51 protein-coding genes and 1 pseudogene (2 of these 52 only partly in view) are annotated in these 56871 nt (G+C 69.9%); 31 read left to right on the forward strand and 21 right to left on the reverse strand.

What is annotated here, in order from left to right:
* Together AMK34_RS03255 and AMK34_RS03260 are read left to right on the forward strand one after the other, a co-directional pair.
* A protein-coding gene (locus AMK34_RS03255; protein WP_143202324.1) for a hypothetical protein crosses the window boundary here: on the forward strand, positions 1-879 show its 3' portion. The gene continues 447 nt to the left of window position 1, outside the view; only the last 879 of its 1326 coding nucleotides appear in the window; its start codon lies off the left edge, out of view; the stop codon is at positions 877-879.
* 24 nt (positions 880-903) lie between these two features.
* Entirely contained in the window at positions 904-1635 is a 732-nt protein-coding gene (locus AMK34_RS03260; RefSeq protein ID WP_083649725.1) for an ESX secretion-associated protein EspG, read from the forward strand.
* A gap of 4 nt (positions 1636-1639) precedes the next feature.
* On the opposite strand, the gene AMK34_RS03265 is transcribed toward AMK34_RS03260, so the two are convergent.
* A complete protein-coding gene (locus AMK34_RS03265; protein ID WP_073842810.1) occupies positions 1640-2461 on the reverse strand; it encodes a MarR family winged helix-turn-helix transcriptional regulator in 822 nt (273 codons plus the stop codon).
* A gap of 259 nt (positions 2462-2720) precedes the next feature.
* Here AMK34_RS03265 and pip point away from each other — a divergent pair, with 259 nt between their 5' ends.
* Complete coding sequence (gene pip / locus AMK34_RS03270; RefSeq protein ID WP_051972829.1) at positions 2721-3626, forward strand: prolyl aminopeptidase; 906 nt, start codon at positions 2721-2723, stop codon at positions 3624-3626.
* A gap of 69 nt (positions 3627-3695) precedes the next feature.
* Here the strand turns inward: pip and AMK34_RS03275 are convergent, their stop codons facing one another.
* On the reverse strand, positions 3696-4883 hold the full coding sequence (locus AMK34_RS03275; protein ID WP_073842812.1) for a Glu/Leu/Phe/Val dehydrogenase dimerization domain-containing protein: 1188 nt from the start codon (positions 4881-4883) through the stop codon (positions 3696-3698).
* Between the two features lie 163 nt (positions 4884-5046).
* Here AMK34_RS03275 and AMK34_RS03280 point away from each other — a divergent pair, with 163 nt between their 5' ends.
* The 7 genes from AMK34_RS03280 to AMK34_RS03310 all read left to right on the forward strand — a co-directional run bounded on the left by AMK34_RS03280 (position 5047) and on the right by AMK34_RS03310 (position 12681).
* Positions 5047-5970, forward strand: coding sequence for a LysR family transcriptional regulator (locus tag AMK34_RS03280; RefSeq protein WP_037337353.1), 924 nt, complete (start codon positions 5047-5049; stop codon positions 5968-5970).
* A 128-nt stretch (positions 5971-6098) separates the two neighbouring features.
* The gene (locus AMK34_RS03285; protein WP_073842814.1) at positions 6099-7361 is read left to right on the forward strand and encodes a glutamate-cysteine ligase family protein; all 1263 of its coding nucleotides are present in this window, start codon (positions 6099-6101) and stop codon (positions 7359-7361) included.
* Positions 7358-8707 (forward strand): ergothioneine biosynthesis protein EgtB, encoded by a 1350-nt coding sequence (gene egtB / locus AMK34_RS03290; RefSeq protein ID WP_073842816.1) that lies wholly within the window; start codon positions 7358-7360, stop codon positions 8705-8707. Before AMK34_RS03285 ends, egtB begins: the two co-directional genes overlap by 4 nt.
* A 5-nt stretch (positions 8708-8712) precedes the next feature.
* The gene (gene egtC, locus AMK34_RS03295; protein ID WP_073842818.1) at positions 8713-9477 is read left to right on the forward strand and encodes an ergothioneine biosynthesis protein EgtC; all 765 of its coding nucleotides are present in this window, start codon (positions 8713-8715) and stop codon (positions 9475-9477) included.
* Complete coding sequence (gene egtD, locus AMK34_RS03300) at positions 9474-10451, forward strand: L-histidine N(alpha)-methyltransferase (RefSeq protein ID WP_038514011.1); 978 nt, start codon at positions 9474-9476, stop codon at positions 10449-10451. The genes egtC and egtD overlap by 4 nt, the downstream gene beginning before the upstream one ends.
* Positions 10452-10497: 46 nt before the next feature.
* Positions 10498-10920 carry a nitroreductase family deazaflavin-dependent oxidoreductase gene (locus AMK34_RS03305; RefSeq protein ID WP_051972828.1) on the forward strand — a complete coding sequence of 141 codons (423 nt, stop codon included), beginning with the start codon at positions 10498-10500 and terminating at the stop codon, positions 10918-10920.
* Between the two features lie 156 nt (positions 10921-11076).
* On the forward strand, positions 11077-12681 hold the full coding sequence (locus AMK34_RS03310) for an alpha/beta hydrolase (protein WP_038514006.1): 1605 nt from the start codon (positions 11077-11079) through the stop codon (positions 12679-12681).
* 208 nt (positions 12682-12889) lie between these two features.
* Here the strand turns inward: AMK34_RS03310 and AMK34_RS03315 are convergent, their stop codons facing one another.
* From AMK34_RS03315 to AMK34_RS03325, 3 genes are read right to left on the reverse strand one after another with little or no spacing between them, the layout of a single operon-like run.
* On the reverse strand, positions 12890-13237 hold the full coding sequence (locus tag AMK34_RS03315) for a darcynin family protein (protein WP_073842820.1): 348 nt from the start codon (positions 13235-13237) through the stop codon (positions 12890-12892).
* A gap of 15 nt (positions 13238-13252) precedes the next feature.
* Complete coding sequence (locus AMK34_RS03320; RefSeq protein WP_073842822.1) at positions 13253-14143, reverse strand: SDR family oxidoreductase; 891 nt, start codon at positions 14141-14143, stop codon at positions 13253-13255.
* A gap of 13 nt (positions 14144-14156) precedes the next feature.
* Positions 14157-15578 (reverse strand): MFS transporter, encoded by a 1422-nt coding sequence (locus AMK34_RS03325; RefSeq protein ID WP_198941657.1) that lies wholly within the window; start codon positions 15576-15578, stop codon positions 14157-14159.
* A 144-nt stretch (positions 15579-15722) separates the two neighbouring features.
* Between AMK34_RS03325 and AMK34_RS03330 the strand changes: the two genes are divergently transcribed.
* Together AMK34_RS03330 and AMK34_RS03335 are read left to right on the forward strand one after the other, a co-directional pair.
* Complete coding sequence (locus tag AMK34_RS03330) at positions 15723-16676, forward strand: LysR family transcriptional regulator (RefSeq protein WP_038513996.1); 954 nt, start codon at positions 15723-15725, stop codon at positions 16674-16676.
* A gap of 135 nt (positions 16677-16811) precedes the next feature.
* Positions 16812-17282, forward strand: coding sequence for an MgtC/SapB family protein (locus AMK34_RS03335; RefSeq protein ID WP_016334107.1), 471 nt, complete (start codon positions 16812-16814; stop codon positions 17280-17282).
* 366 nt (positions 17283-17648) lie between these two features.
* Here the strand turns inward: AMK34_RS03335 and AMK34_RS03340 are convergent, their stop codons facing one another.
* On the reverse strand, positions 17649-18452 hold the full coding sequence (locus tag AMK34_RS03340) for an alpha/beta fold hydrolase (protein WP_073842824.1): 804 nt from the start codon (positions 18450-18452) through the stop codon (positions 17649-17651).
* Positions 18453-18527: 75 nt separating this feature from the next.
* Complete coding sequence (locus AMK34_RS03345) at positions 18528-21335, reverse strand: aconitate hydratase (RefSeq protein ID WP_038513991.1); 2808 nt, start codon at positions 21333-21335, stop codon at positions 18528-18530.
* Positions 21336-21676: 341 nt separating this feature from the next.
* Here AMK34_RS03345 and AMK34_RS03350 point away from each other — a divergent pair, with 341 nt between their 5' ends.
* From AMK34_RS03350 to AMK34_RS03375, 6 genes are all read left to right on the forward strand, one after another.
* Complete coding sequence (locus AMK34_RS03350; protein ID WP_038513988.1) at positions 21677-23026, forward strand: NlpC/P60 family protein; 1350 nt, start codon at positions 21677-21679, stop codon at positions 23024-23026.
* 2 nt (positions 23027-23028) lie between these two features.
* The gene (mobA, locus tag AMK34_RS03355; RefSeq protein WP_073842826.1) at positions 23029-23571 is read left to right on the forward strand and encodes a molybdenum cofactor guanylyltransferase; all 543 of its coding nucleotides are present in this window, start codon (positions 23029-23031) and stop codon (positions 23569-23571) included.
* A 44-nt stretch (positions 23572-23615) separates the two neighbouring features.
* Positions 23616-25910 (forward strand): hypothetical protein, encoded by a 2295-nt coding sequence (locus AMK34_RS03360; protein ID WP_073842828.1) that lies wholly within the window; start codon positions 23616-23618, stop codon positions 25908-25910.
* A gap of 92 nt (positions 25911-26002) precedes the next feature.
* Positions 26003-27073 carry an AAA family ATPase gene (locus AMK34_RS03365; protein ID WP_037305078.1) on the forward strand — a complete coding sequence of 357 codons (1071 nt, stop codon included), beginning with the start codon at positions 26003-26005 and terminating at the stop codon, positions 27071-27073.
* A gap of 70 nt (positions 27074-27143) precedes the next feature.
* Positions 27144-28028: a DUF58 domain-containing protein gene (locus AMK34_RS03370; RefSeq protein WP_225950060.1), complete on the forward strand. Its 885-nt coding sequence runs from the start codon at positions 27144-27146 to the stop codon at positions 28026-28028.
* Positions 28025-29005, forward strand: a complete 981-nt coding sequence (locus tag AMK34_RS03375) for a VWA domain-containing protein (RefSeq protein ID WP_016334115.1) — start codon at positions 28025-28027, stop codon at positions 29003-29005. Before AMK34_RS03370 ends, AMK34_RS03375 begins: the two co-directional genes overlap by 4 nt.
* A 353-nt stretch (positions 29006-29358) precedes the next feature.
* On the opposite strand, the gene AMK34_RS03380 is transcribed toward AMK34_RS03375, so the two are convergent.
* The gene (locus AMK34_RS03380) at positions 29359-29820 is read right to left on the reverse strand and encodes a tRNA (cytidine(34)-2'-O)-methyltransferase (protein ID WP_073842830.1); all 462 of its coding nucleotides are present in this window, start codon (positions 29818-29820) and stop codon (positions 29359-29361) included.
* A 112-nt stretch (positions 29821-29932) separates the two neighbouring features.
* On the opposite strand from AMK34_RS03380, the gene AMK34_RS03385 reads away from it, so the two are divergent.
* Positions 29933-31528, forward strand: coding sequence for an alkaline phosphatase D family protein (locus tag AMK34_RS03385; RefSeq protein WP_073842832.1), 1596 nt, complete (start codon positions 29933-29935; stop codon positions 31526-31528).
* Here the strand turns inward: AMK34_RS03385 and AMK34_RS03390 are convergent.
* The 6 genes from AMK34_RS03390 to AMK34_RS03415 all read right to left on the reverse strand — a co-directional run bounded on the left by AMK34_RS03390 (position 31516) and on the right by AMK34_RS03415 (position 37784).
* The gene (locus tag AMK34_RS03390) at positions 31516-31947 is read right to left on the reverse strand and encodes an acyl-CoA thioesterase (RefSeq protein WP_038513971.1); all 432 of its coding nucleotides are present in this window, start codon (positions 31945-31947) and stop codon (positions 31516-31518) included. The genes AMK34_RS03385 and AMK34_RS03390 overlap by 13 nt on opposite strands.
* A gap of 70 nt (positions 31948-32017) precedes the next feature.
* Positions 32018-33301, reverse strand: coding sequence for an alpha/beta hydrolase family protein (locus tag AMK34_RS03395; RefSeq protein ID WP_073842834.1), 1284 nt, complete (start codon positions 33299-33301; stop codon positions 32018-32020).
* A 100-nt stretch (positions 33302-33401) separates the two neighbouring features.
* Positions 33402-34343 carry a TAXI family TRAP transporter solute-binding subunit gene (locus AMK34_RS03400; RefSeq protein ID WP_073842836.1) on the reverse strand — a complete coding sequence of 314 codons (942 nt, stop codon included), beginning with the start codon at positions 34341-34343 and terminating at the stop codon, positions 33402-33404.
* Positions 34340-35743 (reverse strand): sensor histidine kinase, encoded by a 1404-nt coding sequence (locus tag AMK34_RS03405; protein ID WP_073842838.1) that lies wholly within the window; start codon positions 35741-35743, stop codon positions 34340-34342. The genes AMK34_RS03400 and AMK34_RS03405 overlap by 4 nt, the downstream gene beginning before the upstream one ends.
* 3 nt (positions 35744-35746) lie before the next feature.
* Positions 35747-36415, reverse strand: coding sequence for a response regulator transcription factor (locus AMK34_RS03410; RefSeq protein ID WP_083649726.1), 669 nt, complete (start codon positions 36413-36415; stop codon positions 35747-35749).
* A 10-nt stretch (positions 36416-36425) separates the two neighbouring features.
* Complete coding sequence (locus AMK34_RS03415; RefSeq protein ID WP_073842840.1) at positions 36426-37784, reverse strand: MFS transporter; 1359 nt, start codon at positions 37782-37784, stop codon at positions 36426-36428.
* Positions 37785-37975: 191 nt separating this feature from the next.
* On the opposite strand from AMK34_RS03415, the gene fabG reads away from it, so the two are divergent.
* Together fabG and fabI are read left to right on the forward strand one after the other, a co-directional pair.
* Positions 37976-38680, forward strand: a complete 705-nt coding sequence (gene fabG / locus AMK34_RS03420; RefSeq protein ID WP_016334125.1) for a beta-ketoacyl-ACP reductase — start codon at positions 37976-37978, stop codon at positions 38678-38680.
* A 49-nt stretch (positions 38681-38729) separates the two neighbouring features.
* Positions 38730-39497 (forward strand): enoyl-ACP reductase FabI, encoded by a 768-nt coding sequence (gene fabI / locus AMK34_RS03425; protein ID WP_038513958.1) that lies wholly within the window; start codon positions 38730-38732, stop codon positions 39495-39497.
* 64 nt (positions 39498-39561) lie between these two features.
* Here the strand turns inward: fabI and AMK34_RS03430 are convergent, their stop codons facing one another.
* From AMK34_RS03430 to AMK34_RS03440, 3 genes are all read right to left on the reverse strand, one after another.
* A complete protein-coding gene (locus AMK34_RS03430) occupies positions 39562-39966 on the reverse strand; it encodes a nuclear transport factor 2 family protein (protein ID WP_073842842.1) in 405 nt (134 codons plus the stop codon).
* 8 nt (positions 39967-39974) lie between these two features.
* A complete protein-coding gene (locus AMK34_RS03435) occupies positions 39975-41156 on the reverse strand; it encodes a Cmx/CmrA family chloramphenicol efflux MFS transporter (RefSeq protein ID WP_073842844.1) in 1182 nt (393 codons plus the stop codon).
* Between the two features lie 72 nt (positions 41157-41228).
* Positions 41229-41813 (reverse strand): TetR/AcrR family transcriptional regulator, encoded by a 585-nt coding sequence (locus AMK34_RS03440; protein WP_073842846.1) that lies wholly within the window; start codon positions 41811-41813, stop codon positions 41229-41231.
* Positions 41814-41898: 85 nt separating this feature from the next.
* Here AMK34_RS03440 and AMK34_RS03445 point away from each other — a divergent pair, with 85 nt between their 5' ends.
* Complete coding sequence (locus AMK34_RS03445; RefSeq protein WP_073842848.1) at positions 41899-42945, forward strand: ferrochelatase; 1047 nt, start codon at positions 41899-41901, stop codon at positions 42943-42945.
* A gap of 83 nt (positions 42946-43028) precedes the next feature.
* Here the strand turns inward: AMK34_RS03445 and AMK34_RS03450 are convergent, their stop codons facing one another.
* On the reverse strand, positions 43029-43592 hold the full coding sequence (locus AMK34_RS03450) for a helix-turn-helix domain-containing protein (protein ID WP_073842849.1): 564 nt from the start codon (positions 43590-43592) through the stop codon (positions 43029-43031).
* Positions 43593-43680: 88 nt separating this feature from the next.
* Between AMK34_RS03450 and AMK34_RS03455 the strand changes: the two genes are divergently transcribed.
* On the forward strand, positions 43681-44565 hold the full coding sequence (locus tag AMK34_RS03455) for an alpha/beta fold hydrolase (protein ID WP_073842850.1): 885 nt from the start codon (positions 43681-43683) through the stop codon (positions 44563-44565).
* The gene (locus AMK34_RS03460; RefSeq protein ID WP_073842852.1) at positions 44562-45182 is read left to right on the forward strand and encodes a VC0807 family protein; all 621 of its coding nucleotides are present in this window, start codon (positions 44562-44564) and stop codon (positions 45180-45182) included. Before AMK34_RS03455 ends, AMK34_RS03460 begins: the two co-directional genes overlap by 4 nt.
* 5 nt (positions 45183-45187) lie before the next feature.
* On the opposite strand, the gene AMK34_RS03465 is transcribed toward AMK34_RS03460, so the two are convergent.
* Entirely contained in the window at positions 45188-46678 is a 1491-nt protein-coding gene (locus tag AMK34_RS03465; RefSeq protein ID WP_073842854.1) for a carboxylesterase/lipase family protein, read from the reverse strand.
* A 98-nt stretch (positions 46679-46776) separates the two neighbouring features.
* On the opposite strand from AMK34_RS03465, the gene AMK34_RS03470 reads away from it, so the two are divergent.
* A complete protein-coding gene (locus tag AMK34_RS03470) occupies positions 46777-47376 on the forward strand; it encodes a TetR/AcrR family transcriptional regulator (RefSeq protein ID WP_073842856.1) in 600 nt (199 codons plus the stop codon).
* Between the two features lie 31 nt (positions 47377-47407).
* Here the strand turns inward: AMK34_RS03470 and AMK34_RS03475 are convergent, their stop codons facing one another.
* The gene (locus AMK34_RS03475; RefSeq protein WP_073842858.1) at positions 47408-48205 is read right to left on the reverse strand and encodes a hypothetical protein; all 798 of its coding nucleotides are present in this window, start codon (positions 48203-48205) and stop codon (positions 47408-47410) included.
* Between the two features lie 119 nt (positions 48206-48324).
* On the opposite strand from AMK34_RS03475, the gene AMK34_RS03480 reads away from it, so the two are divergent.
* From AMK34_RS03480 to mshC, 4 genes are all read left to right on the forward strand, one after another.
* Positions 48325-49722, forward strand: a complete 1398-nt coding sequence (locus tag AMK34_RS03480; RefSeq protein ID WP_038513932.1) for an ATP-binding protein — start codon at positions 48325-48327, stop codon at positions 49720-49722.
* A 37-nt stretch (positions 49723-49759) separates the two neighbouring features.
* Positions 49760-51715 carry a vWA domain-containing protein gene (locus AMK34_RS03485; RefSeq protein WP_073842860.1) on the forward strand — a complete coding sequence of 652 codons (1956 nt, stop codon included), beginning with the start codon at positions 49760-49762 and terminating at the stop codon, positions 51713-51715.
* 19 nt (positions 51716-51734) lie between these two features.
* Positions 51735-52499, forward strand: a complete 765-nt coding sequence (locus AMK34_RS03490; RefSeq protein ID WP_073842862.1) for a MerR family transcriptional regulator — start codon at positions 51735-51737, stop codon at positions 52497-52499.
* A 75-nt stretch (positions 52500-52574) separates the two neighbouring features.
* Positions 52575-53813 (forward strand): cysteine--1-D-myo-inosityl 2-amino-2-deoxy-alpha-D-glucopyranoside ligase, encoded by a 1239-nt coding sequence (gene mshC / locus AMK34_RS03495; RefSeq protein ID WP_073842864.1) that lies wholly within the window; start codon positions 52575-52577, stop codon positions 53811-53813.
* A 72-nt stretch (positions 53814-53885) separates the two neighbouring features.
* Here mshC and AMK34_RS03500 read toward each other — a convergent pair whose 3' ends face one another.
* On the reverse strand, positions 53886-55493 hold the full coding sequence (locus AMK34_RS03500; RefSeq protein ID WP_073842866.1) for an ABC-F family ATP-binding cassette domain-containing protein: 1608 nt from the start codon (positions 55491-55493) through the stop codon (positions 53886-53888).
* Between the two features lie 259 nt (positions 55494-55752).
* Between AMK34_RS03500 and AMK34_RS03505 the strand changes: the two genes are divergently transcribed.
* Together AMK34_RS03505 and AMK34_RS43090 are read left to right on the forward strand one after the other, a co-directional pair.
* A complete protein-coding gene (locus AMK34_RS03505; RefSeq protein ID WP_038513919.1) occupies positions 55753-56331 on the forward strand; it encodes a helix-turn-helix domain-containing protein in 579 nt (192 codons plus the stop codon).
* Positions 56328-56871: pseudogene (locus AMK34_RS43090) on the forward strand (MFS transporter) (its annotated part continues 572 nt past the right edge of the window); the annotation flags it as partial. The gene AMK34_RS03505 and the pseudogene AMK34_RS43090, both read left to right, overlap by 4 nt.

Raw genomic sequence — 56871 nt, forward strand, 5'->3', positions numbered from 1 at the left:
GTCCGCGTGATGGACCAGTACGACTCGGTCACCAGCAGCACGAGCTCCAGCCTGCCGACCGACTACGGCGTGCTGAAGAACGACGGCGCGGACGTCAGCGTCAAGACCCCCGGCGGTACGCCCCCGGTCATCATCCCGCCGGTCAAGCCCATCCGGAACGGTGGCGGGGACGACAACGACGGCACTGACACCAGCGGCACGGACGACAACGGCACCAACCCGAACCAGAACAGGCCGGGCGGCGACGATCGCACGCCGACCAAACCGGGCCCGAACGACGACCGTCCGGTGATCCCGAGGGACCGGCCCGACCCCACCATCCCGCCGCCCACGACGCGCAAGCCGGGCGACGGGGACGACACCACGCGGCCGTCCGGCGGTGGCAAGGGCAAGCCCGGGCCGACGACCGAGATCCCGGGCAGGATCCCCGGACGGGGTCCCGGCGGCGACTCGGACAACGTCATCGGCCTGCCGAACGGCCCCGGCCAGAACTACAACCCCAACGGTCCCGGGCAGAATCCGCCGGGAAGCACCGGCGGTCGCAACGTGCCCCCGCCCAACAGCGCCGCGGGCAGGCTGCTCGGTGGCGAGGGCGGCACCGGCGGCCGGGCGGGCGCTCCCGGTTCCGGCGGTCTGGGCTCGGGCCGGGGCTCCGGCATGGGCGGTCTCGGTGGCATCGGTGGAGCCGACCACCTGGCCGGCGGTCGCGGAGCGGGCGGTCGTGGCGGCGGGCAGATGGGTCCGATGGGAGCCGGCGGCCGGCGCGCCGACGGCGACGAGGACGACGAGCACCAGCGTCCCGACTACCTGATCGAGGCCGACCCGGACGCGATCTTCGGCACCGACCAGCGGACCAGTCCGCCGGTCATCGGCGAGTAGCGGATGACCGTGAGAACAGGCCGGGTGGACGTCCCGGTCGAAGCCTTGGCGGTGCTCGCCGAACGCGAACGCGTCGGCGACCTGCACATCACGCTGCGTCCCGAACCGCGCTGGCTGTCCAGGACGGCCCGCGCTGAGGCGGACAAGCGTGTGGAAGCGGCGCTGGCGCAGGCCGGGCTGCTGGATTCGAGCGGCCGCGCGTCGGTCGACTTCCTGGACTGGCTTCCGGTGCTCACGAAACCGGCCATCGAGTACTACGGCTGGGTGAACACGGGAGGCCAGACCTACGGCGTCCTCGCCGCTTCGCTGGGGCTGCAGGCGGTCCTGGCGGTGGCGTCGGGCGACTGGGTCGGGCTGCAGGAGATCGATCGGCGACGGTTGCCCGAAACGCTGATCGAGCAGCTGCCGCCCGTCCCGGCGGGCGGCGGCAGGCTGCGCACGGTCCGCGCGTACGAGCTCGAAGAAGCGGCCCGCCGCGGCCCGGACACGCATTCGCTGCCGCCGGTGATCGCGGACATCGTCAGCCTCGTGCAGCGACCGGTCGAGGGGAGCGGCGAGCTCTACGTCGGCAAGCGGGACGAGGTCGGCAGGCATGTGGCCGCCGAGGATCCGCTCCATTTCGCCGACACGGACTGGGGTCGGTACCTGAGCTACACGACCGGCCATGGCAACGACGCCGTGGTCCACATCGGACCGGCGGGCCCGGCGGAGCTGGCAGACGCGCTCAGGCACGTCTCCAGCACCCTGGCCGGCTAGACCGTCACCACGGGAACACCGCCCTGAGCGCGGCCGAGATCGGTTCGAGGTCGGCGACGAGACATTCGAGTTCTTGGTCGCTCAGGGCGTTGTACGGCGTCTCCGCGAGCCTGTCGGTCATGGCCTCGACGCGTTCCTTCGTGGCGCGCCCGGCCGGGGTGAGCCGGCCGTCGTCCCCGACGAGACCGCGGTCGCGCATCCCGTCGACGACCGCGGTCAGCCGGGCGGCGGGGAGGTGCCAGACCCGGCCGAACTCGTTCGCGGGGATGTCGAAGGACAGGGCGTGGAGCACATGGGACTCCGTGCCGCCGATGCCCTCGGCCAGCAAGGCGACGGTGTGGCCGTCGCCGCGGTGTTCACGCAGGAGAGTGGCGGCGTGCCACAGCCTGGCCACAGGCTCCTGCGGGACCGGGACAGTGCGGAGGGCGGCGTAGAGGGCACGTCCCTCCACCGGCGCGCTGGTCGCGGCCTTCAGCAGGAGGTCGCCTGCGCGGGTGACCTCGGAGGCGTCGGCGAGTTCGCCGAGGATCCGCCGCATCCCCGCGACGCATCCTCGTTCGCGGGCGGCCAAGGCCGCCTCGGGGGTGGTCAGCTCCCAGACCTTCGGGATGTGGCGGGCCACCTCGCCGGGGGCGAAGTTGTAGAAGATCGCGTGGACGACCTCGGCGGGCACCGACCGCCCGAACGGCGCGGCTCGCCCGGCGAAGTAGGCGTCCCATTGGCCGCGCAGGCCGAGCGCGATCAGGGCCTCGTCCGACTCGTCGGCGAAGTAGGGCACCAGGCCGATGGGCTCGATCAGGTCGTACATGCGGCGGGCGTTCGGCATCTCATCCCCTGAGGCTTCGTGGCGACGCCCTCGTGGCGGCCGCTCACCTTGTCCACGAATCACTCACGCCGGAACAGACACCCGGTGAAGGGAATTTCGCGGAAGATCGGGACGCTCGCCCAAGTCCCCGCACTGCTTAATCCCGCGCGCCAGGACACGACCCCGGCTATTGTGACAGCGCTGTTGTATTTCTGGCGGGGTCTGGGAGGACGAGAACGTGACACGGCTGTATCCGGAAATCGAACCGTACGACCACGGGATGCTCGACGTCGGCGACGGGCACCTCGTGTACTGGGAGGTCTGCGGGAATCCCGACGGCAAACCCGCCGTCACGCTGCACGGCGGCCCCGGCACCGGCTGCAGTACCGGGCTGCGCCGGTACTTCGACCCGGCCAAGTACCGCGTCGTGCTGTTCGATCAGCGAGGCTGCGGCCGGAGCACCCCGCACGCGGGGGAGCCCGAGGCCGACCTCTCCGCCAACACCACCGACCACCTGATCGCGGACATGGAACGCCTTCGCGAGCATCTGGGCATCGAGAAGTGGCTGCTCTTCGGCGGTTCCTGGGGCTCGGTGCTCGCGCTGGTCTACGCCGAGCGCCATCCGGACCGGGTCTCGGAGATGGTCCTGATGGGCTTGGCGACCGGACGGCGGAGCGAGACCGACCTGCTCACCCGCGGCCTGGGCGGCGTCTTCCCCGAGGCGTGGGCGAAGTTCCGCGACGGCGTTCCCGAAGAGGATCGCGACGGTGACCTGGCGGCGGCATACCTCAAGTTGCTGATGGACCCCGACCCGGCGGTGCACGAGAAGGCGGCGGCCGACTGGTGCGCCTGGGAGGACGCGATCATCCCGACCTCGCCGCCGTACAAGAGCTTCGAGACGCCGGAGTTCCGGCTCGCCTTCGCCAGGCTGGTCACGCACTACTGGAGCCAAGGGTCCTTTTTGGACGAAGGCGTGGTGTTGCGGGAGGCCGGGAAACTGGCCCACATCCCGGCCGTGCTCGCCGAAGGAAGTCTCGACCTGGGCAACCTCATCGGCACCCCGTGGGAGCTGGCGCACGCGTGGCCCGGCAGCGAGCTGGTGGTCATCGACGAGGTCGGCCACAGCACCCAGGACGAGCCGATGCGCGAAGTCCTCATCGGCGCGACGGACCGCTTCGCTTCCTGAGCCACGGATCGCGCGTGAAGGCCTCCTTCCCTCGACTGAGCCGAGGGAAGGAGGCCTTCACGCGCGTTGTCAGGGGATGACCAGCGCGGGGGAGGTTTCGGGAGCGGTGGCGTCCGAACGGGTGGTTTCGGCGAGCCGCAGCCCGGTGGTGCGGGGTGCGATCCGGTCGAGGTTCCACGAACTCAGCAACAGGGCCACTTTCGCCCGCATCTCGGTCCGCAGGCGCAGGAACGAATCGGCGGGATCGGCGCCGACCTCGCCGAGCAGAAGCCACCAGGCCCACGCGGCCGCGCCGGCGTTCGCGACGAAGTCCGGGATCACCGGGATGCCACGGGCCGCCAGCCCCGCCTCGGCGTCGGGCGTGGTCGCCGCGTTGGCCGCTTCGATGACGACCTTCGCCTTGACGACGCCCTGGTTCCCGGCGCGCAGCGCGTAGGAGATCGCCGCCGGGACGAGGATGTCCGCCTCCGTCGCCACGATCTCGTCGCGGGGGAGCAGCCGGACGTCGGCGGGGAGCCGGCTCCGGTCGATCTCGCCGTAGGAGTCGCGCAGTTCCAGCAGCGCGGGGATGTCGAGACCTTCGGGCCGGTACAGCGTCCCGGCCGCGTCGGCGACAGCGACGACCTTCATCCCGGCTTCGTGCAGGTACCAGGCCGCGCCGCCGCCCATGGTGCCGATGCCCTGGATGGCGACCGTGGTCTTCTCGGCGGGCCATTCCCACGCGTCGGCGACACCGAGGCAGGCCTGTGCGACGCCGTAGCCGCCGATCACGTCGCCGAGCAGGAGCCCGCCGGGGACCGGAGTGCTCAGCCCGGCCTGCACGCGGCGAAGGGTGTGCGCCGGATCGGCCGAACGACGGATCGCGGCGTGGTACGACTGCTCGAGCCCGAGCTTCGCGAACACCTCGTCGATCAGGTGCTGGGGCACGCCGAGGTCCTCGGCGGTCACCCAGTGGTTGTCGATCCACGGCCTCAGGAACGAGCAGAACCGTTCCAGCACACCGAAAGCACGCTCGTCCTTCGGATCGAAGTCGATACCGCCCTTGGCCCCGCCGACCGGCAGGCCGAAGGTCGCGGTCTTGTTCGCCATCCCCCTCGCCAGGTCTTCGACCTCGGTCATCGTGCAGCCCGCGCGCATCCGGGTCCCGCCGGTCGCGATACCGGAGACCAGGCTGTGCACTACGAGGTAGCCGGTGGCACCGGTGACGGGGTCGGTCCAGACGAGCCTCATCAGCGGTTCGGCGTTCCTCGCGGCCATGCGGCCACCTCCTTCGTGGATTCGGGGTCGTTCCTGCGCCACTTCCGAGGGTGCGCCCACGCGGGCGCGCGCGTCCATTTACCGAATCTGAACGATGATGTGCAGAGAAACTGGTGTAACGCGTCACCGGGCGTCCGCGACCGCACCCGATTACGTTGGGGCCATGGAGCTTTCGTTGCACCGCCTGCGGATGCTCCGCGAGCTGAGCAGGCGCGGCACCGTCACCGCGGCCGCCGCTTCGCTGCATTACACCGCTTCGGCGGTATCGCAGCAGCTGGCTCAGCTGGAGCGGGACGTGGGCGCGAAGCTGTTCGAACGATTCGGCAGACGGGTGCAGCTGACCGAACTGGGGTTGCTGCTCACCGAGCACGCCGAGGAGATCCTGGGGTCGGTCGAACGGGCGACACTGGCCTTGGAAGAGGCGCAGGAGACCGTTTCGGTGCGCCTCATGGCCGGAGTGTGGGCGTCGGTCGCGTCGGGTCTGCTGCCGCATGCTCTGGCCGCGCTCGCGGGTGAGCATCCGGGTATCCAGGTCCGGACCCGTGAGCTGGCTCCCGAGGACACCGCCGACGCCGTGCGTGACGGCGAACTGGATCTGTCGTTCGTCCTCGACTATTCCGACGCGCCGATGCCATGGGACGCGGGCCTGGAGCGCGCGGTGATCGCGGTCGAACGGCTGCACGCCGCCGTACCCGCCGGCGCGGTGCCCGCGGGGAGTGCGTCTTTACTCGAACTGGGTGAGCATCCCTGGATCCTCGCCAGCCCGAAGAGTCATTTCGGCCGCGCGGTGCGCACGGCGTGTCACCGGCACGGATTCGAGCCCAAGATCAACCACGAGGTCGAGGAGCAGTCCACGGCGATGGCGATGGTCAGGGCGGGGCTCGGGGTGACCCTCGTTTCCGACCTCGGGCTCGGGCTCCGGCCGCCGGGGATCGACGTCGTCGCGTTGACCACGCCGTTGCTCCGGACGGTTTCGATCGCCTACCGGACGACCTCGTCGCGGCGGCCGGCGCTGCAGCTGGTGATCGAGGCGGTGCGGAACGCGGCGGCCGCGCTGGGCCTGGGCACGGAGCCCGCTTTGCCCTGATCGTCCGTCCCGGAACGTGGTCCGGCGATCCTGCCCGGCAAGAACCGGACTGATTTTGTCGGACCCCGCGTGTAGCGTCCGAAGTCAAGGTATCTCAGTTATCGGACAACCGACTGGACGGCGGAAAAATGACTACTGTTCATGATTTCCCCGAGAAGTCCGGGAGCGCGTCGAACGCGACGGCGAAGGTCCTTTCGGACCGCGCCGAAGGTGAGGCGTATGTGGCTTCCGTGTGCTTCAAACACGGGCCACCGAGACTTCTCGGCGTAGAGCTGGAATTCACCGTGCACTACGCCGACGAACCCGCCCGGCCCCTCGATCCCGACGATCTCGCCGGCGCGCTCGGTCCGCACACACCGCGGACATTGCGCCCCGACAGCCCCGCCCTCCCGCTTCCGGCAGGTTCCCCGCTGAGCCTCGAGCCCGGATGCCAGGTGGAGATCTCCGCTCAACCACAGACCACGCTGCGTCACCTGGACGCCGTCGTCTCGGCCGATCTGGCCCATCTCGAAAGTCTTCTCGCCGCACGAGGCCTGTACCTGGGGGACACCGGGATAGACAGGCATCGCGCCCCCGCCCGCAAGCTGGGCACCCCGCGCTACGCCGCGATGGAACGCCGTTTCGCCCCGATGGGCGACGGCGGCGCGACGATGATGTGCAGCACCGCGGGCCTGCAGGTCTGTGTGGACACCGGCGAGGCACACGATCTGCCGGTCCGCTGGGCCGCCGTCCACGCGCTCGGTCCGCCTCTGCTCGCCACCTTCGCCAATTCCCGGATCCACGCCGGACGCGACACCGGCCACGCGTCCGCGCGCTGGCTCGCCGTCATGGAAACGGAGAAGGCCCGCACCCGGTCGGCGGAACCGGGCAAGGATCCGGCCGCCGGGTGGGCGGGCAGGGTCCTGGACACCCCGTTGATGGTCCTTCCCGGCCCCGACGGCCGCTGGGACGCGCCCGATTCCCTGACCTTCGCCGACTGGATCGACGGACGGGGCGAGGGCGCCGGGCTCGGCAAGCCGACCGAGGACGACCTGGCCTATCACCTGACGACGTTCTTCACCCCGGTCCGTCCACAGGGGTATCTGGAGATCCGTTACCTGGACGCCCAGCCCGCCGCCAGGTGGCTGCACCCGGTGGCCCTGCTGGCCGCACTGCTCACGCGTCCGTCCACAGCGGACAAGGTGCTCGAACTGTGCGAACCGGTCATGGGCCGTTGGGAGTGCGCGGCCCGGTTCGGCCTCGCCGACCGGGCGATCGCCGACGTCGCGAGCAAGGTGGTGGACCTCGGCTGTGCCGAGCTGGGCACGACCGGTCTGCCGCCGGAGACCATCACCGAGATCAGCGAGGGCGTGCAATCCCTCGTGAGGGGTTCGAGGAGCCACCAGTCATGAGCGTGGAAAGCACCGAGACCAACCCGCTTCGCGCGCTGAGCCCGCAAGACCTGCGGGCTCACGCGGCCGAGGCGCTCACCAGGGCCCGTGAGCGCAGTGTCGCGCTGACGAGCGTCGACGACGAAGACCTCGTCCGCCAGCATTCGAAACTGATGTCGCCGCTGGTCTGGGACCTCGCGCACATCGGCAGCCAGGAAGAGCTCTGGCTGGTGCGCGACGTCGGCGGCCGCGAGGCGCTCCGGCCCGACATCGACGACATCTACGACGCGTTCCAGCACGCCCGCGCGGATCGCCCGGCGCTGCCCCTGCTGGGGCCGGAGGAAGCCCGCAGGTACGTCCGCGAGGTCAGGGAGAAATCCTTCGACATCCTGGAAACCGTTCCGCTGCAAGGCAGGCGGCTCACCGAGGACGCCTTCGCCTTCGGCATGATCACCCAGCACGAGCAGCAGCACGACGAGACGATGCTGGCCACCCATCAGCTGCGCAAGGGCGATCCGGTGCTGCACGCGCCCGCCCCGCCGTCGTCGCGGTCCGGGCCGCTGCCCGCGGAGGTGTTCGTACCCGGCGGTGCCTTCACCATGGGCACCTCCGCCGAGCCGTGGGCGCTGGACAACGAGCGTCCGGCGCACGAGATCGCGGTGGAGGCGTTCTTCATCGACACCGCGCCGGTCACCTGTGGGGCGTACGCCGAGTTCCTCGACTCCGGCGGTTACGAGGACCCGAAGTGGTGGAGCGAGCGCGGCTGGGCGTACCGCAGCGAGCACGGCATCGACGCGCCGCGGTTCTGGAAACGGGAGCAGGACGGCTGGTGGCGGACACGGTTCGGCGTCTACGAGAAGGTGCCGGCCGCGGAACCCGTGGTCCACGTTTCCTTCCACGAGGCCGAGGCGTACGCGGCCTGGGCGGGGCGGCGCCTGCCGACGGAGCCGGAGTGGGAGAAGGCCGCCCGGTTCGATCCGGCGACCGGCCGGTCGCGCCGGTTCCCCTGGGGCGACGAGGAACCCACGCCCGACCACGCCAACCTCGGGCAGCGGCATCTGCGGCCCGCGGAGGTCGGCGCGTACCCGGCGGGTGTGTCGCCGCTGGGCGTGCACCAGCTGATCGGTGACGTCTGGGAGTGGACCAGCAGCGGTTTCGAGGCGTATCCGGGATTCGCCGCCTTCCCGTACAAGGAGTACTCGGAGGTGTTCTTCGGCGGGGACTACCGGATCCTGCGCGGGGGCTCGTTCGGCACGGACGCGGCGGCCATCCGCGGCACGTTCCGCAACTGGGATCACCCGATCCGGCGGCAGATCTTCTCCGGGTTCCGCTGTGCCCGGGACGCGCGGCCGAGCGAGGTGGCCTGAGCGGCATGTGCCGTCACGTCGCGTATCTCGGCGAGCCGCGTTCGCCCGCCGAGACGCTCTTTCACGCCCCTCATTCGCTGCTCGTGCAGTCGTACGCCCCTCGTGACATGCGGGGCGGCGGCTCGGTCAACGCGGACGGGTACGGCCTCGGCTGGTACGCCGATGGCCCCGAGCCGCTGCGCCTGCGCCGGTCCGCTCCTTTGTGGACGGACGGTGACCTGCCCGCCCTCGCCGGATCGGTCCGGTCGCACGCCTTCCTGGCGGCGGTCCGGAACGGTACGACGGGGATGCCCGTGGTCGAGGCGGCGAACGCGCCGTTCACCGGCGGCGGCTACCTCTTCAGCCACAACGGGCTGGTGCGGGGCTGGCCGGACTCGATGGCCGAGCTCGCCGCGAAGCTGCCGATCACCCGGCTGCTGACGCTGGAGGCGACCACGGATTCGGTACTGCTGTGGGCTTTGCTGCGTGAACGGCTCGAGGCGGGCGAAGACCCGCTCGCGGCCGTCACCTGGCTGACCGGAGCCGTCGAGGAGGCGGGGCCGGGTTCGCGGCTCAACCTCCTGCTGACCGACGGCCGGACGCTCATCGGTACCGCGTGGACGCATTCCCTGTCCTATCGGGACATCGGAGACGGTGTGCTCGTCGCGTCGGAACCGTGCGACGACGAACCCGGCTGGACTCCCGTTCCCGACCACCACGCCGTCCGGGTCACCGGCGCCGGCGTGGAGATCCTGCCCCTCGAAGCCGATCGGAGCCCTGAGGCACGATGACCGAACTCGACCTCGACGTACACCACAGCGAATCGGATATCACCGAGCAGCTGCGCGCGGACGTCCGTGCCGGCCTGGAGGCGGACCAGAAGTGGTTGTCGCCCAAATGGTTCTACGACGCGCGCGGCAGCGAGCTGTTCGAAAAGATCACCGCACTGCCCGAGTACTACCCGACCCGGAGCGAACGGGAGGTGCTCGCCGCGCGCGGCGGTGAGATCGCCGAAAGCTCGGGCGCGCACACCCTGGTCGAACTCGGCTCCGGATCGAGCGAGAAGACGAGGCTCCTGCTCGACGCGCTCACGAGCCACGGCACGTTGAAGGAGTTCGTCCCGCTCGACGTCTCCGAGACCGCGCTCGCCGAGGCCGCGGAAGCCATCACCGCCGACTACCCGTCCCTCGAGGTCCGAGGCGTGGTCGGTGACTTCACCCAGCATCTCGACCTGCTGCCGGGCGACCGGCCGCGGATGGTGGTCTTCCTCGGCGGCACGATCGGCAACTTCCTCCCCGCCGACCGTGCCACCTTCCTGCGCTCGGTCCGGGAGGTCCTCGACGAAGGGGAGTGGTTCCTTCTCGGGACGGACCTGGTGAAGGACCGAGAGACTCTGGAGCGCGCCTATGACGACGCCGCCGGGGTGACCGCCGAGTTCAACCGCAACATGCTCCACGTGATCAACAACGGCCTCGGCGCGAACTTCGACCCGGCCGCGTTCGACCACGTCTCGTATTGGGACGAAGAGAACGAATGGATCGAAATGCGCCTGCGGGCACGTGAGCCGCTGGCCGTCGACATCCCGGGTGCCGACATGCACGTGAAGTTCGACGAGGGCGAATACGTGCGCACCGAGATCTCCGCGAAGTTCCGGCGGGAGGGAATCGCGGCGGAACTGGCCGAAGCCGGTTTCTCGGTGGAGAAATGGTGGACGGACTCGGAATCGCGGTTCGGGGTGAGCCTGGCAAGATCTGTCCGTGGCTAACCCTCTCACGTCGCTCGCCCGTGTGCTCGGCACCAAACCGTGGCTGATGGGGCTCGCGGGCGGGATCATCTGGGTGGACAAGAGACTCCACCGGCTGTTCAAGGGGAAGGTGAGCCTGGTCGCGCTGGCCGGGCTCCCTTCCCTGCGGCTGACCACGACCGGCCGGAAGAGCGGGCTGCCCCGCAGTACCAATCTTCTGTATTTTCCGCACGGGGAAGGTTTCGTGCTCGTCGGCTCCAATTGGGGGAGGCCGAACGATCCGGCGTGGACGCACAACCTGCGCTCGCATCCCGACGCGGTCGTCGCGCTGGCGGGCAAGGAGATCCCGGTCAGGGCCAGGGAACTGCTCGGAGACGAGTACGAGGCGATGTGGAAACGGCTGCTGGAGTTCTGGCCCGGTTACTCCATGGAGGAGAACGCCGCTTGCCGTGTGTTACCGATTTTCGAGTTGAAGACAACCACTCGATAGGTTCGTACCATCCTTTCGGCCGGTGACTGGGTTACCGGCCTGTGCGAGGCTCCTTGGGTGTTACGCGCCGTGACGTCGGCGGCGCATCGTGCGACGTGGTCCGACACGTCGCCAGCCGAGGGAGGAGTCGTTTTGCCGAGATCCACAAGGAGGCCGGTGCGCGGTTTCGCACTGGTAGGGGCACTCGTGGCCGGCGCCGCGCTGACCGGGGCGTCCGGGACGGCGGTCGCCGCCCCAGAGGCCGGGCCGCCCGCCGCCCAGGTCGGTGCGACGGCGCCGGTGAACTGGGGTGCCTGCACGGCGGACCAGCTCCGCGGTGTTCCGGCCGATCAGGTGAAGTTCTACAGCTGCTCGCGGTATCGCGTGCCGATCGACCACGACAACGCGGCGCTCGGCACGATCGACATCGCGATGCTGAAGCGGGCGGCGAAGACGCCCGACAAGAAGGTCGGTTCGCTGTTCCTCAACCCGGGCGGCCCCGGCGGCTCCGGGTTCCGGATGCCGATCGGCGCGGCGAACTACTTCCAGCCGCAGGTGCTGGACCGGTTCGACCTGATCGGGTTCGACCCGCGCGGGGTCGGCGCCAGCAACCCGCTCAAATGCTTCACCACGCAGGAAGACGCGGACGACGTCTTCGCCGCGCAGATCCCCGTGCCGCTGTCGCGACAGGAGATCTCCGGGACGCTGGCCTCGTACCGCGACTACGGCCAGTTCTGCAAGAACAACGCGGGCGCGCTGCTGAACCACATGTCCACCAAGGACGTCGTGCGTGACCTCGACAAGATGCGGGCGGCCGTCGGCGACCAGAAGCTGACCTTCGTCGGCTTCTCGTACGGGACCCTGATCGGGTCGACGTACACGTCGATGTTCCCGAAGCAGAGCCGGGCGATCGTCATCGACGGCAACGTCGATCCGGCGCTGCGCACCAGCGACGGCGTGCAGTACGACCGCGAGCGCGCTCGCGGGTTCGAGATCGCGCTGGACGCCTTCCTGCGCAAGTGCGCGCAGGTCGGGCCGAAGTGCTCCTTCAGCGCGGGCACGCCGCGGGAGAAGTTCGACGAGATCCGCGACCACCTGCGGCAGCAGCCGGTCAAGCTGCCCGACGGGAGCAGCTACGACATCAACGCGTTCACCAGCACGGTGGCCGGGGTGCTGTACTCGCCGACGTCGTTCCCGCCGCTGGCCGACGACCTGCAGGCGCTGTACAACGTCGTCCACCCGCCCGCGGCGCAGGCGCAGACGGCTCAGGCCGTCGAGCTGAAGGTGCTGCGGTCCGGGGCGAACGGGCGCGCGGACGCGAACCCGGACAGCCCGTACACCGGCGACGACTCGTACTTCGCCGTGAACTGCTCGGACAAGAAGATCACGATCAAGCAGGAGAAGGTCCCCGAGATCGCCGCGAAGTGGGAGAAGGAATCGCCCACTTTCGGTCGCTACCAGGCGTTCTCGGACGTGGCGGGCTGCCCGGTGTGGCCGGTGAAGAAGCCGGACGTCTACCGCGGCCCGTGGCAGGCCAAGACCGACACCCCGGTCCTGGTCGTCGGCAACTTCTACGACCCGGCGACCCAGTACCTGTTCTCGAAGCGGATGGCCGACGAGCTGGGCAACGCCCGGCTGCTCTCGGTCGACGCCTTCGGGCACTGCATCCTGGGCGACTCGCTCGGGGTGGACAAGGTGACGGCCGACTACCTGATCGATCTGAAGGTCCCGGCCAACGGCCAGGTCTTCCAGCCGAACGTCCAGCCGTTCGAAACCGCCTGATCCCAGGCTGAACACCACGAAGGCCACCGTCTCGGCGGTGGCCTTCGCGGCGTCCGGGGACCGGTCCCGAACTCCCGGCCCTAGGGTTCCGGACGGGGAGGGCCGGATTGGCCGGACGAACTGCTCGTCCAGGAGATCCGGGTGGGTAACCAGGGCACCGGCTTCGGCTTGGTCGCGGCCGCCGGTGCGCCTGGCTCACCCATCGGCCTCAGGTGTCGACGCTCGCGTAGGCGTCCAGACCGTAGTTCGTGGCATACGCGTTCTCGACCCCGACCAGAAGGTCGACCACCTCGAAGTACCGGTCCCAGAACGGCGTCTCGCGCAGCGCCTCGACGAGCAGCTGGTACGAGTGGTGATCGTCGGCCTCCCACACCCACACGTCGGTCACTCGCGCGGAGTAGAACTCGGTGTCGAAGAAACGGGACCGGACGCCCTTCACCTTGCTCTCGATGGCGGGGAGGACCTCGGTCTTGAAGGCCGACACCCGTTGTTCGACGGCGAGCCCGAGCCACTCGGGTGTGGTCTTCACCAGCATGAAAGCGGTCACTTCGGACATGGTGCTTCCTCTCGATCAGGCGTAAGCGCCGGCTTCGATGTCCTCGGCCAGGCTCGGTCCGTACGCGGTCCACTTCAGGAGTTCGCGGGTGCGCGCGCTGGACGCGGACATGTCCAGCGCGAAGAACCGGCCGACGAACCCGAAGTGCTCGGCGGCGTTCTCCGGTGCCACGGACACCACCGGGACGTCGAGCGTCCGTCCGATGGCTTCGGCGATCTCCTTCGTGGTGACGGCTTCTTCCGCGACCGCGTGGAGCAGCGAGCCGGTGGGCGCGCCTTCCAGCCCCAGCCGGACGAGCCGAGCCGCGTCGGTGCGGTGCACGGCGGCCCAGGCGGCGGTGCCGTCGCCGAGATACCCGGAGATGCCGTGCTTGCGGGCGGCCGCGACGAGCGCGGCGACGAACCCGTGGTCGCCGACGCCGTGCACGGACGGCGCGAAGCGGGCACTGATCACCCGCATGCCCTTTTCGGCGTACTCCAGCGCGAGGTTCTCGGCGCCGCCACGGTGGGAGTCGGGGCCGACGGCGGGGGAGAGGTCGGTCTCGGTGGCGGGGCGTCCGGTGGCCAGGGTCGAGAGGCCCGCGGCGAGAACGAAGGCCCGGCCGGTGCCGGTCAAGGTGTCGGCGAAGGTCTGGACGGCCGCCCGCTCGGCCCGGTCGGACTCCGCGGGGTTGGCCCAGTCGTGCTTGTTCGCCAGGTGGATGACGGCGTCGGCCGACTCGGCGCCCGCACGGAGGCCGTCGAGATCGTCCAGGTCGCCGCGGCGGACCCGGGCGCCCTTCCGCTCCAGAGCGGTGGCGGAGTCGTCCGATCGGGCGAGGCCGGTGACCTCGTGGCCGGCGTCGAGCAGTTCGTCCACGACGGCCGAGCCGATCCAGCCGGTCGCCCCGGTGACGAATACGTGCATGGGAATGCTCCTTCTACTTGGTGTTACGGGAAAGCCGTGATTGCAGGACGACGAGCGCCCCGAGGACGAGCACGCTGACCCCGATCACCCGGAGTGCCGTGCTCGCGCCGGTGACGAACGCGGAGATCACTTCGGGAGAACGGCCGGGCGCGGCGACGGCCAGCGCCTGCGCGACGGTGTGCGGATCGTGGGCCTCGCGGATGTCTTCCGGCAGCGCCGCGACGAAGCGTCCGGTGAGGACGGTGCCGATGACCGCGACACCGAGCGCGCTGCCGAATTCGCGCGTGGTGGCCTGCAGCCCGGCGCCGACACCGGCCTGCGCCGGGGGCAGCGAACCGGAGATCGCGGCGGACAACGTCGGCAGGGCCAACGTGACACCGATCCCGGTCACCACGAGCCAGGCAGCGTAGACCGGATACGGCGTCGAAGTGTCGCTTGTGGACAGTCCGATGAGGCCGCAGCCGCAGAAGAGGAACGCGATGGCGACGACGACGTCGACTCCGAAGCGCTGGACGAGCTTGCCCACGTGCCGCGCGCCGAGGACGACCGGGACGGTGAGCGGGATGATCCCGAGCCCGGTCGGCAGCACCCCGAAACCCTTGCCGTACTGGAGGAAGGACGCGTTGACGTAGAACAGCGCGAACATCCCGAAGAAGATCGCGGTCATGCCGAGACAGGCACTGCGCAGCGCGGGCACCCGGAACAACCGGGGATCGAGCAACGGGTGCTCGGCCTTCAGTTCCACGAACGTCCACAAGGCGAACAGCACGACCGAACCGGCGAATCCGGCCAAGACGATCGGGCTGGTCCACCCTGCTTCAGGCCCTTCGACGATGCCGAGCAGCAGCGCGACCGACGCGCCGACGAGCAGGACGGCGCCGAGCGGGCTGAGCGGCCGCTCGTGCCGCGGCGACACCGGCGCGATCCGGGCGACGAGCGCGGCGAGCGCCAGCGAGAGCGGGACGGCGGCAGCGAACAGCCAGCGCCACGAGCCGCTCGTCAGTACGGCACCGCCGCCGACATTCCCCACCACACCGCCGATCCCGGTCATCGACGCCCAGGTCGCGATGGTCACGCCCTTGCGCTCGGCGGGAATGGCGTGCAGCAGGACGGCGAGCGTGTTGGGCAGGACCGCGGCGGCCCCGATCCCGGTGATCGCCCGGCCCGCCAGCAGGAAGGGCACGTTCGGCGCGATCGCCGACAGCAGCGCGCCGAGCGCGAAAAGCGCCAGGCCCGCGAGCAGGACCCCCTTGCGGCCGAAGCGATCGCCCGCCGCTCCACCGGGGATCACCAGACAGGCGAAGAAAATGACGTAGGTGTCGACGATCCAGATCAAGGCCGACGCGGACGGGTGGAGGTCGCTCGCGGCGAGCATCGGGACGGCGAGGTTGATCGCGGCGACCATCCCGACGACGAGTACGACACAGGCGCACATGGCGGTCAACAGGCCGCGTCGGTCCGCCGCGGTTTCGGCAGCGTCGCGGATTTGAAGTCGGAGTGGCATGTCCACGACGCTATGGGCCTGCGGATTCTTCGCGCCACGCAACATTGGCAATAGAGAGTTGCGTACGATGCAACTATGGCCGATCAGCTGGACCTGAACCTCTTGCGGGTGTTCGACGCCTTGCTGCGGGAGGGCAGCGTGACGGCGGCCGCCGAACGCCTGCATCTGTCGATCCCGGCGGCGAGCCGGGCGCTGGGCCGGTTGCGGCGCGCGATGGGGGATCCGATCCTCGTGCGCGCCGGCCGCGGGATGGTGCCGACGCCGTTCGCGCTCCGCACGGCCCCGCGGGTGCGATCGCTGCTCGACGAGGCGTCGGCCTTGATCAGCGCGGATCGCGAGTTGTCGCTCGGCGACCTCGAACGCACTTTCACCATCCGCATCAACGACGGCGTCGCCGCGACACTGGCGACGGTGGCCGTCGAGGCGACCGCCGCCGTCGCTCCGGGCGTCGTCCTGCGCTTCGTCGCGGAAGGCAGCGAAAGTACCGAAGCCTTGCGAGACGGTTCGGTGGATCTGGACATCGGCGCGGGTGACATCACGGCCCCCGACATCCACTCGGAGCTGCTCTACCACGAACGTGTGGTCGCGATCGTCAGGGCGGACGGCCCGCTCGGCGGTGTGCGGCGTCCGACGCTGGCGCAGCTTTGCCGCTATCCCCACGTTTCCGCGTCACGGCGAGGCCGGGGCAGAGGCCCGCTCGACGACGTGCTCGAGGCGGCCGGCCTCCAGCGCCGGGTCGCTGCGGTCGTCCCCACCTCCGCGGTCGCCGCGTTCCTGGTCGCGTCGAGCGACTACATCGGGCTCGCGCCCCAGCGGCTCGCCGAGCACTACGGCCGGTCACTCGGCATCCGCTGGTTCCCGATCCCCGCCGAGCTTCCACGCATCGAGGTCTGCCAGCTCTGGCACGCGCGGCTCGACGCCGATCCGGCCCAGCGCTGGCTGCGTGACACGATCCACGCCGCGCTCGGGCGGTCCGGTGGTAGAGTCCCGAAGGTTGATCAACACCGATCGAGTACGAAAGCGAGGTGAGCGGCACATGCCGGAAGACAGTTCTGGACCGACCGGACGTGGTCGCCGTTCACCCGTGTGCGCGGTGCGCTGACCTTCTCCGGTCTCCTTTCCCTGTCTGGCTTTGTGTACGCACGCCAGAAAAGAGCCGGAATCATGAACACCTTCGAAATGCTGCTCAGGGTCGGCACCGGCGTCGGCCTCGGCGCCGTCATCGGTATCGAGCGCCAGTATCGCGCCCGGATGGCCGGACTCCGCACCAACGCCCTCGTCGCCGTCGGCGCGACGCTGTTCGTCCTGTTGTCCGCCCACGGTTTCGGCGGGCTGAACACCAGCGGTGACGCCGACCCGACGCGGGTCGCCGCCCAGATCGTCTCCGGTATCGGTTTCCTCGGCGCCGGCGTGATCCTGCGCGACGGCCTGAACGTGCGCGGGCTCAACACCGCGGCCACCCTCTGGTGCTCGGCCGCCGTCGGATCCCTTGCGGGAGCGGGACTTTACGTCGTCGCACTCGCCGGGACTGCGGTGATCGTCGGGGTCAACGTGCTGTTGCGCCCGCTCGGCCGCGTCGTCGACCGCCGCCCGGAACAGCGGGAAGACGACCTCGTGAGTGGTAAGGACGGTTAGAACGAAGGGCGCCCACGGGACCTCGCTGTGGTCGGTCCCCGTTCGGGTCCGTGAAGGAGTCCTTCATGGCAGGGTGGGTCGTGCTCGTCAGCTGGGTATAAGGGGGCTTTCGCTGCGTCTTATGCGGTGATGGGACCCTTCGCGTCTTGCTGGGCCCCGTGTTGGCGATTTGAGCGCGTCCCCAATGTGGCATTGGGGACGCACACCGTCTCCCATGCCACATTGGGCGCATCGGGGCGCCGGAGCGCCGCCGATCACGGCGCCATCTTCGCCGTACGAGTCAAGAGAACCAATCGTGTCTCAGCTACCTACGTTCGGGCGGTTTCGCGTGACTGCAGGGACGACACATGTGATCAGACGGACGACTCACGAGCAGGACAGGAAGTCCAGCAGTATCCCGGAGAACTCGCCGGGCTTCTCCAGATTGATCATGTGCGCGACCCCGGGGACGACCAGTTTCCGGGCGTCGCGTGCCTCGTTTGCGATCTGGTCCGCGATGGCGATGATGTCCGAGGAATCCAGATCCCCCACCAAGGTCAGGGTGCGCGGGGTCAGCTCGCCGATGCGCTCGATGGCCCGTAGCTCGTCCATCAGCGTGAAGCCGGCGAGCCCGTGGCGCACGATCGTCTGCGTGTACATCTCCTGGCACAGCAGCCGGACCCGCTGATCGACTTCCGTGGGCGCGCGCCGGGGCCCGTCCACCCACATGCGCAGGATGCACTCGATGGCGGCGGGAAGATCGCCCCGGGCGCCCGCCTCTTCGAGTTTCTTGTTCTGTTCCAGGACGAAGGGATCCTTCGTCACCATCGCGCTGAGGCCGGTCGCGACCAGGACGAGGTTCTCGACCAGCGCCGGATACGTCAGCGCGAAATCGACCGCGATCCGCCCGCCGCCGGACAAACCGACCAGTGACGCGCGGGGGAGGTCCAGCGCGGTCATCAGCGCGCGGAGATCCTCGTAGTGCCTGAACCGTTCCGCCGGCGTGGACGACTCGCCATGTCCGCGCGCGTCGTACCGGATGGCGGTGTGACGCCGGCTGAGTTCGCTCATCTCGGCATCCCACATCCGGGAGTCGAGCATGCCGCCGTGGAGCAGGACGACGGGATCACCCTCGCCTCGGATCTCGTACGCGAGCTCGCCGTTCTCGACCGGGATTCGACCGTGGGTCATACGTCCACGCTACCGAAGAACGCACGAAGGCCCCTTTCCCGAAAGTGCGGGGAAAGGGGCCTTCGCGTGTGGTGCTTACGCCTGGGTCATCTTCCGCAGGACGTACTGCAGGATGCCGCCGTTGCGGTAGTAGTCCGCTTCACCCGGGGTGTCGATGCGGACGTCCGCGTCGAACTCCACCTTGGTGCCGTCGGTCTTCGTCGCGGTGACGTGGACCGTGCGCGGGGTCTCGCCGTCGTTCAGCTTCGTGATGCCCGAGATGTCGAACGTCTCGGTGCCGTCGAGGCCGAGCGACGAGGCCGACTCGCCCGCCGGGAACTGCAGCGGGATGACGCCCATGCCGATCAGGTTCGACCGGTGGATGCGCTCGAACGACTCGGTGATCACCGCGCGCACACCCAGCAGGCTCGTGCCCTTGGCCGCCCAGTCGCGGGACGAACCGGAGCCGTACTCCTTGCCGCCCAGGACGACCAGCGGGATGTCCTGCGCCGCGTAGTTCTGCGCCGCGTCGTAGATGAACGCCTGCGGGGCGTCGGCCTGGGTGAAGTCGCGGGTGTAGCCGCCCTGCACGTCGTCCAGCAGCTGGTTGCGCAGCCGGATGTTCGCGAAGGTGCCGCGGATCATGACCTCGTGGTTACCGCGACGCGAGCCGTAGGAGTTGAAGTCCTTCTTCTCCACGCCGTGCTCGGTCAGGTACTGCGCGGCCGGGGTGCCCGGCTTGATCGCGCCGGCGGGGGAGATGTGGTCGGTGGTGACCGAGTCGCCCAGCTTCGCCAGCACGCGCGCGCCGGCGATGTCGGTGACCGGGGCGGGCTCCGCCTGCATGCCCTCGAAGTACGGGGGCTTCCGGACGTAGGTGGACTCCGCGTCCCAGTCGAAGGTCTTGCCCTCGGGAGTCGGCAGCGACTTCCACCGCTCGCCACCGTCGAAGACGTCGGCGTAGTCCTTGGTGAACATCTCCTGCGTGATCGCGTAGTCGATGGTCTCCTGGATCTCCTTGGCCGACGGCCAGATGTCCTTCAGGAAGACGTCGTTGCCGTCCGAGTCCTGGCCGAGCGGCTGGGCCTCGAAGTCGAAGTCCATCGTGCCGGCGAGCGCGTACGCGATGACCAGCGGCGGCGACGCGAGGTAGTTCATCTTCACGTCGGGGTTGATGCGGCCTTCGAAGTTCCGGTTGCCCGAGAGCACCGAAACCGCGGTGAGGTCGTTCTCCTGGATCGCGGCGGAGATCTCGTCCGAGAGCGGGCCGGAGTTGCCGATGCAGGTGGTGCAGCCGTAGCCGACCAGGTGGTAGCCCAGCTTCTCCAGGTACGGCCAGAGACCGGCCTTGTCGTAGTAGTCGGTGACGACCTGCGAACCCGGCGCCATGGAGGTCTTGACCCACGGCTTGACCGCGAGGCCCTTGTCGACCGCGTTCCGCGCGAGCAGCGCCGCGCCGAGCATGACCGACGGGTTGGAGGTGTTGGTGCACGAGGTGATCGAGGCGATCACCACGGCGCCGTGGTCGAGGATGAACTCGCCGCGGTCCGAGGTGCTGACCTTGATCGGGTTGGTCGGGCGGCCGCTGTGGCCGTTCGCCGCCGACTGGATGTCGACCGCGCCCTCGTCCTTGAAGGACAGGGCGGCCGGGTCGCTGGCCGGGAAGGACTCCTCGACGGCCTCGTCCACGTTGGTGTGCGGAACCTGCTCGCCGCCCACGTAGTCGTGGATCGACTTGCGGAACGAGTTCTTCGCGTCGGTGAGCTCGATGCGGTCCTGCGGGCGCTTCGGGCCGGCGATCGACGGGACGACCGTCGACAGGTCCAGCTCGAGGTACTCGGAGTACTCCGGCTCGTGCGACGGGTCGTGCCAGAGGCCCTGCTCCTTGGCGTACGCCTCGACGAGTGCGACCTGCTCCTCGGAGCGGCCGGTGAGCTTGAGGTAGCGGACGGTCTCCTCGTCGATCGGGAAGATCGCCGCGGTGGAGCCGAACTCGGGGCTCATGTTGCCGATGGTGGCGCGGTTCGCCAGCGGCACCGCGCCGACGCTCTCGCCGTAGAACTCGACGAACTTGCTGACCACGCCGTGCTTGCGCAGCATCTCGGTGATGGTGAGCACGACGTCGGTGGCGGTCACGCCGGTCGGGATCTCGCCGGTGAGCTTGAAGCCCACGACGCGCGGGATGAGCATGGAGACCGGCTGGCCCAGCATGGCGGCCTCGGCCTCGATGCCGCCGACACCCCAGCCCAGCACGCCGAGGCCGTTGACCATGGTGGTGTGCGAGTCGGTGCCGACGCAGGAGTCGGGGTACGCCTGGCCGTTGCGGGCCATCACCGTGCGCGCGAGGTGCTCGATGTTGACCTGGTGCACGATGCCGGTGCCCGGCGGGACGACCTTGAACTCGTCGAAGGCGCCCTGGCCCCAGCGCAGGAACTGGTAGCGCTCGCGGTTGCGCTCGTACTCGATCTCGACGTTGCGCTCGAAGGCGTCGGCGCGGCCGAAGACGTCGATGATGACGGAGTGGTCGATGACCAGTTCGGCGGGGGCGAGCGGGTTGACCTTGTCCGGGTCGCCGCCGAGGTCGGTGACGGCCTCGCGCATGGTGGCGAGGTCGACGACACAGGGCACGCCGGTGAAGTCCTGCATGATCACGCGGGCGGGCGTGAACTGGATTTCGATCGACGGGTCGGCCTTGGCGTCCCAGTTGCCGAGCGCGCGGATGTGGTCGGCGGTGATGTTCGCGCCGTCCTCGGTCCGCAGCAGGTTCTCGAGCAGGATCTTCAAGCTGTAGGGAAGGCGCTGGGAGCCCTCGACCTTGTTCAGGCGGAAAACCTCGTAGGAGGAGTCGCCCACCTTCAGCGTGTCTTTGGCGCCGAAGCTGTCCTTGCTGGCGGGTGCGGTCACTTCTAACTCCAGTGGCGGGTCAGTTCGGTGTGTTCTCCAGGTCGTTCGGGCCGACCCGGAGCGAGTGTTGCGCACCCCCACCGTAGGTCCGGACCCGGGATGGCACACCTCGTTCGTCCCTTCAAACAGTACGCCTGTCCTTTTTGGCTGGCAAGCCGACACGCGGGTCGCGAAGGTCTCATCGACCTGCGGCCGTTCGAGTGACGAAACGTTCGTCTGTTCGTCCCCCGTTGAGGGGAAATGGTGCCTACGGTGTGTAAGTTCCTGGTGGTGCTTCTGGTAATGCTGTGACGGCAGTGGCACAGTGAGCTCATTGTTCAAGATCAGGAGGTGGGTGGATCGTGCGTGGTGAAGCCGGGTCGGGGACCGGTGCCCGCCGTGGCATGACCATCGGCGCCCTCGGCATCGCCCTGTTGCTCGGGGTGACGGGTACCGCCGTTGCGGTGCCGCCGCCTCCGCCGAATCCGAGCGACTCCGAGATCAACTCCAGCAAGGCCGACGCCAACGCCAAGGCGGGCGATGTCGGCAGGCTCACCAATCAGCTGGCCCAGGCCGAGTCGAAGCTCGCGCAGCTCAACGACGACGTCGAGCTGAAGATGGAAGAGGCCAACAAGGCCAGGGTCGACGCGGAGACCGCGCAGGACGAAGCCGCGCAGGCCGATCGCGAGGCGCGGTCCGCGCGCACCGAATCCGACGCCGCGCAGGCGACCATCGACAAGGCCCGCGCCGACCTCGACAAATTCGCCGCCGCGAGTTTCCAGCAGGGCAGCACGATCGGCTCGGTGTCGGCGTATCTGACCGCCAACAGCCCGAAGGAACTCCTCGGCCGCGCCCAGATGCTCGACGCGGTCGGCGGCAGCAGGCTCAACGCGCTCGACGCGATGAAGCGCGCGCAGACGGACAAGTCCAACAAGGACGCGACCGCGCGCAAGAAGCTGGAGATCGCGCAGGAGCGCAAGCGCGCGGCCGAGGCGGCCAAGCACGAGGCCGACAACGCGCAGAGTGCCGCGCAGCACGCCCAGGACACCCAGGCCACGCAGAACCAGAAACTCGAAGCCGACAAGGCCAGCGTCGAGAAGCAGCTCTTCGAAGCGCAGCAGAAGGTCAACGGCCTGCAGGGCCAGCGGCAGCGCTATGAAGACTGGAAGGCGCAGAAGGCCCGCGAGGACGAGGAGCGCGCCCGTCAGGCCGCTCTCGCCGCGGAAAGGCCCAGCCAGGGCGGCGGTGGCCGTCCGTCCGGCAGGCCCGTCCAGTCGGCTCCGGCCGGGGCGAGCGTCGAGGCCGTCGTCCGGCGGGCGCTCGCGCAGCTCGGAGTGGTCTACGCGTGGGGTGGCGGCAACACCTCCGGCCCCACCCGCGGTATCCGCGACGGTGGTACGGCCGACCGCTACGGCGACTACAACAAGATCGGCTTCGACTGCTCGGGCCTGATGATCTACGCGTTCGCCGGGGTGAAGTCGCTTCCGCACTACAGCGGCTACCAGTACAACGCCGGGCGGAAGGTGCCGCTCTCCCAGATGCGCCGCGGCGACATGCTCTTCTGGGGCGGCAGTGCGCGGGGCATCCACCACGTAGCGATGTACCTGGGGAACGGCCAGATGGTCGAGGCGCCGCAGTCGGGCCTGCGGGTCCGGATCGCGCCGGTGCGGTACGGCGGCATCATGCCGTATGCGACCCGCTTGATCGGCTAAGCGTGTCCTACGCGGGGATCGTGCTGGCGGGCGGCGCCGCGCGTCGGCTGTCCGGTGTGGACAAACCCGCGCTCCCCGTCGGCGGGAAACCGTTGCTGGCCAGGGCTTTGACGGCCCTCGCGGACGCGGATCCGGTGATCGTCGTCGGGCCGGAACGGCCGGGATTCGGCGACGTCGTCTGGACCAGGGAATCGTCACCGGGAACCGGTCCGGTGGCCGCGCTGGCGGCCGGGCTCGCGTTGGTGCGCACGGAGCTCGTCGTGGTGCTGGCCGGTGATCTCGCCGGCGTCCGGAAGTCCACTGTGGACCGATTGCTGTCAGGGCTCGGCCGGGCTTCGGGGGCCGTGCTGGTCGACGCCTCGGGCGAGCGGCAGTGGCTGCTCGGCGCTTGGCGTGCGGAGGCCTTGCGCGACGCCCTGCCGGAAACGGTGGAGAACGCGTCGCTTCGCCGGACGTTGGGCGGGCTGGAGATCGTCGACGTGCCCGAAGAGCCCGGGGAGAGCGCCGACATCGACACGCCGGAGGATCTGGACCGGTTTTCCTGACCGAAGCCGGGGAACGCGGGCGGGTGGTTCGGCATCATAAGCCGGTGAGCGACCTGCATCCGGACGAGTACGAGTCGGACCTCCTGCGCGACGGCCAGGGATTCATCGAGGATTTCGACACGTGGTCCGCGCTGCTCGCGCTGGAGGCCGTGCTCGACGAAGCGCTCACCGAACCGGAGATCGCTTCGGGACTTCGCAGGGAGGGGCTGCGCGCCGAAGACGCCCGCACGGCCGTGCTCGGCGACGTCACCGCGCTCGCGCGGATCCGGATGGAGCGGGAACGGGCGGACGTGGTCGTCGAACGGCCCCGGCGCCTTCCCTTCCGGCGGGTGACCGTCCGTGAGGTGGGCTGGTTGCTCGTGACCTGCGCGCTTCTCGTCGGGTACCTCCGGATCCTGCAGCTGACGTGGTCGTCGATGCCGTTGCCGTTCCAGCTGGTCGGCGTGCTGGGGCTCGGCGGCGTGCTGGGGCTCGGCGGCGTGATCGGGATGGCCGTCCTGGTCATCGGCCGCCGGATCCCCGGGCTCTTCGTCACCGAGGGCTGGCAACGCACCGAGGAATGGGCGCATCCGGAGATGGTCGGCTTGGGCGACCGGTGGGAGTTCGCGCTGCGGGAGATCGTCCTGCCCGCCCTCCGGGACCATCTGCGGGATCACCGGCGGATCCGCTCGGGCCTGGAGCTCGTCTTCGAAGAGCCGGACGCCTCGGCGGAGCTGGAAGCGGGGCTCGTGCGGACGGCCGCGGTGAAACGGCTGCGGCGGATCGTCGATCGGGCGGATTCGGTGGCCGTCGCGCTCGCCGGGCACCGGGGGACCGGCAAGACCACGTCGATCCGCTCGCTGGAACAGGGCCTGCTGAGCCGGTCGGACCGGGCGGCGCCACTGGTCGTGGTCGCCTCCGCGCCCGCCGCGTACGAGGCCCGCGACTTCGTGCTGCACCTGCACGCGTTGCTCTGCAAGGCGGTGCTGGCGAAAATCTCGAAGGGCTCGCGAACGGTGTCCGGCCGGCTCCGTCGGCGGCGGATGCTCGGGCGTTCATTCCGGAAGGCGTTGGCGTTCCTGGTGTTCTGGGGAGTGGCGGCGTCGACCGTCTGGCTGCTGTGGGGCGGGACGCCGTGGCAAGACCTCTGGACGCTCGCCCTCGATGTCGTCAATGGGCGCGTGACGCCTCAACAGGTATGGACGGGACAGTCCACAGCGAAGCTCGTCGCCCTCGGGGTGGTGTCGCTGTTCCTGCTGCGGTCGGTGTTCGGCGTGGTGGCGGCCGGGGTCGCGGTCGCCCGGTTGCTGATCGCGCGGCGCCGGGACATCCGCCTGGCAGGCTTCCGCCGCCTCACCGAACAGCAACTCGACCGGATCCGGTTCCTGCAGACCTACACGACCGGATGGTCCGGGAAGCTCAGCATGCCGCTGAAGGGGGAAGCGGGCCGCACCTGGTCGACGCAGCGTGCCGAACAGCAGCTCACCCATCCGGAGGTCGTGGACAAGTTCCGCGAGTTCGCCGAGGAGGCGGCTCGGCGGCTCGACGTGGAGCGGGTCGCCGGCCGGGTCGTGATCGCGATCGACGAACTGGACAAGATCGGCGAGCCCGACAAGGCGCACCAGTTCATCAACGACGTGAAGGGCGTCTTCGACGTTCCGGGGTGCCTGTTCTTCGTGTCCGTCTCGGACGACGCCGTCCTCGGCTTCGAACAGCGGGGGCTCGGCGTCCGGGACGCCTTCGACAGCGCGTTCTCGGAGATGGTGCGGCTCGAACCGTTCACTTTGGACGAAAGCAGGCTCTGGATCGCCTTGCGGTTGCGGGGGATCTCCGAGCAGTTCTGCTACCTGGCGCATTGTCTGTCGGGAGGCCTGCCCCGCGACCTCAAACGCTGTGCCACCGAGATGGTCGATCTCGCGAACGAGGTCTACCAGCCGTCGCTGGAAGTCGTCGCCCGAAGCCTCGTCACCGGGGAACTGGCGGGCAAGGCCCGCGCCTTCATCGCCACCGCGGCCACCTTGGACCGCTCGCCGGAACTGGTCGCGCTGACCACCGAACTGCTCGGCATCCCGGGCACGGAGGAGCCGGCAGCGCTGGCCGCGATCGCCGAACGACTGGTGGCCGACGGCGACACCGGCGCCGCCGCGATCAGCGATCTGCGCTGGCACAGCGGCTGTTTCGTGCTGTTCTGCGCGACCGTGCTGGAGGTCTTCGACGACACGCTGACCGGCGACCGGCTGACGCCCCGCCTGCACCGGCTCGCCGTCGTCCGGCAGCGGATGGCGATGCATCCGAAACAGGCGTGGGACGACCTGGTGAAGTTCCGCGGCGAGGCCCCTTCACAGCCGTCATACCGCTGATCGGGTTGGCTACCGTCACGAACGGCTGTGTCACCGACCACTACGGTCACATCCGGACGCAAGAACGCAAGCGGGGAACACAGGAGGCACGAGTGACCGAGCCCGGCTACGCCGACGGCGCGCAGCAGCAGCCCGGAACGCCGGCGCGGGACGCCCAGTTGCTGGAGCGGACCGTGTTCGAGGTCAAGCGGATCATCGTCGGCCAGGACAGGCTGGTCGAGCGGATGCTGGTCGGCCTTCTGGCCAGGGGACACCTTCTGCTCGAAGGTGTGCCCGGTGTCGCGAAGACCCTCGCCGTCGAGACCTTCGCGAGAGTGGTCGGCGGCTCGTTCTCGCGCGTGCAGTTCACCCCGGACCTGGTCCCCGCCGACATCCTCGGCACCCGGATCTACCGGCAGGGCGCCGAGCGGTTCGACGTCGAGCTCGGCCCGGTGGTGGCGAACTTCGTGCTCGCCGACGAGATCAACCGCGCGCCCGCCAAGGTGCAGTCGGCGATGCTGGAGGTGATGGCCGAGCGGCACGTGTCGATCGGTGGCCAGACCTTCCCGATGCCCGACCCGTTCCTCGTGCTCGCCACGCAGAACCCGATCGAGAACGAGGGTGTGTACCCGCTGCCCGAGGCGCAGCGTGACCGCTTCCTGTTCAAGATCGTCGTCGAGTACCCGACGGCCGAGGAAGAGCGCGAGATCATCTACCGGATGGGTGTCACCCCGCCCACCCCGCAAGAGGTGCTCAGCCCGGCGGAGCTGGTGCGGCTGCAGAACGTCGCTTCGCAGGTCTTCGTGCACCACGCGCTCGTCGACTACGTCGTGCGCCTCGTGCTCACCACCCGTACGCCGAACGACCACGGCCTCGCCGACGTCGCGGGCTGGGTGTCCTACGGCGCCTCGCCGCGTGCCAGCCTCGGCATCATCGCCGCGGCCCGCGCGCTTGCGCTGGTCCGCGGGCGGGACTACGTGCTGCCGCAGGACGTCGTCGACGTCGTTCCCGACGTGCTGCGTCACCGGCTCGTGCTGTCCTACGACGCGCTGGCCGACGGTGTCCCCATCGACCACATCATCACGCGGGTGCTGCAGACCGTGCCACTGCCGCAGGTCTCGGCCCGACCGCAGGGCGGCGCCGGGCAGGGCGGCCCGGTCCCGGCCGGCGCACCGGTCAGGTAAGGAATCGAGCGTGAAGAACGAGAAGGGCGAACGTCCTTCCTGGGCTCCGCCGGTACTCCGCGGGGAGCGGATGGAGGCGGGCCTGCGCACGCTCGAACTCGACGTGCGCCGCCGTCTCGACGGGCTGCTGCAGGGAAACCATCTCGGCCTGGTGCCGGGGCCCGGTTCGGAACCGGGGGAGGCCCGGCCGTACCAGCCCGGTGACGACGTCCGCCGGATGGACTGGGCGGTCACCGCGCGCACGACGAGCCCGCATATCCGGGAGACCGTCGCCGACCGCGAACTGGAGACGTGGCTGGTGGCGGACGTGTCCGCGAGCCTCGACTTCGGCACGGCGCTGTGCGAGAAACGCGACCTGGTCGTCTGCGCGACGGCCGCGGTCGCGCATCTGACCGGCGGTGGCGGCAACCGGATCGGCGCGCTCGTCTCCAACGGGGCGGGCAGCATCACGCGTATCCCGGCGCGCGGCGGGCTCCCGCACGCGCGGGGGCTGGTCCGCAAGATCGCCGAGACCCCGCGTGCCGAGGAAGGTGTCCGCGGGGATCTCGCCGCGGCACTGGAGAAACTACGCCGTCCGCCGCGTCGTCGCGGGCTCGCCGTCGTGATCTCCGACTTCCTCGGCGACACCGAATGGCAGCGTCCGTTGCGGGCGCTCGGCGGGCACCACGACCTCATCGCCATCGAAGTCCTCGACCCGCGCGACATCGACCTGCCCGACGTGGGCACCGTCGTGCTGGCCGACCCGGAGACAGGGAAACAGCGCGAAGTGCACGCTTCGGCCTTGCTGCGCAAGGAATTCGGCGCCGCGGCGCACGCACACCGGCAGGAGGTCGCGGCCGCGCTGCGCCGGGCCGGTGCCGCGCATCTGGTGCTGCGCACCGATTCGGACTGGATCGCGGACATGGTCCGGTTCGTGGTGGCCCGCAAGCGCCGCTGGTCCGGTGGTGTCGCGTGAGCCTCACCGGATTCGCGTCGCCGTGGTGGTTCCTGCTGCTGCTGGCGGTCGCCGCGGTGGCCGTCGGCTACGTGCTGTCCCAGCGTGCGCGGCGCAAGCGCACCATGCGGTTCGCCAACCTGGAACTGCTGGAGAAGGTCGCGCCGAAGAGCCAGGGATGGGTGCGGCACGTTCCCGCCATCCTGATCGTGCTCTCGCTGCTGGTGCTCACCGTCGCGCTCGCCGGTCCGACGGCCGAGCAGAAGGTGCCCCGCAACCGGGCCACCGTGATGCTGGTGATCGACACCTCGCTGTCGATGGAGGCGACCGACGTCGCCCCGACCCGGCTGAAGGCGGCGCAGGAGTCGGCGCGGTCGTTCGCGCAGAACATGACTCCCGGCGTGAACCTCGGGCTGATCTCCTTCGCGGGGACGGCGACCGTGCTGGTCGCGCCGACCACCGATCGCGGTGGCGTGGTGAAGGCGATCGACAACCTGAAGCTGGCCCAGTCGACGGCCACCGGTGAAGGGATCTTCGCCGCGTTGCAGTCGATCGAGAGCTTCTCGGCGATCGTCGGTGGCGCGGAGGGCCCGCCGCCCGCCCGGATCGTCCTGATGAGTGACGGCAAGCAGACCGTCCCGGACGACCTGTACGCCCCGCGTGGCGGCTATACGGCTGCTCAGGCGGCGAAGCAGGCTCAGGTCCCGATCTCGTCGATCTCGTTCGGCACCACGCACGGTTCGGTCGACATCGACGGCAAACCGCAGGACGTGAAGGTCGACGACGAATCGCTGGAGGAGATCGCGCGGCTTTCGGGCGGCGACTTCTACAAGGCGGCGAGCGCGGACGAGCTGAAACGCGTGTACGACGACCTCGGCGAGCAGATCGGGTACGAACTCAAGGACGCCGACGCGAGTCGTCCTTGGGTCATCCTGGGGACGTTGGTGCTGATGATCGGGGCCGCGGCTTCGCTCTTCCTGGGGCAGCGATTGCCCTAGATGGGCTTTTCGACCGAGTTCGGGCCGAAGCCGGTGTTGCGAAAGCCACTTTCGCAACGTTGAAGGTTGCGAAAGTGGCTTTCGCAACGCGGTCCGGCTCGGGGACTGATCACAGGCTCGCCAACTGCCATGCCGACGGCGTGGTGAAGGCCTCCTTCGCTACTTCAGGGTAGGCAAGGAGGCCTTCACTACGCCGTCGGCGGGCGGCTCGGCGACGCGCCATCGTCGAGCACGACTTGCCACCCGGCGGCCCGTATGTGTTGCCTGATTCGGCCCCCGAGCGTGCTATGAAAGGTCCTTTCCTTGCAAAATTTGCAAGGAAAGGACCTTTCATAGCATTCGGGACCGGGCGGCTACGGGGTCGCGAAGCCGTTCTGCCGCCAAGCCTCGTACACGCTGATAGCGGCGGTGTTCGAAAGGTTCAGCGACCGGCTCGACGGCAGCATCGGCAGCCGCACCCGGTCCGTCACCTGCGGGGACTCCTGGACCTCGGCGGGCAGCCCCGCCGACTCCGGCCCGAACATCAAGACGTCACCGGGCTCGTACGCGACGTCGGTGTGCAGCCGCGTCGCCGAAGCGCTGAACGCGTAGACCCGGGCGGGTAACAACGCCGCCCACGCCGCGTCGAGATCCGCGTGGACGTGGACGCGCGCGAGGTCGTGGTAGTCGAGCCCGGCGCGCCGTAACTGCTTGTCCTCCAGCGTGAAACCGAGCGGCTCCACCAAATGGAGCTCGCAGCCGGTGTTCGCGGTCAAGCGGATCGCGTTACCCGTGTTGGGCGGGATTTCGGGGCGGTAGAACAGGATGCGGAACACGAGGGTTGATCGTCTTTCGTTCACGGGCGCTTCGCCTGAGCGCGGCCGGGCGGCCATCAAGCTGGACGAGCATGAGGCCCGCCCGTGACCATCCCACCACAGGAGGGCTTACATGCCTTCGCTCCCTCACCCCCTGTCGCGGCGTCGCTTCCTCGGTTATGGCTCCGCCGGCGCGGCCGCCGTCCTGCTGGGGACCGGTGCCTGGAACGCCGCCGGCGCGATGCCGCTCGCTCGCGGTGCCGGCGACCCGTTCACCCTCGGTGTCGCGTCGGGCGATCCGTTGCCCGGCGGTGTCGTGCTCTGGACCAGGCTCGCGCCGAAGCCCTACGAGGCCGACGGGTTCGGCGGTATGCCGCGCACGCCGGTCCGCGTCGAGTACGAGGTGTCGCTCGACGAGCGTTTCCGCGCCGTCGTCCGCCGTGGGTCCGTGGTCGCCACGCCCGAACTCGGTCACTCCGTGCACCCCGAGGTCCACGGTCTCGCGCCGGATCACGAGTACTTCTACCGCTTCCGCACGGGCGGCGTGATCTCGCCGGTCGGGCGCACCCGGACGGCTCCGGTCGCCTGGTCGTCGCCTCGTGAGCTGAACTTCGCGTTCGCGTCCTGCCAGAACTGGGAGGCCGGGCACTTCACCGCGTACGACCACATGGCGGCCGAGGACCTCGACCTGGTCGTGCACCTGGGGGACTACCTCTACGAAAGCGGTGTCACCGGTGTCGGCCGCGGGACGCCGGTGGGATCGCAGTTCAAGGGCGAGACCTTCGACCTGGCCCGCTACCGGCTCCAGTACGCGCTCTACAAGTCCGAAGCGCCGTTGATGGCCGCGCACGCCGCCTTCCCGTGGATCCACGTCAACGACGACCACGAGGTCGAGAACAACTGGGCCGGCGACATCTCGCAGATCGACAAGGAACCGGACCAGGACCGCGCGGTGTTCCGGCAGCGGCGGGCCGAGGCGTTCCAGGCGATGTACGAGCACCTGCCGTACCGCATCGCCCAGCTGCCGAAGGGGCCGGACGCGCGGCTTCACCGGCGGCTCAGTTACGGCACGCTGGCCGATTTCACCATGCTCGACACCCGCCAGTACCGCGACGACCAGCCGTGCGGCGACGGTCAGTCGGCGAACTGCACCGAGCGGTTCGACGAGGACCGCACCCTGCTCGGCTCGGAGCAGCGGACGTGGCTGCTCGACGGGTTCTCGCGGTCCCGCGCGCGGTGGCAGATCCTCGGCAACCAGGCGCCGATGGGCCAGACCGACACCGACGCGGGCGAGGCGACGAACGTCTACCTCGACCCGTGGGACGGCTACGTCGCCGACCGCGACCGCGTGCTCGCCGCGGCGCAGGACCGCGGGGTGCGGAACCTGGTGGTCATCACCGGCGACAGGCACCAGAACTACGCCTGGGACCTCAAGCGCGACTTCAACGACCCCGGTTCGCCCACCGTGGCGAGCGAGTTCGTCGGGACGTCGATCACCAGCGGTGGCAACGGCGCGGACATGACGCCCGGCGGTGAGACCCTGCTGAAGGCCAACCCGCACATGAAGTTCTTCAACAGCCAGCGGGGCTACGTCCGAGTGAACGTCAACCGGCAGCGCTGGCGGAGTGACTTCCGGGTGGTGCCGTTCGTCAACACCCCCGGAGCGCCGATCAGCACGCGGGCCAGTTACGTCGTCGAAGACCGGCGGCCCGGCGTTCAGTCCGCCTGAGCGGGCACGAAGGCGGCGTACGCCTCGCGTACCGCCGCGGGCGGCGCCGCCTTCGTGAGCGTCGACGGGTCGACGAAGACGTAGCGGGTCTTGACTTCCGCGCACAGCCGACCGTCGCGAGTGATCTCGAAGTCGATGATCAGCGACGTCGTACCGAGGTGGTTCAGGTATACGGCGACGACCAGTTCGTCGTCGTAACGGCAAGGCGCGCGGTAGCGGAGATTCGATTCGGCGACGACGACGTCCACACCGGCGGCCAGCGCCTCCTGGTGGGAGCCGAAAAGGGCTTTCTCCGCCTCGAACATGGCCATGTCCACATAGGCGAGGTAGTGCGCGTTGAACACGATGCCCTGCCCGTCGCATTCGTGGTAGCGCACGCGCAGTGGCATCTCGACGATCGGTTTCCGTGGCTCTGTCACGGTTCCAACCTACGTGAAGGCCCTCTTCCCGCGGCTGAGCCGAGGGAAGGGGGCCTTCACGCGCGTCCGGTCAGTCGATGAAATCGATGTTCGGATGACGCGGCGACTCGCCGTCGAGCAGATGCCGGTCCCGGCCCTTCAGGTGCAGATCGAAGAACGCGCCGATGTAGTCCCGCTGCGCGGCCACGGAACGGCGGGGATCGATGGTGCCGATGACCGCCTCCCGCTTCTCCGGCGTCACACGCGAACCGAGCTGCGGCACGACGACCTGCAGGTCGCTGTAGGCCATGTGCGTGCTGCCGCCGCGCAGGTACAGATCACGCTTCCAGCCCCGCTGGTTGGCCCAGAAATCCGCCCAGCTGCGGTCGAATTCGGGATGCCGGTGCGTGTGTTCGAGCGGTTTGCCGGTCTCATCGGTGCCCTCGGCGCCCATCAGCACGAACGGCCGGTCGAGACCGCGTTTGGTGACCTCTCCTGGCACGTAGACGCTGCCTGGCGGGTAGCCGATCGCGCTCGCCATCGCGCCGTCGAGGTTGATCCCGGCATCGACGCGGCGGTCGTGGACCATCGTCTCGCCGGCGGTGAACCCGCCGTAGGAATGGCCGTAGGCGCCGACCCTGGACAGGTCGAGCGACCAGCCGAGCCCGCGGGGAAGCGGCCGGTTCTCCGCGTCCGGGTTCTGCCCGCGGGTGATCTTCGCCAGCTGGTCGAGGACGAACCGGCTGTCGGCGACGCGGGCGTCGAGCGCCTTCTTCATGAACTCGGGACCTTCGCCAGAGACGGCCGTTTCGAGCCGTCCGCCGGGGAACTCGACCGCGGCGCTCTCGTAGGTGTGCGAAAGCGAGACGACCACGTAACCGCGGCTGGCCAGGTCGTCGACGATCGCCGTGTACGTCTCGCGAGGGCCGCCGAAGCCCGGGGAGAAGAGCGTGACGGGCTTCGGCGCGCCGTGCGCCACGGGCACGCCGAGTTCGGCCCGCCGCTTCGCCGAGGCCCAGTCGATGGAGCCCGCCGGCAGACCGAGGTAGTCCTCGCTCGCCAGCACCTGGTCGAGGACGGAACCCACCCCGGGCGCGAGCCACGGTGCTCGCGGGCCGTCGGCGAACCGGTCCGCCGGATAGGTGACGGTGACCATGAGCTCCCGTCGCCGCTCCGGTTTCCATGGATCGGGGCGGGACGGGTCGACGAGGTGGAGGTCGGTGGTGCCGACGTCGTAGGGGCCGGTGAGGGCCGGTGCGGTGAGCTTGGCCTGGTCGGCCGCGACGGCGGGGGCCGCCGTGGCGAGCCCGCCCGCGAGCGCGAGGCCCGCGATCAGCGCCGAACCCCGCACCACCCTGGTGTGTCTCAATGACACTGCTGGAGTCCTTCCGGATCGGGGCGGCCCGATGGCCGCCTGTTTCCGACCCTGGCAGCGCCCGGGTGCGACGCGCATCCCTCTGGAGATGGAGCCGTGATCACCCGTGCAGGGCACGGTAGGCCGAAGCCGCTCCGGGATGCAGCGGGACCTTCCCGGTACCGATCAGCGTCCGGACGTCGAGGAACTGCGTTCCCACCGCGGCCGCGGGGACGAGGTCGGCGGCGTGCGCGGCCAGCACGCGTGCCACCGCGGCCGCGACGTCATCGGGCAGTGACGGTGCGGCCAGCAGCAGGTTCGCGACGCCGATCGTCCGCAGCTCGCCGACGCCCTGATAGGCCTGCGCCGGTACGTGGACCTGGTCGTACACGGGTCCGTAGCCGGCGCGCAGGGCGGGAAGGTGCCCGTCGAGCGGGAGGAGCGTGATCGGGGTGGTGCGGTTCAGTTCGGTGAGCGCGGGGGTCGGGATCCCGCCGGACCAGAGCAGCGCGTCGACCTCGTGCGCGGCCAGCGCGTTGATCGCTTCGCCCAGGAGCAGGTTCTTGGCCTTCACGGGCACTTCGGCTCGGGCGAACAGACGGGTGCTGAACACCGCGACGCCGGACCCGCTCGCGCCCATCGCCACCGGACGCCCGGACAGATCGGCGAGCGACCGCACACCGCCGTCCACCCGGACGACGAGCTGGTGGTAGTTCTCGTAGACGCGGCCGATGGCCGAGAACGCGATCGGGACGGAGAACGGCTCCGCGCCGAGGAAAGCGGACTCGGCGACGTCTCCGAGGACGAGCCCGAGATCGGCTCTGCCGTCCCGTAGCCGACGCAGGTTCTCGACGCTGGCCTCGGTGGCGACGGCGCTCGCCCGCAGCCGTGGTTCCGCCCGGTTCAATTGCTGGGCCAGGAGTTCCGCGAAGGCCAGATAGAAGCCGCCGCTCTCGCCCGCCGCGATGACGACCTCTCGCTCCTGGCCCCGGTAGCCCGCGGTCGAACAGCCCGCGAGCGTCGCGAGCCCGGCGAGGAGCGCGGTGCGCCTGGTGACGGTCATGGTTTTTCCCTTGCCGCGAGAGGGAGTTCGACGCGGACTTCGAGGCCGTGCGGTTCCGCCTCGCGCAGTTCGAGTTTCCCGCCCCTGGCGAGTACGTGCTGGCTCGCGATCGCGAGGCCGAGACCCGTGCCGCGCGGGGCGCCGTCGCCACCGGCACGCCAGAAGCGTTCGGTCGCGCGTTCCCTGTCCTCTTCGGACAGTCCGGGACCGTTGTCGGACACGAAGAGCGTCGCCGTCGTCTCGCCGGTTTCGTAGCCGGTGGTGATCGTGGCGCCGCGTCCCGCGTAGTGCACCGCGTTGTCCAGCAGGACATCCAGCACTTGGGCCAGTTCGCTTTCCTCGCACCGCACCGGCACCGGCTCGTCGTGGCCTTCCGACGCCGCGAGGCCCACTCCCGCGTCTTCGGCCGAGGGCCGCCACGCGTCGACCCGTTCCGCCAGGACGGCGGGGAGATCGCAGGGTTCGTCGCCGGATTCGCCCGCGGCCAGCCGGGTCGCGGCGCTTTCGGCGAGCGCCAGCGCGAGCAGTCCGTCGAGCAGGGACTCCAGGCGCTCGACCTCGGCGACGGTCGCCCGGTAGGCCCGCTGGCCGTCGCCGTCGACCTGCGCGGCGAGCGAATCCACCCGCAACCGCAAGGCGGCCATGGGATTCCGCAGCTGATGCGACGCGTCCGCGACCAGCCGCCGCTGCTGTTCGGACGACTCGACGACGGCGTCGGACATCCGGTTGAACGATGTCGCGAGCGACCGCAGCTCCCGGGGCCCGGCCCGCTCGGGGACCTGCGCGCGATGTCCTTCGGTCACCGCCTGCACGCCGGTCTCCAGTTCGTGCAGCGGCCGCACCATCCAGCGGGCCAGCAGGACCGCGAGCAGGACGAACACGGCCGCGACCAGCACCGCGCCCGCGACGATCGCGGCCCAGCGGGCGGCGACGTCGGCCGCCGCCGTGGTCACCGACGCGCGGAGCACGACCACACCGGCCACCCGGGTCCCGGTGCCCACCGGACGGGCGAAATGGACCGGATCCGCCGACCACGGGCTGAGCTGTTCCGGCCCTTTCGCGGGCTGGTTGCGCAGCGCCGCCTCGACGAGCGAGCGGACCACCGGTTCCGCGGCGGTCATCCCGCCGGTTTCGACCAGCGGCACGCCGCGCGCGTCGACCACCACGACCGCTTCGCCGTATAACGACGAATACCGCGCGGCGTCGACCGCCAGCGCGGTCGGGTCGGCGGCGTCGACCGCCTGCTGGGCGAGGACGACGAACCGGTCGACGTCGGCGTTGCGCGCGATCACGAGCTGCTGCGTGCGCTGTGCGGCCGTCGACCCGAACAGCGGGATCGCGAACGCGGCGACCACCGTCAGCGCGAGGGCGACGAGGACGACCAGCAGCCGGGTGCGCACCGGTCAGTCCCGGCCCAGCCGGTAGCCGAAACCCCGGATGGTGGTCAGCAGGCCCGGCCGGTCGAGCTTCGCGCGCAGCTGGGTCAGGTGCACGTCGAGCGAACGGGAGACGGCGAGGTACGCGTCGCCCCAGACCTCGTCCATCAGCTGCTGGCGGCTCACCGCGGTTCCCGGCCGGGCGGCGAGTACCGCCAGCACGGCGAATTCCTTGGCGGTGAGCCCGATGTCGTGCCCGCCGACCAGCACTCGCCGCGCGCCGAGGTCGATCTCGACGTCCTCGACACGTACGACACCGTCCTGCGGGGCCGCGGAGACGGAGGCACGGCGGACGACCGCGTCCATCCTCGCCAGCAGTTCGGCCAGGCGGACGGGTTTGGTCAGGTAGTCGTCGGCGCCGAGCCGCAGCCCGCGCACGACGGACCGTTCGTCCCCGCTCGCGGTGAGCACGAGCACCGGTACCGGCGACACCTGACGGACCTTCCTGAGCACGTCGAGCCCGTGCATGTCGGGCAGGTTGAGATCCAGCAGGATCACGTCGGCGGCGCGATGCCGGTGCAGCGCGTCGCTGCCGCGGATCGCGTGGGAGACGGTGTGGCCGCGTGACTGCAGCGCTTCGGCGAGCGCGTCGGCGACACCGGCGTCGTCCTCGACGAGCAGCACCCGCACGGCCACACCTTCCCGCCTAGCCTTCGCGGCCGGACACGAGCTCGGGCTCGGGCCGCTTCTTCTTGTCCAGCTCCGAGGTCTTCGAGGTTTCCCGCATTGTGCCGTACACGATCAGCGACACCAGGACACAGCCCGCGACGTAGTAGAAGAACACCGATTCGTGGCCCGCCCCCTTGAGCGCCTGCGCGATGAGCTCGGCGGTGCCGCCGAAGATCGCCACGGTGAGCGCGTAGGGGAGACCGACGCCGATCGCGCGGATCTTTGTCGGGAACAGCTCGGCCTTCACGATCGCGTTGATCGAGGTGTACCCGGTGACGATCACGAGCCCGGCCAGCATCAGCAGGAAGGCGAGCGCCGGCTGCTTCGTCCCGCCCATCAGCGTCATGATCGGGACGGTCAGCAGCGTGCCGGCGATCCCGAAGAACATCAGCAGCGGACGGCGGCCGATACGGTCGGAGAGCTTGCCCGCGAACGGCTGCAGGATCGCGGCGACGAGGATCGCGCAGAACAGGATCAGCGTGACCGTCCGGCGCGGGATGCCCGCGGTGTTCTCCATGAACTTCTGGCTGTAGGTGGCGAAGGTGTAGAACGACACCGTGCCGCCGAGCGTGAGGCCGACGACGAGCGCGATCTCCTTGGGGTACTTGATCAGCGCGCGCAGCGTGCCCTTGTCGCCCGCGTCCTTGCCGGTGCCGGAGGCCTTGGCCTCCTCGAAACTGGCCGACTCGTCCATCCCGCGGCGCAGGACCATCACCACGACCGCGGCGAGCGCGCCGACGACGAAGGCGATCCGCCAGCCCCACGAGGTCAGCTGCTGCTCGGTCAGCACGGCCTGCAGGAGCAGCTGGAGACCCAGCGCCAGCAGCTGACCGCCGTACAGCGTCACGTACTGGAAGCTGGAGTAGAAGCCGCGCTTGCCCGGAGTGGCCACTTCGGACAGATAGGTCGCGGAGGTCGAATACTCGCCGCCGACCGAGAGTCCCTGGACGAGCCGGGCCACCAGCAGCAGGATCGGCGCGGCGATCCCGATCGAGGCGTAGGTCGGCGTCACGGCGATCATCAGCGACCCCGTCGCCATCAACGTGACGGAAAGCACGAGTGCGCTTCGTCGCCCGAACCGGTCGGCGAACCGGCCCAGCATCCAGCCGCCGAGTGGCCGCATGAGGAAGCCGACCGCGAACACCGCCGCGGTGCCGAGGAAGGCCGCCGTCGTGTCCTTGGTGGGGAAGAAGGACTTCGCGAAGTACGTGGTGAAGGCGGCGTAGGCGTACCAGTCGTACCACTCGACCAGGTTGCCGATCGAGCCGCGCAGCACGTTGCCGACGACTCGACGTTCGCTCACGGGCGGCGACGCTTCGCCGATCCGGGTTGTCATCTTTGACCTCCTGTGTTCCGGCTCACGGTGAACAATCCGTGACCGCCGGGCAAGGTTTCGGCGCGGTTCCTAACATCCGCTTAGGACGGTCGTGGTTACCCGGAGGTAGGGGTGGCGCGGCTCCGGCGCGAACCTGACGAGCCGATAACCTCAGTGCCGTCAGCGCGACAGGACGAGGCGAGGAGAGCTCTGTGGGACGGTCGGTACTGGTCACCGGCGGCAACCGCGGCATCGGTTTGGCGATCGCGAAGGACCTCGCGGCGCAGGGGCACAAGGTCGCGATCACGCACCGCGGTTCCGGCGCGCCCGAAGGCCTCTTCGGGGTGCAGGCCGACGTCACGGACGCCGAGCAGATCGACGCCGCGTTCAAGCTCGTCGAGGAGCACCAGGGCCCGGTCGAGGTCCTCGTCGCGAACGCCGGGATGACCGACGACACCCTCCTCATGCGCATGAGCGAGGAGCAGTTCACCCGCGTGGTCGACGCCAACCTCACCGGCGCGTACCGGGTCGCCAAGCGCGCCTCCCGCGGCATGCTGCGGGGCAAATGGGGCCGCTACATCTTCATCTCGTCCGTCGTGGGCCTCACCGGTTCGGCCGGTCAGGTCAACTACGCGGCCAGCAAGGCGGGCCTCGTCGGTCTCGCCCGCTCGCTCGCGCGTGAGCTGGGCTCGCGCAACATCACCTCGAACGTCATCGCGCCGGGCTTCGTCGCCACGGACATGACCGACGAGCTCGGCGAGGACCGCAAGAAGGAGATCCTCGCCCAGGTTCCCTCCGGCCGGTACGCCGAGCCGTCGGAGATCGCCGCCGCCGTCCGCTACCTCGCCTCCGAAGAGGCCGGTTACGTCAACGGTGCGGTGCTGCCGGTCGACGGCGGCCTCGGCATGGGCCACTGACGTCCCCGTTTCCCGTACCGATCGCAAACCACTCCGGACTGGAGGTCCCGTGCCAGGACTGCTCGAAGGCAAGCGCCTGCTGATCACCGGCGTCATCACCGATGCCTCGCTCGCGTTCCACGCGGCCAAGATCGCGCAGCAGGAGGGCGCGAAGGTCGTGCTCACCGGCTTCGGCAGGCTGTCGCTCGTCGAGCGCATCGCCAAGCGGCTCCCCGAGCCGGCGCCGGTGCTGGAGCTGGACGTCACCAACCAGGAGCACCTCGACTCGCTCGCCGACCGCGTGCGTGAGCACGTCGACGGGCTCGACGGTGTGCTGCACTCGATCGGGTTCGCCCCGCAGTCGTGCCTCGGCGCGCCGTTCCTGGACGCCCCCGGCGAGGACGTGAAGGTGGCCGTCGACGTGTCGGCGTTCTCCTTCAAGGCCCTGGCCGTCGCGACGCTGCCGCTGCTCTCGCCCGGCTCGTCGATCGTCGGCATGGACTTCGACGCGCGCGTCGCGTGGCCCGTCTACAACTGGATGGGCGTGGCGAAGGCGGCGCTGGAGTCGGTGAACCGGTACCTGGCGCGCGACCTCGGCCCGAAGGGGATCCGGGTCAACCTGGTCAGCGCCGGTCCGATGAAGACCATGGCCGCGAAGTCGATCCCGGGCTTCTCCGAGCTGGAGGAGGGCTGGGGCGACCGCGCGCCGCTCGGCTGGGACAGCTCGGACCCGGACCCGACGGCGAAGTCCGTCTGCGCCGTCCTGTCGGACTGGCTGCCCGCCACCACCGGCTCGATGATCATGGTCGACGGCGGAGTGCACGCCCTCGGCATCTGAGTTCGCGAGTACATGAAGGCCCCCATCCTTGCGCCTGACGCAAGGATGGGGGCCTTCATGTACCTCAGGGCTGGACGGCGTTCGCGACGTGCCAGGAGTCCTCGAGCATCAGGTACTTGGTGATCCGGCCGTCGTCGTCCACTTCGAACTCGAGGCTGAAGGCCGTCTGGATCACCTTGCCGGTGCTGCGGATCGTCGAGCGCAGGCGGCCGACCGCGACCGCGTGCGGCCCGTCGACGAAGACGCGTTCGACGTCGAACCGGTCCTTGATCAGGCCCTTGTCGAGCAGGTCGTAGAACTCGCGGATCTCCGCCCGGTTCCGGCGCGGGCCGATCCAGGGGACCAGGTCCGTCGCGCCGGGGATGTCCCACGCGACACTGTCGGCGAAGAGTTCCGTGGCGCCGTCAGTGTCTCCTGTGGACATTCGGCGGAAGAACTCGTCGAGGGTGGCCTTGGTGCGTTCGGACATGATTCTCCTTACTGGGTAACGGGTTCGCGGAGCAGGCGGCTGTCGTCGGTGCGCTGGACACCGGCGGCGAAGGTGAGTGCGACGACGGTGGCGACCCCGAGCCCGACGCTCACCCACGCCACGCTCGGGTAGCCGAGACCGGCGTCGATCGACTCGCCGCCGAGCCACGGGCCGACGGTGTTGCCGACGTTGAACGCGGCGGTCGTGCTCGCGCCGACGAGCGTGGGCGCGTTGCCCGCCACGGCGAAGGCACGGACGTTCAAGGCGGGATTGACCCCGAATCCGGCGACGCCGAAGAGGAAGACGGCGAAGATCGCGACCGGCGTCGCCGGACCGGAGACCGCGAGCAGCACCAGGGCGAGCAGGGCGACGGCGAGGCCGCCGTAAAGGGTCGCGAAAGGCCTCGCGTCGGCGAGCCTGCCGCCGGCGGTGATCCCGATCAGCGCGCCGAGCCCGAACAGGGAGAGCACGCCCGGCACCCAGCTTTCCGGCAGCCCGGCGACCTCGGTCAGCAGGGGCGCGAGATAGCTGAAGGTCGCGAAGATCATCGCCTGCGCGAGCGCGATCACGCCGAGCGCCAGCCAGAAGCGGCCGCCCCGGTAGAGCCGCAGTTCGGTCGCGACGTCGGTCTTGTCCTCCCCGTTCTGCGTCTCCGGGACCAGGGCGAAGACCCCGATCAGCGCGATCACGGTCAGCGCCGTGACCGCCCAGAACGCCGCCCGCCAGCCCGCGTGCTGGCCGAGGAAGGTCCCGGCGGGGACCCCGGCGATGTTCGCGACGGTGAGCCCGCCGACGAGGATGGCCAGCGCGCGGCCGCGGCGTTCGACCGGGACGAGCGCGACCGCGGTTGCCGCCGCGACCGCCCAGAAGCCGGCGCACGCGACCGCGCTGACGACGCGCGTCGCGAAGAGCAGGGCGTACCCCGAGCCCAGCGCGCCGACGACGTGCGAGAGCCCGAAGACGACGAGCAGGGCCATCAGGGTGGCGCGCCTCGGCACCCTCAGCGTCGCGATCGCGAGCAGGGGAGCGCCGACGACCATGCCGATCGCGAAGGCCGAGATGAGCAGCCCGGCCTCCGGGATGCCGACGTTCAGATCGGCCGCCATCCCCGGGAGCAGGCCGGTGATCATGAACTCGGAGGTGCCGAGCGCGAACACGCTCAGTCCGAGTACGCAGACCGCCAAAGGCACGGGAAATCCCTCCAGTTTTGTATCGTTCAGTCCAAAATGTGGGCAGCGTTGCGCACAAGGGGTTCGTTCGATCTACTTCGCGGCGATCGCGTCCACCGCGATGGCTGCGACGGCCTCCATGGCCGCTCGTCCGGCGCCGCGCCGGGACATCAGCCGGAGCCCGGCGACGGTGCTGTGCGCGAACTCGGCGACGGCGCCGGGCTCGCGGCGGGCGTCGATCGTCCCGTCCAGCTGCCCTTCCTCGGCGCAGGCCGAAAGAAGGGCGATGTGCCGCCGGGTGTCGGCGTCGATCCGCGCCTTGATCTCGGGATCGCGCCCGCCGAACTCCGCCACCGTGTTGACCACGAGGCAGCCCCGGCCGGGATGCTCGACTTCCTCGTCGATCGTGTACGCGAACAGGGCGCGGAACCGCTCGACGCCGGTCCCGGATTCCTCCAGCAACGCGGTCCTGGCCGTGATCCCGCGTTCGGCGTAGTGGTCGAGCGCGCGCATGAACAACGCGTGCTTGCTGGTGAAGGTGTTGTAGATGCTGCTGCGGCCCAAACCGGTGGCTTCGCAGAGGGCCTGTGTCGACGTGCCCTCGTAACCGCGTGCCCAGAACGCGTCCATGGCGCGCCCGACCGCGGCGCGCTCGTCGAATTCCTTCGGCCTGGCCATGGAGGCGACCGTACCAGGTTTTGGATCGGTCGGTTCAAAACGGGTCGGGTCAGCGTGCGGAGCGCCACAACGGCAAGATGGCGGGGTGGGTTACGACGCGCTGCTTTGGCTTTCGTTCGGTGGTCCCGAGGGACCCGACGAGGTGATGCCGTTCCTGGAGAACGTCACGCGGGGCCGGGGGGTCCCCCGGGAACGGCTGCTCGAGGTCTCCGAGCACTACCAGCATTTCGGCGGGGTCTCGCCGATCAACCGGCTGAACCGGGACGCGATCTCCGCGGTCGAGAAGCGACTCGCGGCCGCCGGGATCGATCTGCCCGTCCACTTCGGCAACCGCAACTGGCGGCCGATGGTCGAGGACACCCTGGCCGAAATCACCGAGGCGGGTGCTCAGCGCGTCCTGGTGTTCCCCACGAGCGCGTACGGCGGCTATTCCGCCTGCCGCCAGTACGACGAGGACATCGAGCGTGCCCGCGCGTCGGTCGGCGACGGTGCGCCGGAACTGGTGAAGCTGCGGCAGTTCTTCGACCACCCGCTGTTCATCGCCGCCTTCGCCGACGCCGTCCGGGCCGCGCACGCCAAGCTGGGGAACCAGCCCGGGACCAGGACGGTGTTCTGCGCGCACTCGGTGCCCGAGTCCGCCGACAAGGCGTCCGGGCCGCCTTCGGAAGGCGGACGGCGTTACTCGCGCCAGATCGCTGAAGCGGCCCGGCTCGTCGCCGCCGAAGTGGGGATCGAGACCTACGACGTCGTCTGGCAGTCGCGCTCTGGCCCGCCGCAGGTGCCGTGGCTGGAGCCGGACATCGTCGACCACATCGACGCGCTGCACGCGGAAGGCGTCACCTCGGTGGTCGTCTGCCCGGTGGGTTTCGTGTCCGATCACCTCGAGGTGATCTGGGACCTCGACAACGAGGCCGCCGAGCGGGCCGCGGAGCACGGCATGGGCTTCGCACGGGCCGCGACTCCGGACACCGACCCGCGGTTCGCGGAACTCGTCGTGGAGCTGATCCGGGAACACATCGAGGGGGCGCCGGCGCGGAAGCTGTCGCCGTTCCCGGCGGCCGGGTGCACGATCAACGGGGCGCCTTGCGCGGTGAGCTGCTGCGAGCCCGCGAAGAGGCCCGCGCGCCCGTAAGTGCCTTGAAGTACATGAAGGCCCCCTTCCTTGCGCTAGACGCAGTGAAGGGGGCCTTCACGTACTTGGGGAAGGTGTGAAGGTCAGGCGGCGATTCTCGACAGGTGCAGATCGATCAGCGCGATGGCCTCGTCGCCGGTTTGGTAGCCGAGCAGCACCGCGTCACCGAGACCGGCGACCAGCGCCAGCAGAAGGGCGGCTTCGGCGGCCGGGTCGACGGACCGGGCGAGATCGCCGTCCGCTTGGGCAGCGGCGATCAGGGCCGCCACCGCGTCGCGAAGCAGTCCGTGGCCGGTCCGGAAGTGACCCGCGATCTCGGGATCCTTGAGCGCGCGCACCAGGAAGGCGTTGGCGACCAGCGCGTCGTCCCGTCCACCCTCGTCGAGGGGGAGCAAGGCGATGAGCAGGTCGCGGACACGAAGTGGGGTGGCGATGCGCTCCTCGATCCCACCTCGCAGGGTGGTCGCCGCGAACCGCAGCATGTCGTCCCGTGACGCGAAGTAGTGCTGGACGAAGCCTTTCGAGATACCGGCTTCGGCCGCGACTTCGTTCAGGCTGACCCCTTCGAGTCCCCGGTCGGCCGCGATGCGGCGAACGGCCGCGGCGATCCGCCGCCGCCGGTCCTCGTGATCGACACGCTTGGGCACCCGCTCCTCCTTTTGGCAGTCCGATCGGATTGCAAACTTCCCACCAACTGTTTACAATCCGATCGTACCGTAAAGAGGAGGGGTGCGAATGAAGGTGGGCGGTTTCGCCTCGTCGGCGGCGCGAGCCGAGTACGAGGCCGTCTATGACCGAGGGTTGGCGGCTTTGCCCCCGCCGGCCGGTGTGTACGACATCCAGACGGCGTTCGGGGTGGCGCGCGTGTACCGGTTCGGGCAGCCGGGCGGGAGGCCGATCGTGCTGCTGCCCGGTCGCGCGGGCACCGCGGTGATGTGGGAGCCCAACCTCACGGCGCTGCTCGGACACGGCGAGGTCTACGCGGTGGACCTCATCGGTGAGCCGGGCCGCAGCGAGCAGACCGTCCCGATCCGCGACGGCGCCGACCAGGCCGCGTGGTTGACGACAGTGCTCGAGGAACTCGACCTGCCGTCCGTGCACCTGATCGGGTACTCGTTCGGGGGCTGGCTCGCCGCCAACCTCGCGGTGCGGGCGCCGGAACGGCTGAAGTCGCTCACCGTGATCGACCCCGTGCTGACCTTCGGCGGACTGACCCCGGGACTCGTCGTCCGCGCCACCCTCACCGCGATCCCCGTCGTCAACCGCTGGGCCCGGCCGTCGTTCCTCAACTGGATTTCCGGTGGCGCGGAGGTCGACGCCACGGATCCGGTCGCGCGGGTGATCGACGAGGGGATGCGGACCTACCGCATCGCCCTGCCGTCGCCCAGGTTGTTCACCGACGAGCAGTTGCGCTCGCTGCGGATGCCCGTGCTGGCCCTGATCGCCGGGCGCAGCGTCATCCACGATCCGGACCGCGCCGCCGCCCGCGCCCGCGAGCTTCTGCCGCGGGGACAGGTCGAACTGTGGCCGTCGGCGACCCACGCCATCGCCGGTGAATCCGCGGCCGAGGTCAACGCGCGCGTCCTGAAGTTCCTGGCCGACTGCGAAGCGGGCACGTGACCGCGCGCGGCAAGAATCCCACGCTGTCGTTGCTGCTCTGGGACGTGGCGCTCCCGCTGGCCGCGTACTACGGGCTCCGGCTCGCCGGACAGAGTGAGCGGATTTCGCTGCTCGCCGGGGCGGGGCTGGCGGCGATACGGATCGCGTGGGTCGCCGTTCGCGACCGGTCGTTCGACGGCTTCGCCGCGTTGCTGGCCGGTGTGCTCGGAGTCGGGCTCGTGCTCTCGCTGGTCACCGGTGACACGAAGTTCTTGCTGCTGAAGGAATCCTTCGCCACCGCGACCGCCGCGATCGTGCTGTTGCTGAGCTGCTTCAGCCGCACGCCCATGGTGCTCGTCGCCGTGCGGGCCGGCTCAAACGCGGCGAAACGCGCGGAGATCGACCGCCTCGGCGACGAGGTTCCCGCTTTCCGGCGGGCGTTCACCCGGATGTCGGCGGTGTGGGGAGTGGCGCTGCTGCTGGAAGCCGCGCTCCGGGTGCCGCTGGTCTACACGCTGTCGGCCGACGTGATGAACGCGCTCAGCGTGATCCTGCTGCTCGCGGTCATCGGCGGGCTTTCGCTGTGGTCCGTCCGGTATGCCGGGAAAATCCAGGAGAAGCACGCCGCGACCGGGTGACCCGGCTACGGGAGATCGAAGGGGGCAGGGGAGTGGCCTTCCCAGATCTGGCGGGATGCGTGTTCGGGGTAGGGCAGGGTCTTCGACTCGGTGTCCAGGACGCGGGTGAGGTGCTCGCCGGGCCGGTGGGCGGGCCAGCCCGCGTCGCCGGTGGTGACGAAGCGGACCCATGCCTCCCGGAGTTCGCGGGAGAGCGCGATGGCGTCGGGAGTGGGTTCCTCGCCGATGAGCTGGGTGCCGACGGGGCTGTTCAGCGTGCCGAACGCCAGTGGCACGTCGAGGCTGTGGCAGGCGCCCAGGATTCCGCCGAGGGCCGGGGCGGTCCAGCACAGTTCGAACAGGTGGGAGGTGCCGCCGGCTGCGGTGTTCGCCTCGGCCAGCTTCTGTGACGGCATGCGGAAGAGGGCGTCGGAGTACACGGTCTCCACCAGTTCCTCCGGGCCTGCTTGGGGGAACGCGGCGCGGTAGGCCCGCGCGCCGTCCGGCTGCGGGGCGTGCAGTTCCAGGGCCGCGTGGGCGTCCTCCTCGGTGAACGTGCCGTACCGTCCGCTGACGACGCTGAAGTACCGGAACTCGTCCCGGGTGTGGCCGACGAGCAGTTCGGTCCCGCTCGCTCGCGCGCCGGTCAGCGCGGGCCAAGGCGTTTCCGGGAGGACCTCGCCGTCGACGACGGGGCACAGCGCGGTGCCGGTCTCCGTGAGTCGTCCCCAGCCCTCCCGGTGCGTGTGGAGGCCGGAGTTGAAGGACGTGAGCTCGGCGGCCAGGCGCCATGGGTCGATGTCGCGCAGGGCCTCGGCGGTGGGGGCCGTCGCGCCGAGCCGGTCCGCGAACGCGGCGGTGACCTGCCGCGCCAGCGCGGGGGTGCTGTACAGCCCCGGCACGGAATGGGCGATGGCCCGCCGGAACAGGCCGCGTGCGGACTTCATCGTCAGCAGGGCGGCGACCGAGCCCGCCCCGGCGGACACCCCGCCCACGGTGACCCGGCCGGGGTCGCCTCCGAAGGCGGCGATGTTGTGCTGCACCCACTCCAGCGCCGCGATCTGGTCGAGGAATCCGCGGTTGGGCGGCACGTCGTCGAGGAAGGCGAATCCCTCCGCGCCCACGCGGCAGTTGATGGTCACCACGACGACTCCGGCCTCGGCCAGCGCCGCCGGGTCGTACATCGGGTCGCTCGACGCCGCCGAGAGGTAGCCGCCCACGGGGATCCACACCAGCACGGGCAGTCCCGCCGCGCCGGGATCCGGAGTGCCGACGTTGAGCGTCAGCCAGTCGCCGCCCTGCGGGGGCACGTCGATCGGCAGGGACAGCGGCGCCACGGGGCCGAACTCGACCGCCTGCCTCGTCCCCTCCCAGCGGTGCGGCGGCGCGGGCGCGGCGAAGCGGAGCGCTCCGACGGGGGGCTGGGCGTAGGGGATGCCGCGGAACACCGCGTGGCCCTGCCGGCGGCGCCCCTGCACCACGCCTTCCGTGGTCCGTACCTTCGGCTGTTCGGACATGACGATTCCTTCCCCTCGATCGGACGTCAGGATTATGGGTCAGGTGTATTATGTCAACTGTATTGGAAAAGTCCCGGGGTACGAGGGGAAGGCCGGCGATGCCGAAACAGGTGGATCACCGCGGACGCCGCGAAGCGATCGCCCGCGCACTGTGGCGGGTGGTGGAGCAGCGCGGCGTCACCCAGCTGACGATGCGCGTGGTGGCGCAGGAGGCGGGCATGTCACTCGGGCAGCTGCAGCACTACTTCGCCTCCAGGACCGACATGCTCTCCTTCGCCATGGATTTCGCGTCCGAGCAGACCTCGGCGCGCGTACAGCAGGGGCTCGAAAGACTCGGTGACCGTCCGCATCCCCGTGACGTGCTGCGACTGACGTTGGCGGAAATGCTGCCCCTGAATCCCGACGCCCGCGCGACCAGCCGGATGAGCGCCGCCTACGTCCTGGAGGCGCTGCACGACGAGGCCGTGCACGAGCAGGCACGCCGCGGCCTCGTCCAAGGGCGGGCCCTCGTCGAGCAGTTGGTCCGCCAGGCGATCGCCGACGGGCACATCGACTCCGGCCGCGACCCGGCGGCCGAGGCCAACCTGCTCCTCGCCCTCACCGGCTTCACGTCCCTGATCGAACTCGACGTGATCAAGCCCCAGGACGCGCTCGCCGCGATCGACGTGCACCTGGACCGGCTGTTCAGGACCACGTGACCTCGTGCGGTGGAGTTGCTCTGGTCGGGACCTACGGGTGCCGGTCCGCCTGTTCGGCGAACACCCGCACGGCTTCGTTGATCGCCGCGCACCGGGCGTTGCGGACGGCTTCGGTCAGCGGCCGCAAGGCCGCCGCCCGCCGAAGCGCCGCCGACGACGAGAGCGCGCCGCCCGGATCGTCGGATTCGGCGATGGCGAGGATCGCCGCGATCTCCTGGGAACGCTGGAGCACCCGCAACGCCCGGCTGGGCATTCCGGCGGGCCAAGGCGCGTCGGTGGCCGCGCGGAGCCGGGCCGAGAGCTCGGCCCGCACCCCGGGCCGTTCGCTGGCGACGTCCAGTGCCTGCAGCGCACCCGCGCTCGCGCGGATCGCGTCGGTCAGGCCGTGTTCGGCCTCGCCCAGCGGACGGTACTCGAGGACACCCGGCATGGGCACCGAGTACACGGTCCAGCGCATGAGACCTTCGGCGATCGCCTCGGGAACCACTCCGTAGCCGAGATCCGGCAGCACGACGGCCTCGCCGGTCCGCAGCGCCGCCTCGGCGAACGGCCCGCCGCCACCCAGCCCCCGCACGTCACCGGGCACCGGGAGCACCAGCTGCATGCTCTTCGCCCCCTGTGAACGAAGGGCGAGCAGCAGCTGGACCGGGGTCGCGGCGCGGTTGAACGCGAGCGGCAGGTCGAACGCCTCGGCGGCGGCCGCGTCCGCGGCGACGAAGTCGTGGGCTTCGCCCCAGACCTGCAGGGCGTCAAGGACGTCGTCGGAGGCCGCGGCTCCGTTCAGCCACGCCGAAGACCAGACCGCGAGGGTCGCACTAGGACGGCACACCGGACTGATTTTAGTCGTGCTTCCGGCGAAACCAGGAAAGGGTCGCGCCGGCCGTTCGCTGTGGAGCTGGAGTTGCTTCACGTCGACAGCGGCCACGCCCGCGACGTAGCGTCGAACGGGTGAACGATGTTCCCGCAAACCTGCCCCGGACCGCCGGGGACCTCCGCGCGGCGGGTCACCTGCCGCGGTCGATCAACCAAGAACTGCACGACAACCTGCTCGCCAAGCTCCGTGCCGGCGAAGACGCCTGGCCCGGGATCGTCGGCTTCTCGCGCACGGTTCTGCCGCAGCTGGAACGCGCGCTCCTGGCCGGCCACGACGTCGTCCTCCTCGGCGAACGCGGCCAGGGCAAGACCCGGCTGCTGCGGACCCTCGTGGGACTTCTCGACGAATGGACGCCCGTCATCGAGGGTGCCGAACTGGGCGAGCACCCGCTCGACCCGATCACCCCGGAGTCGCGCCGCCGCGCCGCCGAACTCGGCGACGCCCTCCCCGTGGCCTGGCGCCACCGCGAAGACCGGTACACGGAGAAGCTGGCCACGCCGGACACCTCGGTCGGTGACCTCATCGGCGACGTCGACCCGGTGAAGGTCGCGGAAGGCCGCAGCCTCGGCGATCCCGAGACCATCCACTTCGGACTCGTCCCGCGCGCCCACCGCGGCATCGTGGCGATCAACGAGCTGCCGGACCTCGCCGAACGTATCCAGGTCGCGCTGCTGAACGTGATGGAGGAACGCGACATCCAGGTGCGCGGCTACACCCTGCGCCTGCCGCTGGACGTGCTGCTGGTGGCGACCGCCAACCCTGAGGACTACACCAACCGCGGCCGCATCATCACCCCGCTCAAGGACCGGTTCGGCGCCGAGATCCGCACCCACTACCCGCTCGACGTCGAGGCGGAGATCGCGGTCGTGCGGCAGGAGGCCCATCTGGTCGCCGAGGTCGGCGAGCCGCTGCTGGAGGTGCTCGCCCGGTTCGTGCGGAACCTGCGTGAGTCGCCGGTGATCGACCAGCGGTCCGGTGTTTCGGCGCGGTTCGCCGTCGCGGCGGCGGAAACGGTCGGCGCCGCGGCGTTGCGCCGGTCCGCGCTGACCGGTGAGGAGCCCGCGGTGGCGCGCCCGGTCGATCTCGACGCCGTGCCCGCCGTCCTGCGCGGCAAGCTCGAATTCGAGCCGGGGGAGGAGGGACGCGAGACCGAACACCTCGTGCACCTGCTGCGCAGGGCGGTCGCGGAGACGGCCCGCTCGCGGTTCGCGGGCCTGGACCTGCTGCCGCTGGCCGACGCCGTCGAGTCCGGGCATCTGGTCGCCACCGGGGAACGCGTACCCGGCAAGGACGTCCTCGCCGCGCTGCCGGAACTGCCGGTCCTGCACGACGTCGCCGCGCGTGCGGGCGTCGCGCCGGACGAACCGGCCGGGCGCATCGCGGCGGCGGTCGAACTGGCGCTGGAATCCCTGTTCCTGTCGAGGAGACTCGCCAAGGACTCGGACGACTCGACGACCGTCTACGGCCGATGAGTTTCCCGCCGACGTACTTTTTCCCGCGGAGGCGGCGATGACACAGCCGGAGGGGTATTCGTACGGGCCGTGGCACGACGGTCCCGATCCGCTGGCACCGCCCGCCGATCTGCGGGACGCGCTCGACGAGATCGGCCGCGACGTCATGGCCGGCGCGTCGCCCCGATCCGCGCTCGAAGAGCTGCTGCGGCGTGGCACCCCGCGCACCGCGGGGCTCGACGAGCTGACCAGGCGGCTCTGGCAGCGCCGGTCGGAGATCCAGCGGCGGCACCGGCTCGACGGCACACTTCAAGAGGTCCAGCGGCTTCTCGACCAGGCGCTGGAGGCCGAGCGGCGCGAGTTGTTCCCCGATCCGGACGACGACGCCCGTTTCCGCGAGGCGCAACTGGACGCGTTGCCGCCGGGAACGGCCGCGGCGGTGCGCGAACTCGCCGAGTACGACTGGCGTTCGCGGGAGGGCAGGGAGAACTACGAGAAGATCCGCGACCTGCTCGGCCGTGAGCTGCTGGATTCCCGGTTCGAAGGGATGAAGGAGGCACTGCGGAACGCCGGGCCGGAACAGGTCGAGCAGGCGAACCGTATGCTCGCCGATCTCAACGACCTCCTGGCCGCGCACGCCCAGGGCAGTGAGGACGTCCCTGAACGGTTCGCGGAGTTCATGCGTCGGCACGGCGAGTTCTTCCCGGAGAACCCGAAGAACGTCGAGGAGCTGATCGACGTCCTCGCCGCCCGTGCCGCGGCCGCGCAGCGGATGCTGAACTCGATGACTCCCGAGCAGCGGGCCGAACTGGCCGAACTGTCCCAGCAGGCGTTCGGCGACCCCCGGCTGGCGCAGCAACTGTCCACTTTGGATGCTCAGCTGCGGGCGTTGCGGCCCGGTGAGGACTGGACGTCTTCGGAACGGTTCCGTGGCAACGATCCGATGGGCCTCGGCGAGGGTGCCCGGGCGATGTCCGATCTCGCCGAACTCGACGCGCTGGCCGAGCAGCTCGGCCAGTCGTATCCCGGCGCCAGGCTGGAGGACATCGACGTCGACGCGCTGGAACGCCAGCTCGGGCCGGACGCCGGGGTCGACGCGCGGCGGCTGTCCGAACTGGAACGCGAGCTGCGGCGGCAAGGGCTTTTCGAACGTGCTCCCGATGGCACGCTTCGTTTGTCTCCCAAGGCTTTGCGAAGGCTAGGCGAGACGGCGCTCGCAGACGTCGTGCACGCGCTGCGCGGCAAGACCGGGCAACGGGAGACCGAATCCGCCGGGGCCGCGGGTGAGCCGACCGGCGCGACCAGGCCGTGGCGGTTCGGGGACATGCAGCCGTGGGACGTGTCCAGGACGGTCCGCAACTCCGTCCTGCGCTCGGTTTCGGTGGGGGAGCGATCGGTCCGGATGGACGTCTCCGACGTCGAGGTGATCGAGACCGAGCACCGGTCGCGCGCGGCGGTGGCGTTGCTCGTGGACACCTCGTGGTCGATGGTGCAGGAGGGCCGCTGGCTGCCGATGAAGCGGACGGCGCTCGCGCTGCACCAGCTGATCAGCACCCGGTTCCGCAACGACGCTCTCCAGCTGATCACCTTCGGCCGCTACGCGACATCGGTCGAGCTGGCCGAATTGGTGGGCCTGGAAGGCGCTTGGGAACAGGGCACCAACGCCCACCACGCGCTGCTCCTGGCCGGGCGGCATCTGCGGCGGCATCCCGACGCGCAGCCGGTGGTCCTGATGGTCACCGACGGCGAGCCGACCGCGCATCTGGAACCGGACGGATCGGCGGAATTCGACTATCCGCCCCAGCCGAGGACGTTGCTGAAGACCCTGTCCGAAGTGGACCGGATGGCGAAGCTGGGCGCGTCGGTGACGGTGTTCCGGCTCGGGGACGACCCGCGGCTGACGGAGTTCGTCGACCTGCTCGCCCGCCGCTCCGGCGGCCGGGTGGTCGCTCCCGACCTCGACGGGCTCGGTGCCGCCGTGGTCGGCGACTACCTGCGGACCAGGAAGCGCTGAACTCGCCTACGCTGGCCCGATGGGGTATCCGGTCGGGAAGGTGGCGGCGCTCTCGGGCGTCACCGTGCGCACGCTGCACCACTACGACGAGATCGGCCTCCTGTCCCCGAGCGGGCGGACGGCCGCGGGGTATCGGAGTTACAGCGACGACGACCTCGACCGCCTCCAGCGCGTCCTGTTCTACCGGGAACTCGGCTTCGGCCTCGAAACGATCGCGAAGGTGATCGAAGACCCGGGCGTGGACGCGCTGGAGCACCTGCGGCGTCAGCGCGCGCTGCTCGCCGACCGGATCGGCGAGCTGACGCGGATGGCCGAATCCGTCGAGCGGGTGATCGCGGCGAAGGAGGCCGGGAACGCGCTGACCCCGGAAGAGCGGTTCGAGGTCTTCGGCGAGTTCCGTGAGCCGGAGGGCTACGCGGAGGAGGCCGTCCGTCGTTGGGGTGATACCCCGCAGTGGCGGGCGGCGGCCAGGCCGCGGTCCAAGGAGGAATGGCTCGAAGCGGAAAAGAGCCGGGAGGACTGGGTCCGGCGGCTGCTCGCCGTCTTCGACTCCGGCGCGCCCGCCGACAGTTCCCCGGCGATGGACCTCGCCGAAGAACACCGCCGGATGCTCGCGGCGTTCATGGGCGACTGCGACCTCACGACGCACCGGGAGCTCGCCCGGCTGTACGCGACCGAACCGGTCCAGCTCGGCTTCCTGGTGCGCGAGCCGGACCAGCGGCCAGGCCTCGGCGAGTACATCCGGGACGCCGTGTACGCCAACGCGGACCGGGCCGCCGGATAGCGGGTCCGGTTACTCCGGCCGTGTTCGTCTCCCACCGGGCGGGAACGGCGCGGCGGCTCCGCTTACAGTCGGAGTATGCAGACTTGGTCATCGGTCGACGTGCCCCGTATCCCCGGCACCCCCCGTCCGCTGCGGCTCCACGACACCGCGACGGGACAGATCCGTCCCACCGCGCCCGGGCCCACCGCCCGGATGTACGTCTGCGGCATCACGCCGTACGACGCCACCCATCTGGGGCACGCGGCCACGTACCTGACGTTCGACCTGGTGAACCGCCTGTGGCGGGACGCCGGGCACGAAGTCCACTACGTGCAGAACGTGACGGACATCGACGAGCCCCTGTTGGAGCGCGCCGAACGGGACAAGGACGACTGGGTCGTCCTCGGCATGCGTGAGACGGCGCTGTTCCGCGAGGACATGACCGCGTTGCGGGTGCTGCCGCCGCGGCAGTTCGTCGGGGCCGTCGAGAGCATCCCTGAGATCGTCGAGGTCATCGCCAAACTGCTGGCCAACGGCAGCGCCTACCGCGCGGACGACGCGGAGTACCCGGACATCTACTTCGACCACAACGCGACCGGGCATTTCGGTTCCGAGTCGAACTACGACGCCGAGACCATGGCGAAGTTCTTCGCCGAACGCGGCGGCGACCCGGACCGTCCCGGCAAGCAGCACCCGCTGGACGCGCTGCTGTGGCGGATGGCGCGGCCGGGCGAGCCGTCGTGGGAGTCCGAACTGGGCGAGGGCAGGCCCGGCTGGCATATCGAGTGCAGCGCGATCGCGGTCAACCGGCTCGGTCTCGGCTTCGACGTCCAGGGCGGCGGCTCGGATCTGATCTTCCCCCACCACGAGTACAGCGCCGCGCACGCGGAGGCCGTCGCGGGGGACAGGCCGTTCGCGCGGCACTACGTGCACGCCGGGATGATCGGCCTCGACGGCGAGAAGATGTCGAAGTCGCGCGGGAACCTCGTGTTCGTCTCGCGGCTGCGCGCCGACAAGGTCGACCCCGGCACGATCCGGCTCGCGCTGTTCGCCGGCCACTACCGCGAGGACCGGCCGTGGACCGAACAGTTGCACGCGGATGCCGAAGCACAGCTGGCGCGTTGGCGTGACGCGGTCTCGCTCGCCACGGGCCCGGCTGCGGAGGACACCGTCGCGCGGCTGCGTGACCACCTCACCGACGACCTCGACACGCCCAAGGCGCTCGCGGCCGTCGACGCCTGGGTGGAGCAGGCGCTGAACCGCTCCGGCGCCGACCCCGCCGCGCCCGGGCTGATCCGGAACGCGGTCGACGCACTCCTCGGCATCGAGCTCTGAGGAACGTCAGGAAAGGGTCGTTCAGGACATCTTTCGTCCTGAACGACCCTTTCCTGACATCCGTATAACGCCCTACACGGCGACGCGACCTGCTTCCAGCCGAAGGTGGTCGCCCGCCCAATCGCGCCGCAGCCATCGATCATGCGACGCGATGACGACGGCACCCGGCGCGGAATCGAGCGCGGTGAACAACTCCTCGGCCAAGGTGAGCGAGATGTGGTTCGTCGGCTCGTCCAGCAGGAGCACCTCCGGCGGGTCGGCGATGAGCAGTGCCAGCGCGAGCCGCCGTCGCTGCCCGACTGACAACGCGCCCACCCGGGTCCCGAGATCACGCGGGGCCAGCAGACCCAGCCCACGCAACGGGGGAGCGTCCTCGCCGAGGGCTTCGGCGTAGGTCCGTTGCGCGGTCTTCTCCGGCTCGGCGAACACGACGTCCTGTGCCAGCAGGCCGATCCGCACACCGCGTCCGGAAAGGACGGTGCCGGAGTCCGGGGTCAGCGAGCCGGCGAGGACGGACAGTAGCGTCGACTTCCCGGCGCCGTTGCCGCCGGTGATCAGGAGCCTCGACGTGGTCGTGACATCCAAGGTAGCCAGCCGCAGCCGTCCCGCGATCTCGATGTCCCGTACCGAGATCGCCGTCTTCCCCTCACCGGGCTCGCCGGTCAGATCGCCCTGGAACCGCAGCGGCGCGGGTGGTTTCCGCACCTGATCGCGTTCCAGCTCGTCCAGCCGCAGCTGAGCGTTGCGGACCCGGCGTGAGATCTGCTTCTGCACCCTCCCGGTCTTGAAGTCGTAGAGCATCTTGGCGTTGTCGCGCTGCGGCCGGTTGTGCGCGACGTTGCGCGCGGTGACGGCCACCGACTCACGAAGTTCCTTGAGCTCGTCCTGTTCCTCGGCGTAACGCTGTTCCCAACGCGCCCGTTCGGCCCGTTTCTGGTCCAGGTAGTCGGAATACGTGCCGCCGTACCGGGTCGGGCCGCCCAGCGCCGGGTCGAGGTCGACGATGTCGGTGCAGACCGCGTCGAGGAACACGCGATCGTGCGACGACAGCACGAGGACACCGGTCAGCGAAGCGAGATGCTGTTCGAGGAACTCCATCGCGGCGTCGTCGAGATGGTTCGTCGGTTCGTCCAGGACGAGGGTGCCCGGCCGCCGGATCAGCAACGCGGCGAGGCCGAGCCGCGACCGTTGGCCGCCCGACAGCGTGCCCAGTTCGCGCGCCGGATCGATCCCGGCCAGCCCGAGCCCCGCGCACACGACCTCGGCGCGCCGGTCGGCGTCCCACAGGTCGTGCGCCTGGGCCCATTCGAGCACCGTGCCGTACTCGTCGAGCACGGCGGCGTCGTCCGGATGCCGGGCGAGCGCCGCGGTCAGCTCGTCGAGTCTCGCCGACGCTCGCCGGATCTCGGCGAGCGCGTCGTCGATGACGTCGGAGAACCGCGCCGTGAACGGGAACGGCAACTCCTGCAAGAGGAATCCGAGGTCGTCGCCGCGGAGCACCTCGCCGCCCTGCGGCTCTTCCACTCCGGCCAGCAGGCGCAGGAGCGTGGACTTGCCGACGCCGTTCTCGCCGACCAGCCCGAGCCGCTGCCCGGCCGAAGCCGTCAGGTTCACGCCGTCGAGGACGACGCGGGCACCGTAGGAGTGGACGAGGTCCTTGGCGATCAGGGAAAGAGACATACGACATCACCGTGTTTCTTCGGACATGGGGGAACCCCGCCGGGCTTCGTGGCTTACGGGAGCTGTGCTCGACCGGAGCCGCCTCGGAACGGTGAAGGTGCGATGTCAGTTGTCCATGATGCGGAGAGTCTAACGCAACACCAGTAGCATTAGTCAACCCCCTTTTGTGCGCCGAGACGTGACTCGCTTGACAGCGCGGCGGCCGCCTGTGAATCTGAAAGAGAACTTTCGAAAGACTTCTTTCAGATTGGATCGGGCGATGGCCGGGTTACCGCCGCGCAAGCGGATCGAAGACGTCGAGCTGATGCGGGCGTTGGCGCATCCGCTGCGTTCGGCGCTGGTGGACCACCTCATGGCGGTCGGCCCGCGGACCGCGAGCGAGTGCGCGGCGGCCGTCGGCTCGACCGCCTCGAACTGCAGCTGGCATCTGCGTCAGCTGGCGCGGCACGGTCTCGTGGAGCGGGTCGAGGGGGAGGACGGGCGGGAGCGGCCGTGGCGGGCGTGCCAGGTCGGCATCGAGTTCGGTGACGACCCGGAGCTGCACGGGGCGCAGCTGGCGGTCGTGGGCACCACCCTCGCGCGGGAAAAGGAGCTGACCGAGCGCTATCTCGACGCCGCCGACCGGCTCGGCAAGGAGTGGCGGGACGCGTCGGGGATCAACAACTACTCGCTGCGGGTGACCGCCGCCGAGCTGGAAGAGCTGGTCCAGCGGATCGACGCGCTCGTGCGGCCCTACGTCGGCGCGATCCGTGAAGACGCTCCCGCGGAGGCGCTCCCGGTCCACTTGGGACTGCGGGCGTTCCTCCGCATCGACGCCGAGGGGAAACCGGGCAGATGAAACCGTTGAGGGAACCCGCGTTCGCGCGGTTGTGGATCGCCGCGTTCTTCTCCGAGACCGCCGAGTGGATGCTGCAGATCGCGCTGCCGGTGTTCGTCTTCCAGGCGACGGGTTCGGCGGCCACCACGGCGTTGAGCATCGTCCTGGGCCTGGTGCCCGCGGTACTGCTGAGCCCGGTCGCCGGCGTGATCGCGGACCGCTGGAACCGGCGGCTGGTGCTGTGCGTGGTGTGCGCGGGACAGGCGTTCGTGGCGTTGCCGCTGCTGTTCGTCGCGTCCGGCGGCCCGGTCCACGTGATCTACGCGGTGATGGCCGCGCAGGCGGGCCTGGCTTCGTTGTTCGAGCCCGCGCGCAACGCGCTCGTCCCCGAACTGGTCCCGCCCGGCGAGCTGGTCGGCGCCAACGGCCTGATGAGCATCAACGGCAGCGTCGCGCGGCTCGCCGGTGGCTGGGCGGGCGGTCTCCTGCTCGGGTTCGGCGGCCTGGGCTGGGTCGTGGTCGCCTATCTCGGCGTGCTGGTGATCGGCTCCGCCCTGCTGG

Origin of the sequence: Amycolatopsis sp. CB00013, from assembly GCF_001905755.1 — a bacterium.
Taxonomy (GTDB): Bacteria; Actinomycetota; Actinomycetes; order Mycobacteriales; family Pseudonocardiaceae; genus Amycolatopsis; species Amycolatopsis japonica.

What these genes read in the sequence shown, in the direction of transcription:
- AMK34_RS03265 (WP_073842810.1), bottom strand. Translation starts at nt 2,461, where the DNA reads ATGCCGAACGCCCGCCGCATGTACGACCTGATCGAGCCCATCGGCCTG.
- pip (WP_051972829.1), top strand. Translation starts at nt 2,721, where the DNA reads ATGCTCGACGTCGGCGACGGGCACCTCGTGTACTGGGAGGTCTGCGGG.
- AMK34_RS03275 (WP_073842812.1), bottom strand. Translation starts at nt 4,883, where the DNA reads ATGGCCGCGAGGAACGCCGAACCGCTGATGAGGCTCGTCTGGACCGAC.
- AMK34_RS03280 (WP_037337353.1), top strand. Translation starts at nt 5,047, where the DNA reads ATGGAGCTTTCGTTGCACCGCCTGCGGATGCTCCGCGAGCTGAGCAGG.
- AMK34_RS03285 (WP_073842814.1), top strand. Translation starts at nt 6,099, where the DNA reads ATGACTACTGTTCATGATTTCCCCGAGAAGTCCGGGAGCGCGTCGAAC.
- egtB (WP_073842816.1), top strand. Translation starts at nt 7,358, where the DNA reads ATGAGCGTGGAAAGCACCGAGACCAACCCGCTTCGCGCGCTGAGCCCG.
- egtC (WP_073842818.1), top strand. Translation starts at nt 8,713, where the DNA reads ATGTGCCGTCACGTCGCGTATCTCGGCGAGCCGCGTTCGCCCGCCGAG.
- egtD (WP_038514011.1), top strand. Translation starts at nt 9,474, where the DNA reads ATGACCGAACTCGACCTCGACGTACACCACAGCGAATCGGATATCACC.
- AMK34_RS03305 (WP_051972828.1), top strand. Translation starts at nt 10,498, where the DNA reads ATGGGGCTCGCGGGCGGGATCATCTGGGTGGACAAGAGACTCCACCGG.
- AMK34_RS03315 (WP_073842820.1), bottom strand. Translation starts at nt 13,237, where the DNA reads ATGTCCGAAGTGACCGCTTTCATGCTGGTGAAGACCACACCCGAGTGG.
- AMK34_RS03320 (WP_073842822.1), bottom strand. Translation starts at nt 14,143, where the DNA reads ATGCACGTATTCGTCACCGGGGCGACCGGCTGGATCGGCTCGGCCGTC.
- AMK34_RS03325 (WP_198941657.1), bottom strand. Translation starts at nt 15,578, where the DNA reads ATGTGCGCCTGTGTCGTACTCGTCGTCGGGATGGTCGCCGCGATCAAC.
- AMK34_RS03330 (WP_038513996.1), top strand. Translation starts at nt 15,723, where the DNA reads ATGGCCGATCAGCTGGACCTGAACCTCTTGCGGGTGTTCGACGCCTTG.
- AMK34_RS03335 (WP_016334107.1), top strand. Translation starts at nt 16,812, where the DNA reads ATGAACACCTTCGAAATGCTGCTCAGGGTCGGCACCGGCGTCGGCCTC.
- AMK34_RS03340 (WP_073842824.1), bottom strand. Translation starts at nt 18,452, where the DNA reads ATGACCCACGGTCGAATCCCGGTCGAGAACGGCGAGCTCGCGTACGAG.
- AMK34_RS03370 (WP_225950060.1), top strand. Translation starts at nt 27,144, where the DNA reads ATGGAGGCGGGCCTGCGCACGCTCGAACTCGACGTGCGCCGCCGTCTC.
- AMK34_RS03385 (WP_073842832.1), top strand. Translation starts at nt 29,933, where the DNA reads ATGCCTTCGCTCCCTCACCCCCTGTCGCGGCGTCGCTTCCTCGGTTAT.
- AMK34_RS03400 (WP_073842836.1), bottom strand. Translation starts at nt 34,343, where the DNA reads ATGACCGTCACCAGGCGCACCGCGCTCCTCGCCGGGCTCGCGACGCTC.
- AMK34_RS03415 (WP_073842840.1), bottom strand. Translation starts at nt 37,784, where the DNA reads ATGACAACCCGGATCGGCGAAGCGTCGCCGCCCGTGAGCGAACGTCGA.
- AMK34_RS03430 (WP_073842842.1), bottom strand. Translation starts at nt 39,966, where the DNA reads ATGTCCGAACGCACCAAGGCCACCCTCGACGAGTTCTTCCGCCGAATG.
- AMK34_RS03440 (WP_073842846.1), bottom strand. Translation starts at nt 41,813, where the DNA reads ATGGCCAGGCCGAAGGAATTCGACGAGCGCGCCGCGGTCGGGCGCGCC.
- AMK34_RS03455 (WP_073842850.1), top strand. Translation starts at nt 43,681, where the DNA reads ATGAAGGTGGGCGGTTTCGCCTCGTCGGCGGCGCGAGCCGAGTACGAG.
- AMK34_RS03465 (WP_073842854.1), bottom strand. Translation starts at nt 46,678, where the DNA reads ATGTCCGAACAGCCGAAGGTACGGACCACGGAAGGCGTGGTGCAGGGG.
- AMK34_RS03470 (WP_073842856.1), top strand. Translation starts at nt 46,777, where the DNA reads ATGCCGAAACAGGTGGATCACCGCGGACGCCGCGAAGCGATCGCCCGC.
- AMK34_RS03485 (WP_073842860.1), top strand. Translation starts at nt 49,760, where the DNA reads ATGACACAGCCGGAGGGGTATTCGTACGGGCCGTGGCACGACGGTCCC.
- AMK34_RS03490 (WP_073842862.1), top strand. Translation starts at nt 51,735, where the DNA reads ATGGGGTATCCGGTCGGGAAGGTGGCGGCGCTCTCGGGCGTCACCGTG.
- mshC (WP_073842864.1), top strand. Translation starts at nt 52,575, where the DNA reads ATGCAGACTTGGTCATCGGTCGACGTGCCCCGTATCCCCGGCACCCCC.
- AMK34_RS03500 (WP_073842866.1), bottom strand. Translation starts at nt 55,493, where the DNA reads ATGTCTCTTTCCCTGATCGCCAAGGACCTCGTCCACTCCTACGGTGCC.
- AMK34_RS03505 (WP_038513919.1), top strand. Translation starts at nt 55,753, where the DNA reads ATGGCCGGGTTACCGCCGCGCAAGCGGATCGAAGACGTCGAGCTGATG.